Annotated in this window: 60 protein-coding genes (1 of these 60 running past the window's edge); 26 read left to right on the forward strand and 34 right to left on the reverse strand. The window is 72.0% G+C overall.

The features are described from left to right. Positions 1 to 518: 518 nt before the first annotated feature. Positions 519 to 1172: a DNA-3-methyladenine glycosylase gene (locus tag ABZ951_RS17490; RefSeq protein ID WP_344096979.1), complete on the reverse strand. Its 654-nt coding sequence runs from the start codon at positions 1170 to 1172 to the stop codon at positions 519 to 521. Positions 1173 to 1228: 56 nt separating this feature from the next. On the opposite strand from ABZ951_RS17490, the gene ABZ951_RS17495 reads away from it, so the two are divergent. Further along, on the forward strand, positions 1229 to 2011 hold the full coding sequence (locus ABZ951_RS17495) for a sporulation protein (protein WP_344096981.1): 783 nt from the start codon (positions 1229 to 1231) through the stop codon (positions 2009 to 2011). A gap of 19 nt (positions 2012 to 2030) precedes the next feature. Here ABZ951_RS17495 and ABZ951_RS17500 read toward each other — a convergent pair whose 3' ends face one another. Together ABZ951_RS17500 and ABZ951_RS17505 are read right to left on the reverse strand one after the other, a co-directional pair. Further along, entirely contained in the window at positions 2031 to 2462 is a 432-nt protein-coding gene (locus tag ABZ951_RS17500; protein WP_344096983.1) for a barstar family protein, read from the reverse strand. After that, positions 2459 to 2923 (reverse strand): ribonuclease domain-containing protein, encoded by a 465-nt coding sequence (locus ABZ951_RS17505; RefSeq protein WP_344096986.1) that lies wholly within the window; start codon positions 2921 to 2923, stop codon positions 2459 to 2461. Before ABZ951_RS17505 ends, ABZ951_RS17500 begins: the two co-directional genes overlap by 4 nt. A gap of 84 nt (positions 2924 to 3007) precedes the next feature. Here ABZ951_RS17505 and ABZ951_RS17510 point away from each other — a divergent pair, with 84 nt between their 5' ends. Next, positions 3008 to 3547, forward strand: a complete 540-nt coding sequence (locus ABZ951_RS17510; protein ID WP_344096988.1) for a YbhB/YbcL family Raf kinase inhibitor-like protein — start codon at positions 3008 to 3010, stop codon at positions 3545 to 3547. 407 nt (positions 3548 to 3954) lie between these two features. Beyond that, entirely contained in the window at positions 3955 to 4476 is a 522-nt protein-coding gene (locus tag ABZ951_RS17515) for an HNH endonuclease (protein ID WP_344096990.1), read from the forward strand. Between the two features lie 26 nt (positions 4477 to 4502). On the opposite strand, the gene ABZ951_RS17520 is transcribed toward ABZ951_RS17515, so the two are convergent. The 4 genes from ABZ951_RS17520 to ABZ951_RS17535 all read right to left on the reverse strand — a co-directional run bounded on the left by ABZ951_RS17520 (position 4503) and on the right by ABZ951_RS17535 (position 7714). Next, the gene (locus tag ABZ951_RS17520; protein WP_344096993.1) at positions 4503 to 5279 is read right to left on the reverse strand and encodes a sulfite exporter TauE/SafE family protein; all 777 of its coding nucleotides are present in this window, start codon (positions 5277 to 5279) and stop codon (positions 4503 to 4505) included. Between the two features lie 78 nt (positions 5280 to 5357). Continuing rightward, positions 5358 to 6311 (reverse strand): SPFH domain-containing protein, encoded by a 954-nt coding sequence (locus ABZ951_RS17525; RefSeq protein WP_344096995.1) that lies wholly within the window; start codon positions 6309 to 6311, stop codon positions 5358 to 5360. A gap of 120 nt (positions 6312 to 6431) precedes the next feature. Next, on the reverse strand, positions 6432 to 6854 hold the full coding sequence (locus tag ABZ951_RS17530) for an NfeD family protein (protein ID WP_344096997.1): 423 nt from the start codon (positions 6852 to 6854) through the stop codon (positions 6432 to 6434). 68 nt (positions 6855 to 6922) lie between these two features. Beyond that, complete coding sequence (locus tag ABZ951_RS17535) at positions 6923 to 7714, reverse strand: ABC transporter ATP-binding protein (protein ID WP_344096999.1); 792 nt, start codon at positions 7712 to 7714, stop codon at positions 6923 to 6925. A 125-nt stretch (positions 7715 to 7839) separates the two neighbouring features. Between ABZ951_RS17535 and ABZ951_RS17540 the strand changes: the two genes are divergently transcribed. Then, positions 7840 to 8643 carry a hypothetical protein gene (locus tag ABZ951_RS17540; protein ID WP_344097001.1) on the forward strand — a complete coding sequence of 268 codons (804 nt, stop codon included), beginning with the start codon at positions 7840 to 7842 and terminating at the stop codon, positions 8641 to 8643. An 81-nt stretch (positions 8644 to 8724) separates the two neighbouring features. Here ABZ951_RS17540 and ABZ951_RS17545 read toward each other — a convergent pair whose 3' ends face one another. The 4 genes from ABZ951_RS17545 to ABZ951_RS17560 all read right to left on the reverse strand — a co-directional run bounded on the left by ABZ951_RS17545 (position 8725) and on the right by ABZ951_RS17560 (position 11414). Beyond that, entirely contained in the window at positions 8725 to 8976 is a 252-nt protein-coding gene (locus ABZ951_RS17545; protein WP_344097003.1) for a chaplin, read from the reverse strand. A gap of 179 nt (positions 8977 to 9155) precedes the next feature. Next, positions 9156 to 9395, reverse strand: coding sequence for a chaplin (locus tag ABZ951_RS17550; RefSeq protein WP_344097005.1), 240 nt, complete (start codon positions 9393 to 9395; stop codon positions 9156 to 9158). Positions 9396 to 9547: 152 nt separating this feature from the next. Then, the gene (locus tag ABZ951_RS17555) at positions 9548 to 10192 is read right to left on the reverse strand and encodes a response regulator transcription factor (protein WP_344097007.1); all 645 of its coding nucleotides are present in this window, start codon (positions 10190 to 10192) and stop codon (positions 9548 to 9550) included. Continuing rightward, positions 10185 to 11414 (reverse strand): GAF domain-containing sensor histidine kinase, encoded by a 1230-nt coding sequence (locus tag ABZ951_RS17560; protein WP_344097009.1) that lies wholly within the window; start codon positions 11412 to 11414, stop codon positions 10185 to 10187. Before ABZ951_RS17560 ends, ABZ951_RS17555 begins: the two co-directional genes overlap by 8 nt. A 150-nt stretch (positions 11415 to 11564) precedes the next feature. Here ABZ951_RS17560 and ABZ951_RS17565 point away from each other — a divergent pair, with 150 nt between their 5' ends. Further along, positions 11565 to 12266 (forward strand): nitroreductase family protein, encoded by a 702-nt coding sequence (locus tag ABZ951_RS17565; protein ID WP_344097011.1) that lies wholly within the window; start codon positions 11565 to 11567, stop codon positions 12264 to 12266. 394 nt (positions 12267 to 12660) lie between these two features. Continuing rightward, positions 12661 to 13356 carry a transglycosylase SLT domain-containing protein gene (locus tag ABZ951_RS17570; RefSeq protein ID WP_344097013.1) on the forward strand — a complete coding sequence of 232 codons (696 nt, stop codon included), beginning with the start codon at positions 12661 to 12663 and terminating at the stop codon, positions 13354 to 13356. Between the two features lie 81 nt (positions 13357 to 13437). Here the strand turns inward: ABZ951_RS17570 and ABZ951_RS17575 are convergent, their stop codons facing one another. Further along, positions 13438 to 16086: an FHA domain-containing protein gene (locus ABZ951_RS17575; protein WP_344097016.1), complete on the reverse strand. Its 2649-nt coding sequence runs from the start codon at positions 16084 to 16086 to the stop codon at positions 13438 to 13440. Positions 16087 to 16325: 239 nt separating this feature from the next. Between ABZ951_RS17575 and ABZ951_RS17580 the strand changes: the two genes are divergently transcribed. Further along, positions 16326 to 17954 (forward strand): streptophobe family protein, encoded by a 1629-nt coding sequence (locus tag ABZ951_RS17580; RefSeq protein ID WP_361280196.1) that lies wholly within the window; start codon positions 16326 to 16328, stop codon positions 17952 to 17954. Between the two features lie 105 nt (positions 17955 to 18059). After that, positions 18060 to 19298: a phosphoserine phosphatase SerB gene (gene serB / locus ABZ951_RS17585; protein WP_344096457.1), complete on the forward strand. Its 1239-nt coding sequence runs from the start codon at positions 18060 to 18062 to the stop codon at positions 19296 to 19298. A gap of 206 nt (positions 19299 to 19504) precedes the next feature. Here serB and ABZ951_RS17590 read toward each other — a convergent pair whose 3' ends face one another. The 7 genes from ABZ951_RS17590 to fabG all read right to left on the reverse strand — a co-directional run bounded on the left by ABZ951_RS17590 (position 19505) and on the right by fabG (position 24116). Further along, positions 19505 to 20023 (reverse strand): histidine phosphatase family protein, encoded by a 519-nt coding sequence (locus tag ABZ951_RS17590; protein ID WP_344096459.1) that lies wholly within the window; start codon positions 20021 to 20023, stop codon positions 19505 to 19507. An 85-nt stretch (positions 20024 to 20108) separates the two neighbouring features. Further along, positions 20109 to 20321 (reverse strand): hypothetical protein, encoded by a 213-nt coding sequence (locus tag ABZ951_RS17595; RefSeq protein ID WP_344096461.1) that lies wholly within the window; start codon positions 20319 to 20321, stop codon positions 20109 to 20111. 176 nt (positions 20322 to 20497) lie between these two features. After that, on the reverse strand, positions 20498 to 20614 hold the full coding sequence (locus ABZ951_RS17600) for an SGM_5486 family transporter-associated protein (protein ID WP_344096463.1): 117 nt from the start codon (positions 20612 to 20614) through the stop codon (positions 20498 to 20500). A gap of 41 nt (positions 20615 to 20655) precedes the next feature. Then, positions 20656 to 21939 carry an MFS transporter gene (locus ABZ951_RS17605; RefSeq protein ID WP_344096465.1) on the reverse strand — a complete coding sequence of 428 codons (1284 nt, stop codon included), beginning with the start codon at positions 21937 to 21939 and terminating at the stop codon, positions 20656 to 20658. A gap of 83 nt (positions 21940 to 22022) precedes the next feature. Beyond that, a complete protein-coding gene (locus ABZ951_RS17610) occupies positions 22023 to 22349 on the reverse strand; it encodes a hypothetical protein (RefSeq protein ID WP_344096468.1) in 327 nt (108 codons plus the stop codon). Positions 22350 to 22635: 286 nt separating this feature from the next. Beyond that, entirely contained in the window at positions 22636 to 23406 is a 771-nt protein-coding gene (gene fabI / locus ABZ951_RS17615; protein WP_344096470.1) for an enoyl-ACP reductase FabI, read from the reverse strand. A 5-nt stretch (positions 23407 to 23411) separates the two neighbouring features. Continuing rightward, positions 23412 to 24116, reverse strand: a complete 705-nt coding sequence (gene fabG / locus ABZ951_RS17620) for a 3-oxoacyl-[acyl-carrier-protein] reductase (RefSeq protein WP_344096472.1) — start codon at positions 24114 to 24116, stop codon at positions 23412 to 23414. A gap of 205 nt (positions 24117 to 24321) precedes the next feature. Between fabG and ABZ951_RS17625 the strand changes: the two genes are divergently transcribed. From ABZ951_RS17625 to ABZ951_RS17640, 4 genes are all read left to right on the forward strand, one after another. Then, positions 24322 to 25857 (forward strand): TldD/PmbA family protein, encoded by a 1536-nt coding sequence (locus tag ABZ951_RS17625; protein ID WP_344096474.1) that lies wholly within the window; start codon positions 24322 to 24324, stop codon positions 25855 to 25857. Beyond that, positions 25850 to 26647: a hypothetical protein gene (locus ABZ951_RS17630; RefSeq protein WP_344096476.1), complete on the forward strand. Its 798-nt coding sequence runs from the start codon at positions 25850 to 25852 to the stop codon at positions 26645 to 26647. The genes ABZ951_RS17625 and ABZ951_RS17630 overlap by 8 nt, the downstream gene beginning before the upstream one ends. Beyond that, positions 26648 to 27544 carry a bifunctional diaminohydroxyphosphoribosylaminopyrimidine deaminase/5-amino-6-(5-phosphoribosylamino)uracil reductase RibD gene (gene ribD / locus ABZ951_RS17635; protein ID WP_344096478.1) on the forward strand — a complete coding sequence of 299 codons (897 nt, stop codon included), beginning with the start codon at positions 26648 to 26650 and terminating at the stop codon, positions 27542 to 27544. It abuts the gene before it with no gap. 71 nt (positions 27545 to 27615) lie between these two features. Then, complete coding sequence (locus ABZ951_RS17640; protein ID WP_344096480.1) at positions 27616 to 28365, forward strand: creatininase family protein; 750 nt, start codon at positions 27616 to 27618, stop codon at positions 28363 to 28365. A 13-nt stretch (positions 28366 to 28378) separates the two neighbouring features. On the opposite strand, the gene ABZ951_RS17645 is transcribed toward ABZ951_RS17640, so the two are convergent. After that, entirely contained in the window at positions 28379 to 28852 is a 474-nt protein-coding gene (locus tag ABZ951_RS17645) for a CPCC family cysteine-rich protein (protein ID WP_344096482.1), read from the reverse strand. A gap of 359 nt (positions 28853 to 29211) precedes the next feature. Between ABZ951_RS17645 and ABZ951_RS17650 the strand changes: the two genes are divergently transcribed. Both ABZ951_RS17650 and tyrS read left to right on the forward strand, forming a co-directional pair. After that, entirely contained in the window at positions 29212 to 30624 is a 1413-nt protein-coding gene (locus tag ABZ951_RS17650; RefSeq protein ID WP_344096484.1) for a metallopeptidase TldD-related protein, read from the forward strand. A 107-nt stretch (positions 30625 to 30731) separates the two neighbouring features. Further along, a complete protein-coding gene (gene tyrS, locus ABZ951_RS17655; RefSeq protein ID WP_344096487.1) occupies positions 30732 to 32156 on the forward strand; it encodes a tyrosine--tRNA ligase in 1425 nt (474 codons plus the stop codon). Positions 32157 to 32236: 80 nt separating this feature from the next. Here the strand turns inward: tyrS and ABZ951_RS17660 are convergent, their stop codons facing one another. Next, positions 32237 to 32515 carry a GlsB/YeaQ/YmgE family stress response membrane protein gene (locus tag ABZ951_RS17660; RefSeq protein WP_344096490.1) on the reverse strand — a complete coding sequence of 93 codons (279 nt, stop codon included), beginning with the start codon at positions 32513 to 32515 and terminating at the stop codon, positions 32237 to 32239. 223 nt (positions 32516 to 32738) lie between these two features. Between ABZ951_RS17660 and ABZ951_RS17665 the strand changes: the two genes are divergently transcribed. Both ABZ951_RS17665 and ABZ951_RS17670 read left to right on the forward strand, forming a co-directional pair. Then, positions 32739 to 33125, forward strand: coding sequence for a DUF3099 domain-containing protein (locus ABZ951_RS17665; RefSeq protein WP_344096505.1), 387 nt, complete (start codon positions 32739 to 32741; stop codon positions 33123 to 33125). Between the two features lie 231 nt (positions 33126 to 33356). Next, the gene (locus ABZ951_RS17670) at positions 33357 to 33581 is read left to right on the forward strand and encodes a hypothetical protein (RefSeq protein WP_344096492.1); all 225 of its coding nucleotides are present in this window, start codon (positions 33357 to 33359) and stop codon (positions 33579 to 33581) included. 54 nt (positions 33582 to 33635) lie between these two features. On the opposite strand, the gene moaA is transcribed toward ABZ951_RS17670, so the two are convergent. From moaA to ABZ951_RS17685, 3 genes are all read right to left on the reverse strand, one after another. Continuing rightward, entirely contained in the window at positions 33636 to 34625 is a 990-nt protein-coding gene (gene moaA / locus ABZ951_RS17675; RefSeq protein WP_344096494.1) for a GTP 3',8-cyclase MoaA, read from the reverse strand. Between the two features lie 132 nt (positions 34626 to 34757). Then, on the reverse strand, positions 34758 to 36380 hold the full coding sequence (locus ABZ951_RS17680; RefSeq protein WP_344096496.1) for a cation acetate symporter: 1623 nt from the start codon (positions 36378 to 36380) through the stop codon (positions 34758 to 34760). Beyond that, positions 36377 to 36703, reverse strand: a complete 327-nt coding sequence (locus tag ABZ951_RS17685) for a DUF485 domain-containing protein (protein ID WP_344096507.1) — start codon at positions 36701 to 36703, stop codon at positions 36377 to 36379. The genes ABZ951_RS17680 and ABZ951_RS17685 overlap by 4 nt, the downstream gene beginning before the upstream one ends. 281 nt (positions 36704 to 36984) lie before the next feature. On the opposite strand from ABZ951_RS17685, the gene ABZ951_RS17690 reads away from it, so the two are divergent. After that, on the forward strand, positions 36985 to 37119 hold the full coding sequence (locus ABZ951_RS17690; protein ID WP_344096499.1) for a hypothetical protein: 135 nt from the start codon (positions 36985 to 36987) through the stop codon (positions 37117 to 37119). Between the two features lie 163 nt (positions 37120 to 37282). Next, complete coding sequence (locus tag ABZ951_RS17695; RefSeq protein WP_344096501.1) at positions 37283 to 38827, forward strand: S8 family serine peptidase; 1545 nt, start codon at positions 37283 to 37285, stop codon at positions 38825 to 38827. A 98-nt stretch (positions 38828 to 38925) separates the two neighbouring features. Here ABZ951_RS17695 and ABZ951_RS17700 read toward each other — a convergent pair whose 3' ends face one another. After that, positions 38926 to 39615 carry a lysoplasmalogenase gene (locus ABZ951_RS17700; protein ID WP_361280176.1) on the reverse strand — a complete coding sequence of 230 codons (690 nt, stop codon included), beginning with the start codon at positions 39613 to 39615 and terminating at the stop codon, positions 38926 to 38928. Beyond that, positions 39612 to 40514 carry a sterol desaturase family protein gene (locus tag ABZ951_RS17705; RefSeq protein WP_361280178.1) on the reverse strand — a complete coding sequence of 301 codons (903 nt, stop codon included), beginning with the start codon at positions 40512 to 40514 and terminating at the stop codon, positions 39612 to 39614. Before ABZ951_RS17705 ends, ABZ951_RS17700 begins: the two co-directional genes overlap by 4 nt. Before the next feature lie 262 nt (positions 40515 to 40776). On the opposite strand from ABZ951_RS17705, the gene ABZ951_RS17710 reads away from it, so the two are divergent. The 5 genes from ABZ951_RS17710 to ABZ951_RS17730 all read left to right on the forward strand — a co-directional run bounded on the left by ABZ951_RS17710 (position 40777) and on the right by ABZ951_RS17730 (position 45894). Then, positions 40777 to 41304 (forward strand): hypothetical protein, encoded by a 528-nt coding sequence (locus ABZ951_RS17710; RefSeq protein ID WP_344097913.1) that lies wholly within the window; start codon positions 40777 to 40779, stop codon positions 41302 to 41304. 103 nt (positions 41305 to 41407) lie between these two features. After that, positions 41408 to 42418, forward strand: a complete 1011-nt coding sequence (locus ABZ951_RS17715; protein ID WP_344097914.1) for a DEDDh family exonuclease — start codon at positions 41408 to 41410, stop codon at positions 42416 to 42418. Between the two features lie 62 nt (positions 42419 to 42480). Continuing rightward, a complete protein-coding gene (locus tag ABZ951_RS17720; RefSeq protein WP_344097915.1) occupies positions 42481 to 43320 on the forward strand; it encodes an SURF1 family protein in 840 nt (279 codons plus the stop codon). A gap of 29 nt (positions 43321 to 43349) precedes the next feature. Then, positions 43350 to 45134 (forward strand): glycoside hydrolase family 15 protein, encoded by a 1785-nt coding sequence (locus tag ABZ951_RS17725; protein WP_344097916.1) that lies wholly within the window; start codon positions 43350 to 43352, stop codon positions 45132 to 45134. Positions 45135 to 45138: 4 nt separating this feature from the next. Continuing rightward, complete coding sequence (locus ABZ951_RS17730; protein ID WP_361280181.1) at positions 45139 to 45894, forward strand: SDR family oxidoreductase; 756 nt, start codon at positions 45139 to 45141, stop codon at positions 45892 to 45894. A 294-nt stretch (positions 45895 to 46188) separates the two neighbouring features. Here the strand turns inward: ABZ951_RS17730 and amaP are convergent, their stop codons facing one another. The 5 genes from amaP to ABZ951_RS17755 are packed head-to-tail and all read right to left on the reverse strand — an operon-like array spanning position 46189 to position 48435. Beyond that, complete coding sequence (gene amaP, locus ABZ951_RS17735) at positions 46189 to 46785, reverse strand: alkaline shock response membrane anchor protein AmaP (RefSeq protein WP_344097918.1); 597 nt, start codon at positions 46783 to 46785, stop codon at positions 46189 to 46191. Between the two features lie 7 nt (positions 46786 to 46792). After that, complete coding sequence (locus ABZ951_RS17740) at positions 46793 to 47389, reverse strand: DUF6286 domain-containing protein (protein ID WP_344097921.1); 597 nt, start codon at positions 47387 to 47389, stop codon at positions 46793 to 46795. Between the two features lie 23 nt (positions 47390 to 47412). Continuing rightward, positions 47413 to 47748, reverse strand: a complete 336-nt coding sequence (locus ABZ951_RS17745) for an Asp23/Gls24 family envelope stress response protein (RefSeq protein WP_344097922.1) — start codon at positions 47746 to 47748, stop codon at positions 47413 to 47415. A 59-nt stretch (positions 47749 to 47807) separates the two neighbouring features. Continuing rightward, positions 47808 to 47999, reverse strand: a complete 192-nt coding sequence (locus tag ABZ951_RS17750; RefSeq protein ID WP_344097919.1) for a hypothetical protein — start codon at positions 47997 to 47999, stop codon at positions 47808 to 47810. 10 nt (positions 48000 to 48009) lie between these two features. Further along, complete coding sequence (locus ABZ951_RS17755; RefSeq protein ID WP_344097920.1) at positions 48010 to 48435, reverse strand: Asp23/Gls24 family envelope stress response protein; 426 nt, start codon at positions 48433 to 48435, stop codon at positions 48010 to 48012. Positions 48436 to 48657: 222 nt separating this feature from the next. On the opposite strand from ABZ951_RS17755, the gene ABZ951_RS17760 reads away from it, so the two are divergent. Both ABZ951_RS17760 and ABZ951_RS17765 read left to right on the forward strand, forming a co-directional pair. Further along, positions 48658 to 49416 (forward strand): hypothetical protein, encoded by a 759-nt coding sequence (locus ABZ951_RS17760; protein ID WP_361280184.1) that lies wholly within the window; start codon positions 48658 to 48660, stop codon positions 49414 to 49416. Positions 49417 to 49514: 98 nt separating this feature from the next. Continuing rightward, positions 49515 to 50315 carry a hypothetical protein gene (locus ABZ951_RS17765; protein WP_344097666.1) on the forward strand — a complete coding sequence of 267 codons (801 nt, stop codon included), beginning with the start codon at positions 49515 to 49517 and terminating at the stop codon, positions 50313 to 50315. A 59-nt stretch (positions 50316 to 50374) separates the two neighbouring features. On the opposite strand, the gene ABZ951_RS17770 is transcribed toward ABZ951_RS17765, so the two are convergent. The 3 genes from ABZ951_RS17770 to ABZ951_RS17780 all read right to left on the reverse strand — a co-directional run bounded on the left by ABZ951_RS17770 (position 50375) and on the right by ABZ951_RS17780 (position 53450). After that, positions 50375 to 51166, reverse strand: a complete 792-nt coding sequence (locus ABZ951_RS17770) for an enoyl-CoA hydratase/isomerase family protein (protein WP_344097668.1) — start codon at positions 51164 to 51166, stop codon at positions 50375 to 50377. Positions 51167 to 51295: 129 nt separating this feature from the next. Next, positions 51296 to 51517: a helix-turn-helix domain-containing protein gene (locus ABZ951_RS17775; protein WP_030366669.1), complete on the reverse strand. Its 222-nt coding sequence runs from the start codon at positions 51515 to 51517 to the stop codon at positions 51296 to 51298. A 334-nt stretch (positions 51518 to 51851) separates the two neighbouring features. Continuing rightward, entirely contained in the window at positions 51852 to 53450 is a 1599-nt protein-coding gene (locus ABZ951_RS17780; protein WP_344097670.1) for an ABC-F family ATP-binding cassette domain-containing protein, read from the reverse strand. A 224-nt stretch (positions 53451 to 53674) separates the two neighbouring features. Between ABZ951_RS17780 and ABZ951_RS17785 the strand changes: the two genes are divergently transcribed. Then, positions 53675 to 54203, forward strand: partial view of a neutral zinc metallopeptidase gene (locus ABZ951_RS17785; protein ID WP_344097673.1) — the 5' portion only. The gene runs 359 nt beyond the window's last position; 529 of the gene's 888 nt are visible here — the first part of the coding sequence; the start codon lies at positions 53675 to 53677; its stop codon lies off the right edge, out of view.

Consider the following 54203-nt stretch of genomic DNA (forward strand, 5'->3'; position numbering starts at 1 on the left):
AAGTCCGGTCGTGCACAGCGTCCTCGCTGTGTAATTGCCTGCCCACCCCGCAAAGGAGGCGACCAGGACTTTTCAAAGGAACCGCGTCCCGATCCAGAGGACCAGGGACGGGGTATTTTATAGTCTGGCGTTGACTTTTGGCACGCTGTTGAGTTCTCAAGGAACGGACGCTTCCTTTGTACTCACCCTCTCGGGCTTTCCTCCGGGCGCTTCCCTTCGGTGTTTCGTGTTTCCAACCTTACCAGATCCGTTTTCCGTTCCGTTTCCGGTTCGGATTCCATTTCCGGCCCCCTGCTGGAGCGGGGTTTGTTTCGCGCCTTCCGGCGTGTCCACTACCTTAGCGGATTTCCCTGGTGGCTCCTAATCGAGCCGATCGAAGTCATATTTCGGCACAGCGAAATAAGACCCCGTTCCGGGGGCGTCCTCAGTAGTAGTGGTTGTGCCGCCTGCCGGTCCGCGCCCATGGCGCCGTCCGTCTCAAGCGGCTCGGGCTACGTTAGGGCCTCCGCGGGCCGGAGTCAAGCACCGGTCTTCTTGCCGCGGTGGCGCGGGACATGGGCCCGGTACGGGCTGACCGTCGGCTCGCCGTCCGCCCAGAAGCGCCACGGGTGGACGGCGCCCTCTCCCCCGACCCCCGTACGCGGGCCGCTGCGCACCCGGTCGGTGTGGACGGGGTGACCGCTCAGCACCGCGAGGGGGGCGTCCGTGCCGGCGCAGATGTCGATGCCGTTGAGGCTGCGGTCGATATCGAGCGCCGTGGCCAGCCGTGCCGGGCCCTGCGCCAGCTCCTGGTCCTTGCGGGCCTTGGGGCGGCGCTTCCTGGCGAGCTCCGCACCCTTGATCACCTCACCGGCCCTCAGCAGAACACCGCTCGCCGTGCCCTCCGGACCGCAGACGAGGTTGAGGCTGAACCACATGCCGTAGATGAAGTAGACATAGGCGTGCCCGGGGGGTCCGAACATCGAGGCGTTCCGCTCGGTCCGGCCGCGGTAGGCGTGGGAGCCGGGGTCCGCCTGGCCCGCGTAGGCCTCGACTTCGGTGATGCGGAGCTCGATCGGCCCGTCGGGCGTCGAGCGGACAAGAGTGCGGCCGAGCAACTGGGGGGCGACCTCCAGTACCGGACGGTCGAAGAAGTCCCGGGCGATTGGCATACGGTCAGGCGCGGCGATCATGCCTATCGAGCGTAACGGAAGGGTCCGGCGTACGGGCTCGGGGAGGAAGAGGAAGCATGGGGTTCAAGAAACTGCTGGCGAGTCTTGGTGCCGGAGGTGCTTCGGTCGAGACGGTGCTGTTCGAGGAGAACGTCGTCCCGGGTGGAGTCGTCCAGGGCGAGGTGCGGATCCAGGGCGGCTCGGTCGCGCAGAAGATCGAGGGACTGTCGGTCGGGCTCCAGGCGCGGGTCGAGGTGGAAGGCGGCGAGGAGGAGTACAAGCAGGACATCGAGTTCACGCGCGTCCGGCTCGGCGGAGCGTTCGAGGTCCAGGCGGGTGCGGTGCACACCGTGCCGTTCGGGCTGGAGATTCCCTGGGAGACGCCGATCACCACGTTCATGGGGCGCCACCTGACCGGCATGAACGTCGGAGTGAGCACGTCCCTGGCGATCGCCCGGGCCGTCGACTCCAGCGACCTCGATCCGGTGAACGTGCACCCGATGCCGGCGCAGCAGGCCATCCTCGACGCCTTCGGTCAGCTGGGCTTCGGGTTCAAGGCCGCGGACCTGGAGCGCGGTCACATTCGCGGTACCCGGCAGCAGCTGCCGTTCTACCAGGAGATCGAGTTCCACGCGCCGGCGCAGTACCGGGGGCTGAACGAGGTCGAGCTGTCCTTCGTCGCGGACGACCGCGAGATGGACGTGGTGCTGGAGATGGACAAGAAGCCGGGGCTGTTCACCGAGGGCAGTGACACCTTCCGGTCGTTCACGGTGGATCTCCGGTCCTATGCGCAGACCGACTGGGCCGCCTATCTGAACCAGTGGCTCGCCGAGGTCGGCGGGCGCCGCAACTGGCTCTGACAGGCGGCAGCGGCTCGCGTCAGCCCAGGAGCACGGCGAGAGGCGATTCGCCGTCGGCCCAGTGGCCGACGGCGTCGCCGAGGATCTCCTCGGCCGTGCGGGCGTCGTGGGGGGCGGCCTTGCGGAAGTCCGTCCAGCCCTCGGTGAGCAGCAGGTAGCCGCGGGCCTTGCCTTCCTCCCGCCACCAGGAGAGGTCCGTGAGACAGTCGGCGAGGGCGTCCCAGTTGCGGCCGAACCACTCGGGGAAGTCCAGGTCGGTCGCGCACCGGTCGAGGAAGGCCGCCTTGTCCGTCACTCCGCCGAGACGCAGTGTGGACGCCCTCCAGTCGGCTTCGGCGGCGAGCGACATCACGCGTGCGGCGGTGTCGGTGGGGGGCAGGCGGTAGACGCCCGGGGGGACGGTGCCGAAGAAGAGTCCGGTGAGTCCGGGTGCGGGCAACGGGCCGGTCATGGTTGTACCACCGCTTCGAAGGTCTGGTAATGGTCGCCGGTGTAGTAGCGCTCGGCGTGGTCGCCGGTGATGATGCGGCGGGCGCCACGATTGCGGGCGCCGGGGGTGGGGACGGTGTACTCGCGGTAGTAGCCGCGGGCCTGCTTCGGGAGCCGGTTCTCGTAGTTGCCGAAGACGGTGCCGTCCTTCTCGTAGGGGAAGGGTCCGCCCTTGTCGATGAGTTCGAGGGTCTTGCGGGCCTCGGCCGGCAGTCGCTCCGGGGGAACGGTTCTCATGCCCTTCGCCCAGGAGGGGGCGGCGCGGCCGGTCGCCGCGGACGTCTTTCCGCTCTTGCCCGCCTTGTCACCGCCGGAGGAGCAGGCGGGCAGGAGGAGCAGGGGCAGGGCGGCCAGGAGCACGGTCAGCGTGCGCAGGGTCCGGCCGGTGGGCCTTCGTCCGAATTGTCGAAGCTGTCGAAGCACGCTTCGTATGGTCTCAGTCCCCGGCGCGGTGGCGTCGTTAGGCTGGCGGCTCCAGTGTTCCGCGCGTTTTCAGGAGGCGTCGAAGTGTCCGAGCAGAAGCGACCGCCGCTCCCCCACGATTTCCATCCTCAGGTGCCGTCGTTCACGGTGGTGAGCGACGATGTGACGCCTGGTGAGGCGCTCGGCGAAGCCCAGGTGTTCGACGGGGGGAATCTGTCGCCGCAGTTGCGCTGGGAGGGCTTCCCGGCGGACACCAAGAGCTTCGCCGTGACGTGTTTCGACCCGGACGCGCCGACGGGCAGCGGTTTCTGGCACTGGGTGCTCTTCGACATCCCGGCGTCCGTGACGGAGCTGCCGGCCGGGGCGGGCAGCGGCGGCATGAAGGGGCTGCCCGAAGGGGCCGTGCACGTGCGCAACGACTACGGGACCCGGGACTTCGGCGGCGCGGCGCCGCCGCCCGGGGACGGCCCGCACCGCTACGTGTTCACGGTGTACGCCGTGGACCAGGAGAAGCTGGGCCCGGACGAGGGGGCGTCACCGGCGGTCGTGGGCTTCAACCTGCGGTTCCACACGCTGGGGCGGGCCCAGCTGGTCGCCGAGTACGAGGTGCCGGCCGCGGGCTGACGCCCTGGAGGGTGCCGGGCGACCGGAAATTCCGTTGCGCCCCGCCGCCCCGGATCGCACAGTGGTGCATGGCTGACGGTGCCGAGTGCGGCCGTCGGGCAGTGGACACCGCAGTGGCGGGGGTGGCGGGGCGCGTCCGCGCCGGCCGTCTGCCGGAGCCCGGTTCCGCCGGGTGACCGCGTCCGCTGCCGTACGCTCCGGGCCCGTGTGTCTACGGGGGAAGGGCCCGGAGCGTTACCCCGTCCGGGGCCGTTCCCCTCCTTTTCCCCCTTTGTTGCCCGAGCCTTCTCCTGATCGTCAACTGCCTTCCGGTATACGGATATTGCGTTGTCACCCGTTGCTCCCGACGGCAGAGTTGAGCCATCTTTGCCGCCGCAGGGGCGGGGACGAGCCGGGAGGTGGGCGGGGTGCGGGAGACGCTGGTGCTCAATGCGAGCTTCGAGCCGCTGGCGACGGTGTCGCTGCGGCGGGCGGTGGTGCTGGTGTTGCAGGGCAAGGCCGTCGTCGAGCAGGCCAGGCCCGGCCGGCAGGTCAGGGCGTCGGCGGTCGAGGTGCCTGTGCCGCAGGTGATCAGGCTCTGCCGGTACGTACGGGTGCCGTTCCGAAGACGGGCGCCGTGGTCACGGCGGGGGGTGCTGGTACGGGACCAGCACCGCTGCGCGTACTGCGGACGGCGGGCGACGACGGTGGACCACGTGGTGCCGCGGGCGCACGGGGGCGCGGACAGCTGGCTGAATACGGTCGCCGCGTGCGCGGAGGACAATCACCGCAAGGCGGACCGTACGCCCGAGCAGGCGGGGATGCGGCTGCTGAGGCCGCCGTTCGAGCCGTCCCCGTCCGATGCGCTGGTGCTCGCGCTCGGTGCGTACGGCCGGGAGCCCCTGCCGGCGTGGCTGGCGCCGTCCCTGCCGGAGCCCGCTTCCGCCTGAAACGGGCCCTCCCCAGGCTCCCCGGCCTACTTCAGCAGCATCTGGACGATGGCCACGATGCCCACCACGACGATGACGCCGCGCAGCACGGTGGGGGACAGCCGCCGGCCGATCTTCGCCCCCAGCTGGCCGCCGAGGGTGGAGCCGACGGCGATGAGCAGCACGGCCGTCCAGTCGAAGTCGGCGACGAAGAGGAAGAAGAGCGCGGCCACGCCGTTGACGACGACGGCGAGGACGTTCTTCAGGGCGTTGACGCGCTGGAGGTCGTCGCGGAGGAGCAGGCCCATGAGGGAGAGGTACAGCACCCCTTGGGCCGCCCCGAAGTAGCCGCCGTACGCGCTGGAGAGCAGCAGGCCGCCGAGCAGGCCGGGCCCGCCGTCGGTGACGGCGTCGGTGGTGCCGTTGCGCTCGCGGCGGCGGGCCAGGGCCTTGGCGAGCCGGGGCTGCAGGACGACGAGGACCAGGGCGAGCCCGATGAGCACGGGCACGATCGCGTCGAACGCCTCGGAGGGGAGCGCCAGCAGCAGGATCGCGCCGGTGAGGCCGCCGATCAGGGCGGTGATGCCGAAGCGGATGATCCGGCGCCGCTGGCCGCGCAGTTCGCGGCGGTAGCCGATGGCGCCGCTGATGTTGCCGGTGACGAGGCCGAGGGTGTTGGAGACGTTGGCGGTGATCGGCGGGAGGCCGATGGCGAGGAGCACCGGGAAGGTGAAGAGGGTGCCGGAGCCGACGATGGTGTTGATGGTGCCCGCGCCGATGCCGGCGGCGAAGACCGCGAGTGCTTCCCAGATGGACAAGGCCATCTCCTTCATGGTCAGGGTGTCGCCTCCCCGCCGTGCCAGGTCGAGGGGCCGCACTGATCATGCAGGAGCGGGCGGGGTTCAGTCGATGGGGGGCTGCTCGCGGCGGGGGGATTCCTTGGCCTGCCGGGGGACGGAGTCGCCGCTGGGGCGCGGGGAGCCGAGGGGGCCGAAATTGCCGACGGCTCCGCTGAGGCCCTTGAGGGCGTCACCGATCTCGCTGGGGACGATCCAGAGCTTGTTGGCGTCGCCTTCGGCGATCTTCGGGAGCATCTGGAGGTACTGGTAGGAGAGCAGCTTCTCGTCGGCGTCGCCCGCGTGGATGGACTCGAAGACCGTGCGGATCGCCTGGGCCTCGCCCTCGGCGCGCAGTGCCGCGGCCTTGGCCTCGCCCTCGGCGCGGAGGATCGCGGACTGCTTCTCGCCCTCGGCGGTGAGGATCTGCGACTGGCGGATGCCTTCGGCGGTGAGGATGGCGGCGCGCTTGTCGCGGTCGGCGCGCATCTGCTTCTCCATCGAGTCCTGGATGGAGGTGGGCGGCTCGATCGCCTTCAGCTCGACGCGGTTGACGCGGATGCCCCACTTGCCGGTGGCCTCGTCGAGGACGCCGCGCAGGGCCGCGTTGATCTCCTCGCGGGAGGTGAGGGTCCGCTCCAGGTCCATGCCGCCGATGATGTTGCGCAGGGTGGTGACGGTGAGCTGCTCGATGGCCTGGATGAAGCTGGAGACCTCGTAGGTGGCGGCCCGGGCGTCGGTCACCTGGTAGTAGATGACGGTGTCGATGTTGACGACAAGGTTGTCCTGGGTGATCACCGGCTGCGGCGGGAACGGCACGACCTGCTCGCGGAGGTCGATGCGGTTGCGGATGGAGTCGATGAACGGGACGACGATGTTCAGGCCCGCGTTGAGGGTCCGGGTGTAGCGGCCGAAGCGCTCCACGATGGCGGCGCTGGCCTGTGGGATGACCTGAACCGTCTTCATGAGGGCGATGAAGACGAGCACCACCAGGATGATCAGGACGATGATGATCGCCATCGTGGCTCCTCGTGCCTGTTGTCGTGGATCGGGTTCTTGTTGATCGAGTTCCTGGAGTCTTTCAGAACCCGGCGCCGCTGTGCAGGGATTGGCCCCAGATGGCGGGGGTCCGCCTCGGGGTCACATCACGACGGCCGTCGCGCCGTCGATCTCGATGACGTCCACCTGCTGGCCCACGTCGAAGCTGCTGTCGGTGTCGAGGGAGCGTGCGGACCAGATCTCGCCCGCGAGCTTGATGCGGCCGCCGTTGCCGTCGACCCGCTCCAGGACGACGGCCTGCCGGCCCCTGAGCGCGTCCACGCCGCTCGCCAGCTCGGGGTGCTGGGAGCGGTGGCGGTTGGCGATCGGGCGCACGACGGCGATGAGGGCGACCGAGACGACGGCGAAGACGACGAACTGCGCCACGACGCCGCCGCCGACCGCGGAGGTGACGGCCGCGGCGACGGCTCCGGCCGCGAACATCCCGAACTCGGGCATCGCGGTGACGACCAGCGGAATTCCCAGCCCGACGGCGGCTACGAGCCACCACACCCAAGTGTCCACCTGGTCATGGTAGGCGTGGTGGCCGCCGCCGGACAGGGCGCCCGGAAGCGGTCCGGGCGCCGGGGCGCCTAGGAGAGCGGCAGGCCTGCCGCGGTCCAGCGGTCCCCCCTGCGCTCGACGACCAGGGGAAGGCCGAAGCAGTGCGAGAGGTTGCGGGAGGTGAGCTCCAGCTCGACGGGGCCCGCCGCGAGCACCTTGCCCTGACGGATCATCAGGACGTGGGTGAAGCCCGGGGGGATCTCCTCGACGTGGTGGGTGACCATGACCATCGAGGGGGCCAGCGGGTCGCGGGCGAGGCGGCCCAGGCGGCGGACGAGGTCCTCGCGGCCGCCGAGGTCCAGGCCGGCCGCCGGCTCGTCGAGCAGCAGCAGCTCCGGGTCGGTCATCATCGCGCGGGCGATGAGGGTGCGCTTGCGCTCGCCCTCGGAGAGGGTGCCGAACTTTCGGTCCAGGTACTCGGTCATGCCGAGGACGTCGAGGAACGCGCGGGCGCGCTGCTCGTCGACCTCCTCGTAGTCCTCGTGCCAGGTGGCCGTCATGCCGTAGGCGGCGGTCAGGACCGTCTGCAGGACGGTCTGGCTGCGCGGCAGCTTGTCGGCGAGGGCGATGCCCGCCATGCCGATCCGGGGGCGCAGCTCGAAGACGTCGACCGCGCCGAGCTTCTCGCCCAGGACCCGGACGCCTCCCTTGGTCGGGAAGAGGTAGCTGGAGGCGACATTCAGGAGGGTGGTCTTGCCGGCACCGTTGGGGCCGAGGATGACCCAGCGCTCCCCCTCCTTGACCGACCAGGAGACCTGGTCCACCAGAGCCCGGCCCTCGCGGACCACGGATACGTCCACCAGTTCCAGCACTTCGCTCATGAGCGCGTTGTCTCCCATTGCAGTCTCGTCGCTTTGCGGTCTCGTCGTCGCTTGCGCCTGAAGGCGAAGCCCCCTAGGGAAAACCTACGCCACCGGTTGTGGGTGCCAGTCCTTAGGCTGGGGCCATGCTGGATGAACACCGCTCAGGACGGCTCACGGCGTGGGGAAATGCCCTCATTGCCGGTTTTGTTTCACCCGATGACGCCGCACACCGCATCACGGACGACGACGCGGTGCACCGCGTCACCGGCCTCCCCGGCGAGCCGGGACCGGTCGGCCTCACCCTGGCGCTCGGGCGGCTGCGCGCGCTCGGGGCGACGGGGCTGCGCCTCGCGCTGCCGGTTCCCGGACATCCGCTGGGGCTGAGCGGGCCGCCGGAGTTCAACGCCCGCGCGCTGGAGGCCGGGGAGGCCGTCGTCGCCTCGGGGGCGGCGCTCGGGCTGGTGCCGGAGGTCCACGAGGCCGGGCCCGAGGGCGATGTGCACGTGGAGGTCCTCTGGCACTGCCTGCCCGTCCGGGACGCGCCGCCGGCCGACGTGCCCTCGCTCGGGGAGGCCGAGCGGGAGCTCGCGGAGGCCCTGCGGGAGGCGACCGAGGTCCTCACCCGGCTCGACGTGGCCGGCTCCGGGCCGGTGGCCCAGGCCGCGCTGGAGGCGTACCGGGCCCGGGCCGAGAGCGGGCGCGAGGTGCTCGCCCCGGGCTATCCGCCGCGTGCGGTGCGGGTGCTGGAGCTGGCCCAGCGGGTGGGGGCGCTGATCGCGATCGCGTACGAGCCGGGGGACGGCGCCGGCCGGGAGCACGGCGGCGCGGTGAGCGCGTCGGAGATGGCGGCCCGGTCCCAGGCGCTGCGGCCCGTGGAGCGGACGGCCCGGCGCGCGCAGGTCGCCGCGTACAACGCGATGGTCGAGGAGCGGGAGCGCAGGCGCTGACGCTCGGCGCACAGCGCGAGCGGGCCCCGGGGACCTCTTCGGTCCGCGGGGCCCGCCGGGTTTCGCCGGTGTGCGCGAGCGTCAGGCGTTGACGCAGGTGTTGCCGAAGGTGGGGTTGAGCAGCGCGATGATGTCGATCGTGTTGCCGCAGACGTTCAGCGGGATCTGGATCGGGACCTGGATCACGTTGCCGGAGACGATGCCCGGCGAGCCCTTGGCGACGCCGTGGGCGAGGGCACCGTGGTCGCCGTCGGCGACGGCGGCGCTGGCGGAGGCGCCGACGGCCAGGCCGGACACGGCCAGGGCGATGGCGGCCTTCTTGGCACTGTTCATGAGGGTCTTCCTTCTGCTGATGTCCTTGACGGCCCCAGCCGCGGGGTCGCGTAGTGATGAACGCCAGCGCACCGCCGATGGCACGGCCATCGGCGGTTTTTGCCCTCTTTCGGGCGATTGCTCACCGCCGACTGCCCGGCCCCGTGGTGTCGGAGCCGGGTAGTCGGGGCGCGCCGAACCTACTTGTTGACGCAGTCGTTGCCGAAGGCCGGGTTGAACAGACCGACCACGCTGATGGTGTTGCCGCACAGGTTGACCGGAACCTTGACGGGCACCTGAACGACGTTGCCCGAGGCGATGCCCGGGGAGTTCTGCGCGTTGGCGTCGGCCTGGGCGTGGGCGGAGGCCGCACCGGCGCCGGCGAGGGCGAGACCGCTGACGGCGATCGTGACGGCAGCGGCCTTCTTCATGCTCTTCACTCTTTTATGACCTTCCTGGAACGTTGCCACGGCCAGCCGCCGCGGTACGCCCTGGAAAACGGATCACTGACGGTCAGGTTGCGGGGCCAGGTCGACCACTACACGACCGTATGAATCCCTGATCTGAAGATGACATTCCGGTATGACCGCGATCATGCTCCGATCCCATGTCGGACGGCCCACAGGGCCGCCTGGGTCCGGTCGGCGAGGTCCAGCTTCATCAGGATGTTCGAGACGTGGGTCTTGACAGTCTTCTCGGACAGGACGAGGGCGCGGGCGATCTCCCGGTTGGACCGCCCGTCCGCGATGAGGGCGAGCACCTCCCGCTCCCGGTCGGTGAGGCCGTTGCCCCGGCCCTGGCCGCCTCCGGCCTCCTCCTGCGACAGCAGGACACCGGCCACCTCGGGCTGGAGGAGGACGTGCCCGGCGTGCACGGACCTGATCGCTCCGGCCAGGGCCTCGGGGTCCACGTCCTTGTAGACATAGCCCGCCGCGCCGGCGCGCAGGGCGGGGATCACGGTGCGCTGCTCGGTGAAGCTGGTGACGACCAGGACCCGGGCGGGGTTGCCGAGCTCGCGGAGCTTGCGCAGCGCCTCGATGCCGTCCATGCCGGGCATCTTCACGTCCATGAGGACGACGTCCGGGCGCAGCTCCTCGGCCCGCTCGACGCCCCCGGCGCCGTCCGCGGCCTCCCCCACCACCTCGATGTCGTCCTGGACCTCCAGGAAGGTGCGCAGCCCCCTGCGGACCACCTGGTGGTCGTCCACGAGCACGACCTTGATCACTCGGTCAGCCACCGGGCACCTCCATCACGACCGCCGTACCCATCCCGGGCGCGGAGTTAACGGTCAGGCTTCCCCCGACGCCGCTCGCCCGGTCCCGCATCGACACGAGCCCGAGGTGACGGCCCGCCCGGCGGACGACGTCGGGCTCGAACCCGCACCCGTCGTCGGCGACCCGCAGGGCGGCCCCCTGGCCCGCGCGGGTGAGGGTGACGGCCACGTGCCCGGCCCCGGAGTGGCGCAGGGCGTTGTGCAGGGACTCCTGGGCCACCCGCAGCAGCGCCTCCTCCTGGGCGGCGGGGAGCGCCCGTACGCCCTGGGAGGCGAACGTGACCCGCGCGGTGTGAGCACGGTCCAGGACCTGGATCTGGGTGCGCAGGGTAGCCACGAGGCCGTCCTCGTCGAGACCGGCGGGGCGCAGCTCCACGACGGCGGCGCGCAGCTCGTCGGCGGCCTCGGCGGCGAGCCGGGCCACCTCGTGCAGCTCCTCCTTGGCGCGGGCGGGGTCGCGGTCGACGAGGGCGGTGGCCGCTTGGGCGGTCAGCCGCAGGGAGAACAGCTTCTGCGCCACCGCGTCGTGCAGCTCGTGGGCGAGGCGGGCGCGCTCCCCCGCGATGGTCAGCTCACGGCTGCGCTCGTAGAGGCGGGCGTTGGTGAGGGCTATGGCCGCGTGCTGGGCCAGGACGCGCAGGAGATCCTCGTCCTCGGCGGTGAAGCCGCAGCCTTCCCCTATATATGTCGCCACATGAGGGCATGCGTCGCTTTTGCTCCGCCTCTCGGCGTCTTCCTCACCCTCGGCACCTTCCTCGCCCTCGGCGCCCCGGCGTTTCTTGTTCGCCAGGAACAGGGCGCCGAGGATCTCCTCCCCGTCGGCGACCGGCATGCCGATGAAGTCGGACATGTCCGGGTGGGCGTCGGGCCACCCTTCGAAGCGGGGGTCCTTCCGGACGTCGGCGAGGCGCTGAGGGGTGGCGTCCTGGATCATCGCGGCGAGGATGCCGTGCTGGCGGGGCAGCGGTCCGATGGCCTTCCACTGCTCGTCGCTGACGCCGTCGACGACGAACTGGGCGAACCCCCCGTGGTCGTCGGGGACGCCGAGGGCCGCGTACTCGGCGTCCAGCAGCTCCCGGGCGGAGACGACGATCGTATGGAGGACGTCGCGCACCTGCAGGTGTCTGCTCATCGCGAGGAGCGCGGTGCTCACGGCGGTCAGGCCGGAGCGGGGGCCGTTGGTCATGGCCTCACGGTACCGAGGGGGATCGCGTGACGTATCGGGCCGTCGGCGGCACCGGCCTGGACCCCGGGGCCTAGGTCGAAGGGCCCTGCCCGGCCGGCCGGATTGCGGAAACCGCCCCTCGCGGCGCGCGCCCGGGGCCAGACTCGAACCATGTCTATACCAACGACACAGTGGACACCGACCCACGGCGACCCCTACCGGCCGGTTCCCTACCGCCCCGAGCGGATGCCCGCCGCCGAGTCCCTCGCCCGCGCCGCCGAGCTGCGGGAGCGGATGGACCGGCGCAGGACGGTCCGGCAGTTCTCGGCCGACCCCGTGCCGGAGCAGGTGGTGCGGGACGCGATCGCGTGCGCGGCCACCGCTCCGTCCGGGGCGCACCAGCAGCCGTGGACGTTCGTCCTGGTGAAGGACCCCGAGGCGCGGCGGCGGATCCGCCGGGCCGCGGAGGAAGAGGAGCGGATCTCCTACGAGGGCCGGCTGAGCGAGGAGTGGCTCGCCGCGCTGCGGCCGCTGGGCACGGACGAGGTGAAGCCGCACCTGACGGACGCGCCGGCCCTGATCGTGGTCTTCCAGCAGCGGTACTGGCTGGGCGAGGACGGCGACAAGCGCAAGCACTACTACGTGGACGAATCCGTCGGCATCGCGGTGGGGATGCTGCTCTCGGCGCTGCACCTGTCGGGGCTGGCGGCGCTGGTGCACACGCCCAGCCCGATGCGGTTCCTGTCCGAGGTGCTGGGGCGGCCGGCGAACGAGAAGGCGTTCGCGGTGATCCCGGTGGGCTACCCGGCGGCGGACTGCACGGTGCCGGACCTCGTCCGCAAGAGCCTGGACCAGGTGCTGAAGGAGGTCTGACGCGCCCGCCGCGGGCCGGGCCCGGGATTCCGGCCGGGCCCGGCCGGGCGCCGGTGCAAACGATCACATACGCAAAGCACCCTGGCGCTCACATCGGGTGAACCGGCATGCTCCCCGGTGTGAGCCCGGGCATAGGACCCAGATCACCTACGACCCGGCCTAGTGGACGCATAAGGCCGTCGTAAGCGGGTAGCAGCCGCCTTCTCCATCGCCTTCGCCCGCCCCGCGCACCCCCCTCCGCAACGAAGCGGGATAGTACGTCACTGCTTTGCCACAGAATTTTGCAGCCGCTAACAATTGCCCAGCCGCACGGCGCCGTCGATCGAGACGCGGCGCTTCCCCCGCGCCGATCCGGCCAGTGCGACCCACGCGATTGGAAGAGGTTCAGCTCAGCATGCGCTCCCCCATCTCCGGCTATAGCCGTCTGTCCAAGGTCCACAAGTTCTCCGCCGCGGGCATCGCCGCCGCGGGCATCGCCGCCCTGACGCTCGCCGCCGTCCCCGGTGGCTCGGCCGACGCCGAGACCCAGTCCATCGGCGTCAAGCCGGTCGCGTGGAGCGCCCACTCCTTCGGCGGCCAGGAGCAGCAGGAGCAGCTCGGCAAGCAGTCGGACAACGCCGCGAAGCTGGCGAAGACCGAGGCCGAGGCCAAGAAGAAGGCCGACGCCGAGGCGAAGGCCAAGGCGGACAAGGAGCGCGCGGAGAAGCAGGCCGCGAGCCGTTCCGAGGAGCGCAAGCCGGTCCAGGCCGCGCCCGCCCCGAAGACCTACGCCAACAACCTGGACGGCTGGATCCGCGAGGCCCTGGACGTCATGAAGGCCAAGGGCATCCCCGGCTCCTACGAGGGCATCAAGCGCAACATCATGCGCGAGTCGACCGGCAACCCCCGGGCGATCAACAACTGGGACATCAACGCCATCAACGGCGTCCCCTCCAAGGGCCTGCTCCAGGTGATCGACCCGACCTTCAAGGCGTACCACGTCGAAGGCACCTCCTGGGACATCTACGACCCGGTCGCCAACATCACCGCGGCCTGCAACTACGCGGCCGACAAGTACGGCTCGATGGACAACGTCAACTCCGCCTACTAAGAGGCCGAGCGGACCCGCGCATGCGCCGAAGGGCGGCACCCGATCCGGGTGCCGCCCTTCGGCGTGTGTGCGAGCGGGGTGCTACTTGCGCATGACCTCGGGCTCGTGGCGGCGCAGCAGGCGGGCGACGACGAAGCCGCAGAGCACGCCGATGCCGAGCAGGACGCCCATGTCGACGAACCACTGGGTCGCGGTGTGCTCCCACAGCGGGTCCGGGCCGGCGCCCGGCCACGGCATGAGGACATTGAGGTTCGCGGTGGCACCGGCGGCGCCGATCGCCCAGCGGGAGGGCATCAGCCAGGCGACCTGCTCCACGCCGATCTTGTCGAAGATCTGGAAGAGCACGCCGGTGAAGACGACCTGGACGATCGCGAACATCACCAGCAGCGGCATCGTCTTCTCGGCGGTCTTGACCAGCGAGGAGATGATCAGGCCGAACATCATCGAGGTGAAGCCGAGGGCCATGATCACCAGGGCCATCTCGGCCGCCGGCAGGTGGGTGAGGACGACGCCCTCCTCGGGCATCTTCTCGCCGCGGACGCCGAAGCCGATGGCGCTGATGAGCGCGCCCTGGAAGGCCGTGATGACGCCGAGGACGACGACCTTCGACATCAGGTACGCCGAGCGGGACAGGCCGGTCGCCCGCTCCCGTTCGTAGATCACCCGTTCCTTGATCAGCTCGCGGACGGAGTTGGCCGCTCCGGCAAAACAGGCGCCGACCGCGAGGATCAGCAGGATGGTGCCGGCGTCGCGGTTCTGGAAGGCGGACTTCGCGGGGCCGGGGCCGAGGCCGGAGTCGGCCGGGATGACCGTGCTCACCGCGCCGAGCACGGCGGGCAGGATCACCATCAGGGCCAGGAAGCCGCGGTCGGAGGCGATCACCGAGACATAGCGGCGGATCAGCGTCCACAGCTGGGAGCCCCAGCTCTGCGCCTTGGGCGGCTGGACCATCTGCGGCTGGACGTGTACGGACTGCGGGGCGACGGCGTCGATGTCCGCGGCGTACATCTGGTAGTGCTGCGAGCCGCGCCAGCGGCCCGACCAGTCGTAGTCGCGGTAGTTCTCGAAGGCCGAGAAGACATCGGCCCACGTCTCGTAGCCGAAGAAGTTCAGCGCTTCCTCGGGCGGGCCGAAGTAGGCGACCGAACCGCCGGGCGCCATCACCAGCAGCTTGTCGCAGATGGCCAGCTCGGCGACGGAGTGGGTGACCACCAGGACCGTGCGGCCGTCGTCGGCCAGGCCGCGCAGCAGCTGCATGACGTCGCGGTCCATGCCCGGGTCGAGGCCCGAGGTGGGCTCGTCCAGGAAGATCAGCGACGGCTTGGTGAGCAGCTCCAGGGCGACGGAGACGCGCTTGCGCTGGCCTCCGGAGAGGGAGGTGACCTTTTTGTCCGCGTGGATGTCGAGCTTGAGCTCGCCCAGGACCTCGCCTATCCGGGCCTCGCGCTCGGAGGCCGCGGTGTCGCCGGGGAAGCGGAGCTTCGCGGCGTAGCGCAGGGCCTTCCGGACGGTGAGCTCCTTGTGCAGGATGTCGTCCTGCGGGACCAGGCCGATGCGCTGGCGCAGCTCGGCGAACTGCTTGTAGAGGTTGCGGTTGTCGTAGAGGACGTCGCCCTCGTTGGCGGGGCGGTAGCCGGTGAGCGCCTTGAGCAGGGTGGACTTGCCGGAGCCGGACGGGCCGATGACCGCGATCAGCGACTTCTCGGGGACGCCGAAGGAGACGTCCTTGAGGATCTGCTTGCCGCCGTCGACGGTGACGGTGAGGTGGCGGGCGGAGAAGGAGACGTCGCCGGTGTCGACGAACTCCTCCAGCCGGTCGCCGACCAGGCGGAAGGTGGAGTGACCGACGCCGACGATGTCGTGGGGGCCGATGATCTGCTGGCGGACCGGCTGACCGTTGACATAGGTGCCGTTGTGGCTGCCGAGGTCGACGATCTCGAAGCGGCCGTCGCTGGTGGCCCGGAACTCGGCGTGGTGGCGGGAGACCTGGAGGTCGGAGACGACCAGCTCGTTCTCCAGGGCACGGCCGATGCGCATCACGCGGCCCACGGCCATCTGGTGGAAGCTCGTGGGGCTGCGGTCGCCGTAGACCGGGGGGGCGGCCGGGGTGCCGCCGGGTGCGGAACCACCGCCGTGCGCCGGGGGCTGCTGCCCGGACGGGGGGTGCTGGGGGTTCTGCTGAGGGACGTGCGCCTGCGGGTGGTGGCCCGGGTGCTGGGCCTGCTGCTGGTGCGCCTGCTGCTGCCAGGCGTCCGGCTGCTGGTACGGGGGCTGCTGCGCCTGGTGCGGCCAGCCTGCCCCGGGGTGCTGCTGGTACTGCGGCGGCTGGTGCACCGGAGCCTGGTGGGGCGCCTGCTGCTGCGGTGCGGCCATCGCGGTCTGTGCGCTGTAGAGGTCCGCGGCCGGCGGAGCCAGGCCGGCCCCCGGGCCGGCACCCTGACCAGCGGCGAGATTCAGCCGCGGGCCGTCCGTCGCGTTGCCCAGATGCACGGCCGAGCCGGGGCCGATCTCCATCTGATGGATCCGCTGACCCTGCACATAGGTGCCGTTGGTACTGCCGTGATCCTCGATGATCCAGCTGCGTCCGCCCCACCGCACCGTGGCGTGCCGCCACGAGACACGGGCGTCCTGCAGCACCATGTCACCCTGCGGATCACGCCCCAGGGTGTAGGACCTGGACGGATCGAGCGTCCAGGTCTGTCCATTCAATTCCAGTACGAGTTCCGGCACTCCATGCCCCACTACTTGTCCCCCGATGAGCCCCCTGCACGGGGAGTCTAGGGATGGCGAACATCGGGAGGAACTATTTCAGGCACAGTCCCCGAACCGAAAGTCGGGGAATGACGCGACCCTGTAACAGGCACCGTTGACGGCACCGAAAGCCGCCGTGACAGTAGTAACCGCCACGGATGCGTACGGATCATGCGCATTCCGGGCAACAGGTCGGGAACGGGGGGGCCGTCATGACCATGGGCAGCGGCGCGCGGGGAGCGCGCCCAAGGGCCGCAGTGGAGCTTATTCTCTCGTCGATAGCGGCTGTGAGCTGGGCTTTTCTCGCCATGGCAGGGGTCGCGGCGCTCGGCCTGCACCTGCTGGGGGCGGATGCGGCGGGCGCGCTCGGCCCGATGACCGCGGCCGTGGTCGTCCTCGCCGTGGGCGGCTCCGTCACACCTTCAGGTGATGTGGAGGCATTCGGGCTGAAGGGCGCCTCGGCGCACAGCGCCATCGAAATCGCGCCACTCGGGGTGAGCCTCGTGGGGGCCCTGATGCTGGGAATGATCTTCGCGCGGTCCCTGCGGTCGGCCGGCGCCACCGTGCGGCTCTCCGCGCTCGCCGCACGGGCGGGCGCCGTGGCCGTGCTCTTCCTGCTGATCCTCGGCGGGCTGGCCTGGGCCGGCGAGGACACGGTCACCTTCGACGGGTCCGGCCTCGGCCTGCCGGAGCCGGGCAAGGGAGGCGACGGCGGCCTGGTCGTTCCCGGGGTGGGCGACCTCGGGAGCATCGGCGGCCTGCCGGAGCGGCTCGGCGGCCTGGCGGACGCCCGGGCCGCCGTCGGCTTCTCCGTGCGCACCGGGCCCTCCCTCGCCGGGGGTGCCGTGTGGGTGCTGGGCGTCCTGCTGATCGCGCTGCTGGCCGCGCGCAGGGCTCCGGCGCCCCCCGGCTGGGAAGTGCTGCACCGCTCCGTCCGCCCGGCGGTCTCGGCGCTGTGCGCGGTGCTGGTCCTCGCGGTCGCGGCGGGCCTGGCGGCCGCGGCCTACGCGGCGGTGAGCGACGGTCGCGCCGGGCGGATCACCGGGGCCGCGCTGCTCGGGGCGCCGAACGGGGTGTGGCTCGGGATACCGCTGGGCCTGCTGGTGCCCTGGCGCGGCACGGCGTCCGGTGTGCTGTCCCAGGTGCTCCCCGCGCCGCTCGACGAGCTGCTCAGCGCCAAGGCGGACGAGCCGGTGACCCTGGGACGGCTGGCCGAGCTGGACTCGCGGGTGTGGCTGCTGGCGGTCGCCTGCGCGCTGATGATCCTCGCGGCCGGGGTGCTGGCCGCGGTGCGGACGCCGCGCGACGGCCTGGGCCCGGTGGCCTTCGCGGCGCGGGTCGCGGTCGGGCTGGGGACCGCCACGGCGCTCGCGCTGCCGCTGCTGGTGGCGCTGACGCGGGTCAAGGCGGACGCCGGGCTGTCGGTGCTCGGCTTCGACGCGTTCGGAGCGGGTCTGGAGCTGCGGGGCAACGCCCCGGTCGCGCTGGCCCTGGGCGCGGCGTGGGGAGCGGCGGCCGGGGCGGCCGGGGGGCTGCTGGCGTGCGGGGCCCGGGTGGCGGGGAGGCGCGCGCGGGCGTACGCGCCGGTCGGCCCCCTCCCCCGCGCCCACCCGGAAGCGGCGCGACTGCCGGGGCCGTACACGCCCTCGCCGGTGTACCGCCCGGCGCACGACGACACCAACCCGTACAAGCGGCCCCTGTTCGACGACCGCTCCGGCGCGCCGACCCAGCCGGGCCGGCCGCTGCCCCCGCCCGGCCCCCGGCCGCGGCGGGGCTACGGGGACGGGCCGCCCGGCGAGGGCCCGCCGCCGCCCCGGCCGCCCGGCACCCCCGGCGGCCGCCGCTGACCCCTCGCGGCGGGGCGTTCACTTCTTGGTAACCCAAGTCTTCGCCGTCCGGTCAGCGGGACACCTGTACGCCTCCGGCGCGGGGCCGGATACGGTTAGGGGACCATGAGCGCATCGCAGACCCCGCCTGCCGCAGCCGTTACCGGCGACGACGACCCCACTCTCCTCGTCAAGATCTTCGGGAAGGACCGGCCGGGCATCACGGCCGGACTGTTCGACACGCTCGCGGCCTACGCCGTCGACGTCATCGACATCGAGCAGGTCGTCACCCGGGGCCGGATCACCCTGTGCGCCCTGGTGACCGCCCCGTCGGTGCAGGGCGTCGCCGAGGGCGAGCTGCGGGCGACCGTGCACAGCTGGGCGGAGTCGCTGCACCTCCAGGCGGAGATCATCTCCGGCCGGGGCGACAACCGGCCGCGTGGCACGGGCCGTTCCCACGTCACGGTGCTCGGGCATCCGCTCACCGCCGAGTCGACGGCGGCCATCGCGGCCCGGATCACCGGCACGGGCGGCAACATCGACCGTATCTTCCGGCTCGCCAAGTACCCGGTGACGGCGGTGGAATTCGCGGTCTCGGGCACGGAGACGGAGGCGCTGCGCACCGCGCTGGCCACCGAGGCCGCGGCCCGCGGGGTGGACGTGGCGGTCGTGGCGGCCGGTCTGCAGCGCCGGGCGCAGCGCCTGATCGTGATGGACGTGGACTCGACGCTGATCCAGGACGAGGTCATCGAGCTGTTCGCGGCGCACGCGGGGTGCGAGGCCGAGGTCGCGGAGGTGACCGCGCGGGCGATGCGCGGTGAGCTGGATTTCGAGCAGTCGCTGCACGCCCGGGTGGCGCTGCTGGCGGGGCTCGACGAGTCCGTGGTGGACAAGGTGCGGGCGGAGGTGCGGCTGACGCCGGGCGCCCGCACCCTGATCAGGACGCTGAAGCAGCTGGGCTACCAGGTGGGGGTCGTCTCCGGGGGGTTCACGCAGGTCACGGACGATCTGCGGGAGCGGCTGGGGCTGGACTTCGCCTCCGCCAACACCCTGGAGGTGGTGGACGGCCGGCTGACCGGCCGGGTCACCGGGGAGATCGTGGACCGGGCGGGCAAGGCCCGGCTGCTGCGGCGGTTCGCCGCGGAGGCGGGCGTCCCGCTGGCGCAGACGGTGGCGATCGGCGACGGCGCCAACGACCTGGACATGCTCAACGCGGCGGGCCTGGGCATCGCGTTCAACGCGAAGCCGATAGTGCGGCAGGCGGCGCACACCGCCGTGAACGTGCCGTTCCTGGACGCCGTGCTGTATCTGCTGGGTGTCACCCGGGAAGAGGTCGAGGCGGCCAACACGCACGACCACGAGTGAGCCGGCCTTCGGGGATTGCCTGCGGCCCGTGGCGTGTGCGGGCTTGTCGTGGCTGAGCTCAGACACAACAAGCCCCTGAGGTACCTCTCAGTGGTAGCCGGGGGAGCTTGAGGACGCGCCCGTGAGGCGCCCCGCCGCAGGCGGCCCATGCGGCCCCGTCCGCGGGGGGCGCCCCGGGGACGCACACCCGCGCCCGGCCGGCCGACCTACTCGTGCGGGGGCCAGAAGGCGACCAGCCGGCCGACGCCGTGTTCGACGCTCTTCCAGGAGCCGGCGAAGGTGAGCACCGCGATCGAGGCGGTGGGGAACCCGGAGCGGTTGAGCCGGGGCAGGAGGTCGCCCTCGGCCTCGCCGGCCAGCGCGTCGGCCAGGGCGTGCATGCCGGGGTTGTGCCCGACGAGCAGCAGGTCGGCCACCTCGTCGGAGGTCTCGCTGATCAGTGCGATGAGCTCGCCGAGGGACGCTTCGTAGAGCCGGTCCTCGTAGACCGTGCGGGGGCGCTGGGGCAGCTCGTGGACGGCGAGCTTCCAGGTCTCCCGGGTGCGGACGGAGGTCGAGCAGAGGGCCAGGTCGGGGATGATGCCGGCGGTGGCGAGCCGGCGCCCGGCGACCGGGGAATCCTTGCGGCCGCGCTCCGCGAGCGGGCGCTCATGGTCGGAATCGTCGGACCACTCGGCTTTGGCGTGCCGGAGAAGAACAATCCTGCGGGTCGGTTCGGCGCTCATGCTGTCCAGCTTCGCATGAAAAGAGTGGCGAGGCGCGGGGTGTTGGGAGGCCGGATCCCTTCGGGTCACGCGCGCCCGCCGGGTGTCATCGCACCCGGTCGCCGAGGGAGTGCTGGACCAGTTCGACCACCCGGGCGAGGGACCCGCCGGCGCCCGGGGAGGAGCCCGAGTGGGCCGAGGCGGGCGCGGCCAGCAGCACGAACAGGGCCACGAAGGCCGCGGCGGGCAGCGCCAGGGCCCACCACGGCAGCCTGGTCTGTACGGTGCCCGTGGTCCGTGCTTTCGTCCCGGCGGACATGGGATCGCCTCCGAATCGGTCCGTCTCACCGCTGCGTCGCGGTGTACTACGAACCTACGGAGCCGGGCGGCCGGCTCCCATCCGGTGAACCACCCACTCGCCCCTGAGCCGGCCCCCCTAGGGGACGGGGGGCTAGCCCCCCTGTGCGGTCCGGGGGCGGTGCGGCGCCGGACCGGTCAGGGGGAGGCGAGCGTCGCGATCACGGCGATCACGACGGTGATCGCGAGCATCGCGCCGAGGATGGTGACCAGCGTCTTCTGGCCGTTCTTGGGGTTCGGTTCGAGCACAGGCATGTCACCAGTGTCCCATTCGCTCCCCGGGCCCGGCGGGCGGGTCAGATCTCGTCCTCGACGGTGCGGTCGCGGCCCGCCAGCACCCCCGCCACGACCTGAGGCACCATCAGGGCCGCCATCAGGGCGATCGGCAGGTCCCAGCCCCCGGTGCTCTCGTTGAGCCAGCCCACGAGCAGCGGCCCGGGGATGGCGATGAGGTAGCCGACGCTCTGGGCGAACGCCGACAGCCGCACCACGCCCGCGCCGGTGCGCGCCCGCATCCCGATCATCGTGAGCGCGAGCGAGAAGGCGGTGTTGGAGATGCCGATCAGCAGGGCCCAGATCCAGGCGCCGCCGGCCGGGTCCAGCCACAGGCCGGCGTAGCCGGCCAGCCCGCACGCGGCGAGGGCGACGACCAGGAAGCCCTGGTGCACGCGGACGGCGAGGGTCGGCAGCACGAAGTTGAGGGGGACGCCCATCACCATGGTCGTCGCGAGCAGCGCCCCGGCGGTGGAGGCGGAGATCCCGGCGTCGCGGAAGATCGCCGGCATCCAGCCCATGGCGATGTAGGCGCCGGTGGCCTGGAGGCCGAAGAAGGCGGCCATGGCCCAGGCGGTGGGGCTGCGGGTGATGCTGGTGCGGGGTGCCTCCCGTGCGACATCGGCGGCGGGTGCGGCGGGGCCGGGGGTCCGGGTCCGGGTGCGGAGGGTGAGGACGAGCCAGAGCAGGGCCGCCGCGGCGGCGAGCAGGGCCCAGGAGGCGAGCCCCAGCTTCCAGCTGCCGCCCATCGCGTCGGCCAGCGGGACGGTCGCGGCCGCGGCGGTGGCGGTGCCCGCGGCGACGGCCATGGAGTAGACGCCGGTCATCTCCCCGACCCGGTCGGGGAACCAGTCCTTGACGACGACGGGCATCAGCACGTTGCTCACCGCGATGCCGGCGAGGGCCACGGCGCTGAGGAGCAGGAAGCCGGGCACGCCGCCCGTGAACGGCCGCACCACCAGGCCGGCGGCTATGGCGGCCATTCCGGCGCAGACGACGGCCGCCGGGCCCCAGCGGCGGGCGAGCCGTGGCGCGGCGAGGCCGAAGAGCGCGAAGCAGAGGGCGGGTACGGAGGTGAGCAGTCCGGCGAGGGCGCCGTTCATGCCCAGGCCGGAGCGGACCTCTTTCAGGAGCGAGCCGAGGCTGGTGATGGCGGGGCGGAGGTTGAGCGCGGCGATGACGAGGCCCGCGACCAGGAGTCCGCGCCGCACGGCGGCGGTGGCGGGGGCGGTGTCCGGCGCCCTGCCGGGTGAGGTGGATGGGGCGGCAACGGCCGCTGTGTCGTCTCCGTCAGTCCTGGGTGCCATGGTCGAATCATAGGATCATGGGATGAATGGACACAGACAACGGTGTCCCCGGCGTCTCCGCCGGCGGTCCCCGGCCCGCCGGCTCAGCGCGGGCTGTGCGTCACCCAGACGTGGCGTATCTCCAGCCAGCAGCGCTCGGTGAGCGAGACGTGGCGGGCCGGGTCGACCGTGGCCGGTGCGGTGTCCATGTCCGGATCCCACCAGCGGGCGCACTCGACGTGCAGCTGAACGTGGTCGGGCGTGGCGTTGCCGTTGAAGCAGACGGCGCTGGCGCGGGAGCCCTGGACACGCGTGCGGCACTCGGCCTCCTGGGGCCCGGCCGGGGCCGCGAGGGCCGCCGGGCTCATGGAGCCGGCCAGTGCGGCGGCCGTGAACAGCAGGGCCGCCGTACGACGGAATGGGAAGTCCATGCCCGTACCGCCTCCTCCATCACTGCCGTCCCCCCAGTGTGCGGGTGCGGGGCCCGGCGCACGACCGGGAACGCGCGATGCCCGCCCCCGTCACCCGGGAGCGGGCACCACTGATGCGCGAAGGGCGCGGGGCGCCCATCATGTGCCGCGGCCGCTGCGCGGCGGTGGCCCCAAGCGTCCCCGGCTACCGCTGGAGCAGTGGGCTGGGGGGCGCTTGAGGACGCGTCCGCAGGGCGCTCGCCGCCGCAGGGCGGCCACGGCAAACCCGGAGCCGCGTCGGCAGAGGCTACGCGCCCATCATGTGCACGCCGCCGTCCACGTGGACGATCTCGCCCGTGGTGCGGGGGAAGAAGTCCGACAGCATGCCGACGACGCCGCGGCCGGCGGGCTCCGGGTCGGCCAGGTCCCAGCCGATGGGGGCGCGGTGGTTCCACACGTCCGCGAGCTCCTCGAAGCCCGGGATGGACTTGGCGGCCATCGACTTGATCGGACCGGCCGAGACCAGGTTGCAGCGGATGCCCTTGGGACCGAGGTCGCGGGCGAGGTAGCGGTTGGTGCCCTCCAGGGCCGCCTTGGCCACGCCCATCCAGTCGTACTTCGGCCAGGCGATCTGCGCGTCGAAGGTCAGACCGACGACCGCGCCGCCCTGCGGCATCAGCGGCAGGCAGGCCATGGTCAGCGACTTGTACGAGTACGCCGAGACCTGGACGGCCGTGGAGACGTCCTCCCAGCTCGCCTCCAGGAAGTTGAAGGCGCCCTGGGGGCCGAAGGCGATGGAGTGCACGATGCCGTCGAGGCGGGCGTCGTCGCCCTGGAGCTCACGGACCTTGTCGGCCAGGCCGTCCAGCTGCTCCTGGTTGGTGACGTCCAGCTCGATGACGGGCGCGGGCTTCGGGAGCCGCTTGGCGATGCGCTCGACGAGCGAGAGGCGCCCGAAGCCGGTCAGGATGACCTCGGCGCCCTCGTTCTGGGCGACCTTGGCGGCCTGGAAGGCGATCGAGGACTCCGTGAGGACGCCCGTGACCAGGATGCGCTTGCCTGCGAGGATTCCACTCATGACGTTCAGTGACCCATGCCCAATCCGCCGTCGACAGGAATGACGGCTCCAGTGATGTATGCGGCCTCGTCGGAGGCGAGGAAGCGGACCGAGGCGGCGATCTCCTCGGGCTGCGCGTAGCGCGCGAGCGGAATCTGCTTCGTGATGCTCTCCCGCTGCTCGTCGCTGAGCACACGGGTCATATCGGTGTCGACGAAGCCGGGGGCGACGACGTTGACGGTGATGTTGCGGGAGCCCAGCTCACGGGCGAGCGAGCGGCCGAAGCCGACCAGTCCGGCCTTGGAGGCGGCGTAGTTGGCCTGGCCCGCGGAGCCCAGCAGGCCCACCACGGACGAGATCAGCACGATGCGGCCCTTGCGGGCGCGCAGCATGGCCTTCGAGGCCCGCTTGACGACCCGGAAGGTGCCGGTGAGGTTGGTCTCCACCACCGAGGTGAAGTCCTCCTCCGACATCCGGAGCAGCAGCTGGTCGCGGGTGACGCCGGCGTTGGCCACCAGCACCTCGACCGCGCCCTGCTTCTCCTCGATCTCCTTGTACGCCTGCTCGACCTGCTCGGGGTCCGTGATGTCGCACTTGACGGCGAGGAAACCCGCGGGCGGCTCACCGGAACGGTAGGTGATGGCGACGTTGTCACCCGCATCGGCGAAGGCGCGGGCGATGGCGAGGCCGATGCCCCGGTTTCCTCCGGTGACGAGAACCGAGCGGCTCAAGGGACCACCCTTCCTTCACGTATAGGTGCCGTGGACAGCCAATGGCCGTCTGTACCGTACGAAAACTATCGGGCCCGGGGCTCCGACGTGCAGCCCGCCTCTTACAGGAGCGCCTCACGGACCCTGTGGGGTCCCTACAGAAAAGTCTGGTCAGCGGCGGATCGGACGCGACATGATTCACAGCGACGACCACCGGGAGGACCCTGTGCCCCATTCCACGCCCCGTTCCATCGACGACTCGTTCCTCGCCCTGCCGCTGCGGCCGCTGGCCGACGCCGCCCTCGCGCGGGCCCGCGCGCTGGGTGCCGAGCACGCCGACTTCCGCTTCGAGCGGGTGCGCAGCGCGTCCTGGAAGCTGCGCGACGCCCGCCCCGCGGGCACCTCGGACGCCACGGACGTGGGCTACGCGGTCCGGGTGGTGCACGGCGGGAGCTGGGGGTTCGCGGCGGGGGTGGAGCTGACGATGGACGCGGCCGCCCGGGTGGCCGGCCAGGCCGTGGCCATGGCGAAGCTGTCGGCCAAGGTGATCGCCGCGGCCGGCTCCGACGAGCGGGTGGAGCTGGCGGCCGAGCCGGTGCACGAGGAGCGCACCTGGGTCTCCTCCTACGAGGTCAACCCCTTCGACGTGCCGGACGCGGAGAAGACCGCCCTGCTGGCGGAGTGGAGCGGGCGGCTGCTGGCGGCGCCGGGCGTCGCGCACACGGACGCGACGCTGATGACCGCGCAGGAGAACAAGTTCTACGCGGACACGGCGGGCACGACGACGACCCAGCAGCGGATCCGGCTGCACCCGCAGCTGACGGCGGTCGCCGTGGACGGGACGGGCGGGTTCGACTCGATGCGCACCCTCGCGCCGCCGGCCGGCCGGGGCTGGGAGTACCTGACGGGCACCGGCTGGGACTGGGACGCCGAGCTGGCGGAGATGCCGGCGCTGCTCGCGGAGAAGATGCGCGCGCCGAGCGTGCGGGCCGGGACGTACGACCTGGTGATCGACCCGTCCAACCTGTGGCTGACGATCCACGAGTCGATCGGCCACGCCACCGAGCTGGACCGGGCGCTGGGCTACGAGGCGGCGTACGCGGGCACGTCCTTCGCGACGTTCGACCAGCTGGGCACCCTCAGGTACGGCTCCAAGATCATGAACGTGACCGGCGACCGCACCACCGAGCACGGCCTGGCGACCGTCGGCTACGACGACGAGGGCGTGGCGGCCCAGTCCTGGGACCTCGTCAAGGACGGCGTCCTCACGGGTTACCAGCTGGACCGGCGCACCGCGGCCCTGACGGGCTTCGAGCGGTCCAACGGCTGCGCGTACGCCGACTCGTCCTCGCACGTGCCGGTGCAGCGGATGGCGAACGTCTCCCTGCGGCCGGCGCCGAACGGGCCGTCGACGGAGGAGCTGATCTCCGGGGTCGACGACGGCATCTATGTGGTCGGGGACCGCTCGTGGTCGATCGACATGCAGAGGTACAACTTCCAGTTCACACAACAGAGGGCATACGCAATCCGGAACGGCCGACTGGCCGGGCAGCTCCGGGATGTTGCCTATCAGGGAATCACCCCTGAGTTCTGGGGCTCCATGGAGCGGATCGGCGGCCCCCAGACCTACGTCCTGGGAGGGGCTTTCAACTGCGGAAAGGCTCAGCCGGGACAGGTGGCCGCGGTGTCTCACGGTTGCCCCTCCGCGCTGTTCCGGGGTGTGAACGTCCTGAACGCTTCGGACGAGGCGGGAGGTGCCTGAAGAGTCGTCTTGGGTTGTGGTGTGCGCCAGCCGGGGTGAGCAGCGACAAGAACTGCTGAAGCTGTCGGCCCAGTACGCCGAGTCCGCCGCATGGCTCCACGAGGACTCCATGGGCATGGCCGAGGCCGAGAGGTGGACTGGTCAGGCGATGGAATGGGCCACAGAGGCTGGGGACGACGGCATGCTGTCATGGGCCTTGTTCCGTCGCAGCCAGCAGGCAACAACAAAGGGAAACATCGGTCAGGCTATCGGTCTGGCACAGGCAGTCCAGCGTCACGAACGGACCTTGACCAACCCCATGCGCGCCGCTGCCATACAGCAAGAGGCGCAGGCTTACGCACTCGATGGCGACGAACTCACCTGTCAGCGAAAGTTGGACCAGGCCCATGAATTCGCAGCATCCGCAGACGGCCAGGAGGACGCCAGGTCAGGGCATGGAGACTTCTGCACGCCGGGCTACGTCGAGATCCAGCGCGCGAATTGCTGGCTCAACCTTTCCCGTCCGGACCTGGCGGTACCAGCACTTGAACGATCTCTCGCGGAGCTTCCGTGTGTGTACCAGCGGGACCGAGGGCTGACTCAAGCAAGGCTTGCCATGACCTACGCAGGAATCCACGAGTACGAGGAAGCTGCCAGCCAAGCCGAATCCTCTTTGAGGATCGCGCGTAGCTCCGGGTCCGGGCGAACTCTCCAAGAGACAGTGGCGGCGATCAACTCACTGGCTATGGCGAGTAACGTGCCCGCAGTGCGCGGCCTGTTCGATGCCATCAAGGAGAACCCGGGGGTCTGAATGGCCACACCAAGTGAACTGGCGGCGATGCGGCGGGCTATAGCCATCTCCGCCCAGGGCCTCGGGACGACGAGTCCGAACCCGCCTGTCGGCTGCGTGATTCTCGATCGGGACGGCGCCCCTGCCGGGGAGGGGTACCACGCCCGCAAGGGCGACCACCACGCGGAAGTCAACGCGCTCTCCGCGGCCGGAGAACGCGCCCACGGCGGCACTGCGGTGGTGACGCTGGAGCCCTGCAATCACCACGGCCGGACGCCGCCGTGCCGACAGGCGCTGATCGACGCGCGGGTCTCGCGCGTACTGATCGCCGTCATGGACCCCACGTCACGAGGCGAAGGCGGCGCCGCGGTCCTCAGACAGGAGGGCATCGAGGTCGAACAGGGGGTACTGGAGGAAGAAGCCCTGCTCGTCCTTGGCCCCTGGCTGCACTCACTGCGGAGGGACCGCCCCTTCCTCACGTGGGCCTATACGGCCAGCACGTCCGCGTCCGAGGGTGAAGTAAACGCGGCAGCACCGGACATTCGCGAGCTACGCAGCACGCACGACCTGGTCATCATCCCGACGGAGGCAATCCAGGAGGGCGTACCGGGCGGCCACGGCCCCGGGGCGTTCCGCGTACCGGACGCGGGGCTCAGCAGCGACCCCGTCAAGGTTCTCCGCACCCTCAGCGAGGCGGGAGCGCGGTCGGTGCTGATCGAAGGCAGGGACAACCGAGCGGTTGATCTGCTCGCCGCCCATGTGGATCAAGTCGTCGTCCACCTGCCGAAGACGCCGCCGTCGTCCGAACCGGCCGGGCCGGCGGTCCCGGTGATCCCCGAGGGATTCCGCCTCACGGACGTAGCGCGAAATGGCCGGACCGTACGTCTCACCGCCCACCGGGCGACGGAAGGCCCGTAGCTCCCGGGTGGGCGTCAGAAAACCGCCGACCACGCTCCGCGCCCTCGGAAGCGTTGAGAGATGCTGAGGCCATGGACGAACTGATCACGCAAGCCACCAGCGGCGACGAGCGTCAACGCGGCCGAGCCGTCGCCGTCCTCCCCGTCGGCAGCTTCGAGCAACACGGCGAACACCTGCCGCTGATCACCGACACCGTGATCGCTTGCCTGATCGCCCGCCGCCTGGCCGACGACCACGGCCTGTTCCTCCTGCCGCCGATTACGATCACCTGCTCCCACGAGCATGCCCCGATGGCCGGCACCGTCAGCATCAGCGCCGCCACCCTGTACTCGATGGTCAACGACATCTGGCACTCGCTCGAAGCAGCCGGCCACCCGGGCCTGATCATCGTGAACGGCCACGGCGGCAACTACGTCCTGTCGAACATCGTCCAGGAGCTCAACGTCAACGGCCCCCGCGTCGCCCTCTTCCCCGGCAGCGAGGACCGCGCCCAGGCCCGTGCCGACGCCGCCCTGGAGAGCAGCAGCGCCGAAGACATGCACGGCGGAGAACTCGAGGTCTCCCTCCTCCTCCACGGTGCACCCCACCTCGTACGCGACGGCATAGACGCAGACGATCACTCGGCACCCAAGCGGCCTCACCTGCTCACGCTGGGCATGACCGGCTACACCACCAACGGCATCATCGGACAGCCTTCATTGGCTACTGCCGCCAAGGGCAAAGCACTCCTGGACAGCTTCTCCAGGACAGCCCAAGCCCATCTGGGCCTGATCTCGGGTGTGAACGTCCTGAACGCTTCGGACGAGGCGGGAGGCGCCTGACGGAACCCCAGGGCTAGCAGACGCCAGGCTTCTCGTGTCGCCGCCAATAGTCCGGTCGCCACCAGTACAGGGTCGCAAGGTCCCCGGGTGGAGGGTCGCTGCTGACGTCCTGTTCGAAGGGATCCCGTGACGGGTCGACGGGGCGCCAGCCCGGATCCACGGGCTCGTCCCCGGCCGGCGGACGAACATGACGCCGGTGCCGCTCCTCCACCGCGCCGAACTCCTGGTAATTGGTCTGCGCCTCAATGAGGCTCAGACCGCCGTTCGGGCCGACCTGTGCCCAGGGATAGCGGAGCTGGAAAGGGCTCTCCTGCCAGAAGCAGACATCGCAGATTTCGTCCGACCACAGCTCGCTGAACACCTGGTGCCCACAACACGGGCACGGCAGCCAACCCCCGGCAGGCACCTGAACGGCGATCGGCTCCGCGAGATCCGCGGCTATGCCGCTGAGACTCCCGGAGCTTTGCGAGCTCTCTGAACCGTTCATTCACCGCATCTTAGACAAGGGGCCCGCTGCCGCACTGCGGCCGGGTGCATCGCGGGAGGCCGCGCCCGGCTCGCTCCAATCTATTGGGCGTAGCCTTGCGCATCGGGGTGAGCGCGTGAAGGGCCGGGCCGTCGGGGGCTCACCCGCGCGATCGGCGCCCGAGCGGCGGGCCGACGTCAGCGACCTGCGCGCGCACGAAACCGCAAGTCTCTTGCTACGGCGTGCGCGCCTCGGCCAGCATGGCCGTTGATCAGTAGGCTCGCAGACTCCCGGGGCCCGACGGCTGCCGTCTCGCACGGCTTCCCCTCGGCCTCCTTCCAGGGCGTGAACGCCCCCGACACCACGCAGGAGGCCGGTCGATGAGTTCTCGTCCGACGCGTAAGGCGAACCAGCCGCACGAGATCGTCGAGCGGGCCCTGGGGCTGTCCCGGGCCGACGGCTGTGTGGTGATCGCGAGTGAGCAGTCCACCGCCAATCTGCGGTGGGCGGGCAATGCCCTGACCACCAACGGCATCACCCGCGGCCGTACCGTCACCGTGATCGCCACCGTCGACGGCGCCGAGGGCACCGCCTCCGGTGTCGTCTCCCGGTCCGCCGTCACCGCGGCCGAGCTGGAGCCGCTGGTGCGGGCCGCCGAGGAGGCCGCCCGGGCGGCCGGTCCGGCCGAGGACGCGCAGCCGCTGGTGGCGGGCGCCCCGCACTCCCCCTCCTTCACGGATGCGCCCCAGGAGACCTCAGCCGCCGTCTTCGACGCCTTCGCGCCCGCGCTCGGCGAGTCCTTCGCCCGGGCCCGGGCCGAGGGCCGGGAGCTGTACGGCTTCGCCCGTCACGAGGTCGTCTCGTCCTATCTGGGCACCTCGGCGGGGCTGCGGCTGCGCCACGACCAGCCCACCGGCACCCTGGAGCTCAACGCCAAGTCGGCGGGCGAGGGGGCGCCGCGCTCGGCCTGGGCCGGGCGGGCCACCCGGGACTTCACGGACGTGGACCCGGCGGCGCTGGACGCCGAGCTGGCGCGGCGGCTCGGCTGGGCGGCCCGGCGGGTGGAGCTGCCCGCCGGCCGGTACGAGACGCTGCTCCCGCCGTCCGCCGTGGCCGACCTGCTCATCTACCAGATGTGGTCGGCGGCCGCCCGGGACGCCTTCGAGGGCCGCACGGTCTTCTCCCGGTCCGGCGGCGGCACCCGGGTCGGCGAGAAGCTGTCCGGGCTGCCGCTGACCCTGCGCAGCGACCCGGCCGCCGCGGGCCTGGAGTGCGCGCCGTTCGTGCTGGCGGCGAGCTCGGGGGACGACGTGTCCGTCTTCGACAACGGGCTGCCGATCGGTGCCACGGACTGGATCCGCGACGGTGTGCTGGACCGGCTGGTCACGACCCGCCACAGCGCCGCCCTGACCGGTCTGCCGGTGGCCCCCGCCACGGACAACCTGATCCTGGACGCGGGCGGCTCCCGTTCGCTGGAGGAGATGGTCGCCGGCACCGAGCGGGGGCTGCTGCTGACCTGCCTGTGGTACATCCGCGAGGTCGACCCCGCGTCCCTGCTGCTGACCGGGCTGACCCGCGACGGTGTCTACCTGGTGGAGAAGGGCGAGGTCGTCGGGGAGGTCAACAACTTCCGCTTCAACGAATCGCCGGTCTCGCTGCTCTCCCGTGCCACCGAGGCGGGGCGCACCGAGCCCACGCTGGCGCGCGAGTGGGGCGACTACTTCACCCGTGCCGCGATGCCCGCGCTGCGGGTGCCGGACTTCAACATGAGCTCGGTCAGCCGGGGGGTGTGAGCGGCGGGGCGCGTGAGCGGGCCGAATAGACTGGTCCGCGTCCACCCCGTCCCCCTCTTCTGTACGCGGTCCCCCGTCCGTCAGTCCCACCGATCACCAGGAATGTCATGACACGCCTCGGCGAATCCGTCGCCCGCGCCGGCGAGCTCCTCGCGCAGGACCTCTCCTCCGACCAGACCGTCCAGCGGCTGCTCACGGAGACGGGCTCGCGGCGCTATCTCGATCTGACGGATCTCCCGGCGAAGGAGCAGGCCGAGCTGATCGCCTCGCGCACCGTCGAGGTGCTGCCCGGCGTGGACAAGCTCGCCGCGCGCATCGAGGAGCGCCGGGCCGCGGGCAAGGGCCTGAGCATCAAGCTGGGCATCGACCCCACCGCGGCCGACGTGCACCTCGGTCACGCCGTCCCGGTGATCATCCTCAGCCGCTTCCAGCGCATGGGCCACGACGTCACGCTGCTCATCGGCGACTTCACGGCCAAGATCGGCGACCCGACGGGCCGTACGGCCGAGCGCCCGCCGCTGACCGACGAGGACATCGCCCGGAACCTGGCCGGCTACCGGGAGCAGGTCCGGCCGTTCTTCGACTTCGAGAAGGTCAGCTTCCGGCAGAACAGCGAGTGGCTGGCGCCGTACACCTTCCCGGAGCTGCTCGGCCTGCTCTCCCAGGTGCCGGTCTCGCAGCTGCTGCAGCGTGAGGACTTCCGGACCCGGCTGGCCGCCGGCTCGGGCCTGACGATGTCGGAGCTGCTGTACCCGATCGCGCAGGGCCTGGACTCGGTCGCCCTGGAGTGCGACGTCGAGCTGGGCGGCGCCGACCAGCTGCTCAATCTGCAGATGGGCCGCAAGCTGATGGAGCTGCGGGGCCAGAAGCCGCAGCTCGTCGTCACGATGCCGCTGATCGAGGGCACGGACGGCACGGGCGCGAAGATGTCCAAGTCCAAGGGCAACTACGTCGGCCTGACGGCACCCGCCGAGGACGTGTTCGGCAAGATCATGTCGGTGCCGGACCGGCTGATGGAGCCGTACCTCAAGGCGTGGACCGAGTGGACGGACCAGGAGGTCGCCCTCGTCCTCCGCCGGATCGAGGAGCGGTCGCTGCACCCGATGGACCTCAAGAAGGTCCTGGCGGGCGAGGTCGTGACCGCGCTCTACGGGGTCGAGGCGGCCATGGCGGCGCGGGCCGGGTTCGTCGCGCAGTTCTCGAAGAAGAGCTTCACGGACGTGGAGTCGCTGCCGGTGGTGGAGCTGGCGGAGCACGGCTCGGAGCCCGCGACGGCCGTGCTCAGCCAGGTCCTGGGCTTCCAGCCGAGCGCCTCGGCGGCCCGCCGCGTCGCCAAGCAGAACGGCCTGCGGCTGATCGTCGAGCACGCGGGCGGCTCGGAGTCGGTCGTGCTGGCCGAGGCCGAGGCCGTCCGTCCGCTGGGCGAGGTGGTCGCGGAGACCCTGGCCAAGGCAGCGGCGGCCGGGGTGAGCGAGCCGTCCGGGGTGTACCTCAAGGCCGGGCGCAAGATCGCCCAGCTGAGCGGTCTGTAGGGCCCTCCAGGGCCCGTGAGAGCCGCGGGGCGGCTCGCGCGCACACCGTGCGCACCGGCCGCCCCCTGCGGTCCCGTCCGTCAGGCGTGTTTGCGCTTGCCGCCCCGCATCGAGGCCCACAGCCGGTCGCCGATGCCGACCACGAGCACCGCGCCCGCCAGCTGCAGCAGGTGGCGGCCCCAGTCGATGCCCTTGGTCTCGTTGATGTCCAGACCGGTGGCCGCCCAGTTGCCGAGGACGCTGCCGATCATGCCGAAGATGACCGTCAGCCAGAGCGGGATCTGTTGCTTGCCCGGCAGGATCGCCTTGGCGATCAGACCCAGCACCAGTCCCACGATGATGGCCCACAACCAGCTCATGTCGCCTCCTCATACGGCGCGATATGGCGTGCTCCGCCATTCTGGGGCCGCTGCCGGTACGGCGCACTTCGGACCGGGCCGTACGCCGTACGTACGAGAGAGGTGCAGGTCGGGGCGGCCGTCGTGGGGCGGGCCCGGTCTCGTACCGGGGCCCGGCGCGGCGTAACGTGGGGTACGTCCTGGATACAGGCGCCCCGGCGCGGCGATCAGGTGGTGGAACGTGATGCGGAAGCAGGGCGGGCCGGAGGTCTTCAGGATCACCGGGGCCCGTCAGGGACTGGCCGAGGATGTGCGCGGCCGGCAGCGCCGGTATGTCGTCTCGATGCTGATCCGCACCCTGTCGGTGGTGCTCACCGTGGTGCTGTGGAACGTCGAGCGCTATGTGGCCATCGGCACGCTGGTACTGGGGGCGCTGCTGCCCTATGTCGCCGTCGTCATCGCCAACGCGGGCCGGGAGAACGCCCCTTCGCTGCCCGGTACGTTCGTCCCGCCGCCCGCGCGTCCGATGCTGCACGCGGCTCCGGAGCGGAACATGACGGAATCCGCGGCGGAAGCCGGCGCGGGGGCTCCGCGGCCGTCTTCCGACGATCAGCGGCGTGACCACGGCTGATGCCCGGAGCGGTCGGAGCGCGCCGTCGTGCGCCCCGTCAAGCTCAAGAAAAGCTCAGATCAATCATGTGGTTTCGGTGCCGCCCGCCGGGCACCCCGTGACATACTTCGTAAGCGCTCCGCATCCCCCGTCGGAGCGACAGACCGACGCCGGGCGGCTCCCCCCGTGGCTGCCCGGCGTCGCCGTGTTCCCACGGCCTTCCCCCGGGTCCGGGGACGTACAGTCTGAGGTGTGAACCCCCCTGAGACTGCTGTGATCTGTTCCGCCAAGGGCTGCCGCGCCGCCGCGGTGTGGGTGCTGGCGTGGAACAACCCGAAGCTGCACACGCCGGAGCGCCGCAAGACGTGGCTCGCGTGCGAGGAGCACCGCGAACACCTGTCCAACTTCCTTGATCTGCGCGGCTTCCTCAAGGACGTGGTGACCTTGCAGGAGTGGGAGGCCGCCGCCCGCTCCTGAAGCCGCCCGCTCCCGAGGCCGTGCCCGGCCGCCGGGGGCCCGGCCGCCGCGGGCTCAGCCGCCGATCGCCGACATGGGGCGCTGCGGCTGCAGGAACGAGGGGTCGTCGAGGCCGGACCCGGCCTTCTTGCCCCACATGGCGCGCTTCCACAGCGCCGCTATCTCCCCGTCCGTGGCGCCGGACCGCAGCGCGCCGCGCAGATCGGACTCCTCCCGCGCGAAGAGGCAGGTGCGGATCTGGCCGTCGGCCGTGAGCCGGGTGCGGTCGCAGGAGCCGCAGAACGGGCGGGTGACGGAGGCGATGACGCCGACGCGGGCGGGGCCGCCGTCGACGAGCCAGCGCTCGGCCGGCGCGGCGCCGCGCTCCTCCTCGCCCTCGGGGGTGAGGCGGAAGCGGGTGCGCAGGCTCGCGAGGATGTCCCCCGCGGTGATCATGCCGTCGCGCTTCCAGCCGTGCTGGGCGTCGAGGGGCATCTGCTCGATGAAGCGGAGCTCGTAGTCGTTCGCGACGGCCCAGGCGAGGAGCTCGGGGGCCTCGTCGTCGTTGAGGCCGGGCATCAGGACGGCGTTGACCTTGACGGGGGTGAGCCCGGCGGCGCGGGCGGCCGCGAGGCCGTCCAGGACGTCCTGGTGGCGCTTGCGCCGGGTCAGGGTCTGGAAGACGCCGGGGCGCAGGGTGTCGAGGGAGACGTTGACGCGGTCGAGGCCCGCGTCCTTCAGTGCCCGGGCGGTGCGGCCGAGACCTATGCCGTTGGTGGTCAGTGACATCCGGGGGCGCGGCCGGAGGGCGGCGCAGCGCTCGACGAGGGAGACGAGGCCGGGGCGCAGGAGGGGTTCGCCGCCGGTGAAGCGGACCTCGGTGATGCCGAGGTCGGTGACGGCGATGCGGATGAGCCGGACGATCTCGTCGTCGGTGAGGAGATCCGGCTTGGCGAGCCAGGCCAGGCCCTCTTCGGGCATGCAGTAGGTGCAGCGGAGGTTGCAGCGGTCGGTCAGGGAGACGCGCAGGTCCGTGGCAGCGCGACCGTAGGTGTCGATGAGCACGGTGGCGGCCCCTCCTGCGGACGGGAACGAGTGTGTCGTTCGGTGTTCCGCAGCGTACGCGATGCCTCTGACGTTCAACAGATCGTTGAAGTGCGCGTACGGAAGGAGGGGCCGCCGGGAGGGGGCTCCGCGTCAGTGGGCGCCGTGGCCGGTGAGGGAGCGGACCTCCAGTTCGGCGTACTTCCCGGCGTCGGCCTGCTCCTTGGAGAGCACGGACCCCAGCCAGCCGAGCAGGAAGCCCAGCGGGATGGAGACGAGGCCGGGGTTGGCGAGGGGGAAGTAGTCAAAGCTCATGCCGGGGAAGAGCGCCTTGGCGTTGCCGGAGAGGACCGGCGAGAAGATCACCAGGGTGACGGAGGAGATCAGCCCGCCGTAGATCGACCACAGGGCGCCCCGGGTGGTGAAGCGCTTCCAGAAGAGGCTGTAGAGGATCGTGGGGAGGTTGGCCGAGGCCGCCACGGCGAAGGCCAGGGCCACCAGGGCGGCCGCGTTGAGCCGGTGGGCGAAGATCCCGAGCACGATGGAGATCGCGCCGATGACGACGGCCGCGCACTTGGCGGTGAGGATCTCCTCCTTCTCGCTCGTCCTGCCCTTGCGGATGACGTTGGCCCACAGGTCGTGGGCGAAGGACGCGGAGGAGGCGAGGGTGAGGCCGGCGACCACGGCGAGGATGGTGGCGAAGGCGACCGCCGAGATCACCGCGAGGAGGACCGCGCCGCCGGTGGAGCCGGCGCCGCCGCCGACCGTCTCGGCGAGCAGCGGGGCCGCGGTGTTGCCGGACTCGTTGGAGGCGGTGATCGCCTTGGGGCCGACGAGGGCCGCCGCGCCGAAGCCGAGGGCGATCGTCATCAGGTAGAAGGCGCCGATGATGCCGATGGCCCAGTTCACGGACTTCCGGGCGGCCTTGGCGGTGGGCACGGTGTAGAAGCGGATGAGGATGTGCGGCAGTCCGGCGGTGCCGAGGACGAGGGCCAGGCCGAGCGAGATGAAGTTCAGCTTGGAGGTGCCGTCCTTGCCGTACTGGAGGCCGGGTTCCAGGAACGCCTTGCCCTTGCCGCTCTCCCGGGCGGCCTCGCCGAGGAGGGTGGAGATGTTCCAGTTGAATTTGTTGAGTACGAGGATCGTGATGAGCAGGGTGCCCGCGATGAGCAGCACGGCCTTGACGATCTGCACCCAGGTGGTGCCCTTCATGCCGCCGATGGTCACGTAAAGGACCATCACCAGGCCGACGAGCGCGATGATCCAGCGGCGGGAGCCCTCGCCGGTGGCGCCGAGCAGCAGGGCGACGAGCGCGCCCGCGCCGACCATCTGGGCCAGCAGGTAGAAGATCGAGACGACGATGGTGGAGGTGCCCGCGGCGGTGCGCACCGGCCGCTGGCGCAGGCGGTAGGCGAGCACGTCGGCCATGGTGAAGCGGCCGGAGTTGCGCAGCGGTTCGGCGACCAGCAGCAGGGCGACCAGCCAGGCGACGAGGAAGCCGATGGAGTAGAGGAACCCGTCGTAGCCGAAGAGGGAGATGGCGCCGGCGATGCCGAGGAAGGACGCGGCGGACATGTAGTCACCGGAGATGGCCAGGCCGTTCTGGAAGCCGGTGAACGAGCGGCCGCCCGCGTAGAAGTCGGTGGCGTCCTTGGTCTGCCGGCCGGCCCAGACGGTGATGGCGAGGGTCGCGGCGACGAAGACCGAGAAGAGCGTGATGATCAGGGTGCGGTGCTCGGTGGCCGCCGCGGCGGCGAGCGTGGTCGTGCCGGTCATTCCCCGGCCTCCAGGCGCGCCCGCAGGGCCTCGGCCTTCGGGTCGAGCTCGGCCGCGGCGTGCCGGGAGTACCACCAGGCGATCAGGAAGGTGGTGAGGAACTGCGCGAGGCCGAAGACGAACGCGATGTTGATGTGGCCCACCACCGTGGTGCCCATGAAATCGCCCGCGTAGTTGGAGAGCAGGACGTAGAGCAGGTACCAGCTGACGAAGGCGATGGTGAGGGGGAAGGCGAAGGAGCGCTGGGCGCGGCGCAGTTCCCCGAATTCGGCACTGGCCTGGACCGCCCGGTAGCGGTCGGGCCCGGCCGGGGCGCCGGGCAGGGCGGGGCAGCCGGGCTCGTCCGGCCCCTGCGCGGTGGTTGGTGCGGTGTCCACGGTCTCTCCTGACAAAGGGGGTGGGGCGCGAGCCGCCGGCTTGTGATGCGGATCACGCATCGTAGAGGCAGGTCGCAGTATCCGACAGGGGGGCGGGCGCCGAATGTCGGGGAGATCCACAAGGAGGGGCGACACCGCCTGCCCGCCCCCTCGTTGACCCTGGTGTGAGCGACGCGCCGCCTCCTCCCCCGCCGCCCCCCGGTCGACGACCGTTCGGGAGCGTCAGGTTGACGGCGCCCATAGCCGCCGTGACGACCGGACGGCCGGTCCTGATGCCCGGTGCGGGACGCTGGTACGGGCCGCGGGTGCCGCTGCCGCCGCTCAGCATCGAGGCGTTGCGGGACGCGGGCCTCTCGCCCTGATGGGGCGTCACATCGTCGTCGCATAGCGCCAGGAAGCGGCTTCCTCCGGACTTTGTTCCGGAATTCATTGCCCAGGGCGCATGATCGGCGCTAGCTTCACTCGTCATGTACCCGTCCGGTGCGCAGCATGCGCCCGGCGGTTTTCGGATGATGTGGAGATCCCATGGCTCATCTGCGTTCCAGACGGCGTCACGCCTTGCTGGCGGTTCCCGTCGGACTGGCCCTGACCGCCTCCCTGGGCTTCCTGCCCGGCGCGGCGTCGGCCGCCCCGCAGGGGGCGCAGGCGGCGAAGCCCGCCGCCACGGACGGCCCGCTGCTGTCGTACGTGGTCAACACCACCGCCGACCGGGCCACGGTCGCCAAGGTGAAGAAGGCCGTCGCCCAGGCCGGCGGCAGCGTCCTCGTCGCGTACGAGAAGATCGGCGTGATCGTCGCCCACTCGAAGAACCCGGACTTCGCCAAGACGCTGCGGGCGGTCCCCGGCGTCGCGTCGGCGGGTGCCTCCCGCACCGCGCCGATCACCCCGGCCGCCACCACCGACGTCGGCAAGCCCGAGAAGCTGAAGCTGCCCAAGGGCAGCGCGCTGAGCGCGCAGCGCTCGCTGGAGACGGGCAAGGAGCCCCTGGAGGGCCTCCAGTGGGACCTGCCCGCCATCAAGGCGGACCAGGCCGCGAAGATCAACCCGGGCAGCCGGAAGGTCACGGTCGGCGTCATCGATACCGGTGTGGACGACACCCACCCGGACCTCGCCCCGAACTTCTCCAAGAGCCAGTCCGCGAGCTGCGTCGGCGGCAAGGCCGACACCAGCCCCGGCGCCTGGCGCCCGTTCGACCCGGACGAGGACTACCACGGCACGCACGTCGCCGGCACCATAGCCTCCGCCCGCAACGGCGTCGGCGTGGCCGGTGTGGCACCGAACGTCAAGGTCTCGGGCATCAAGGTCTCGGAGGCCAAGAGCAGCCTCTTCTACGCGGAGAGCGTCGTGTGCGCGTTCGTCTTCGCCGCGGACCACGACATCGCGGTGACGAACAACAGCTACTACGTCGACCCGTGGATGTTCAACTGCGCGAACGACCCCGACCAGAAGGCGATAGCCGACGCCGTGGGCCGCGCCGCGAAGTACGCGCAGTCCAAGGGCTCGGTGAACGTCGCCTCGGCCGGCAACTCCAACTTCGACCTGGCGGCCAAGGAGATCGTCGACAACTCCAGCCCCAACGACAGCACGACGAAGTCGCGCACGATCGACCCCTCGAAGTGCCTGGACGTCCCGGCGCAGCTGCCCGGTGTCGTCACCGTCTCGGCGACCGGCGTGAAGTCGCAGAAGTCGTACTACTCGAACTACGGCCTGGGCCAGGTCGACGTGGCCGCCCCCGGCGGTGACAGCCGCCAGCTGCCCGAGCTGCCCGCCAAGGACGGCCGCATCCTCTCCACGATGCCCGGTGGCGACTACGCCTACCTCCAGGGCACCTCGATGGCCGGCCCGCACGTGGCCGGTGTGGCGGCGCTGCTGAAGAGCGCGCACCCCAAGTCGAGCCCGCAGGAGATCCAGTGGCTCCTGAAGGCGCAGGCGGACAACCCGGGCTGCTCCACCGCTCCGTACGACACGGACGGTGACGGCAAGGTCGACGCCACCTGCACCGGCAACAAGCACGTGAACAGCTTCTACGGCTACGGGATCGTCGACGCCCTGGACGCCGTCCGGGACTGACGCCCCGCGCACGACGGACAAGAAGGATCAGAGAAGGACTGAAAAAGGAGGGGCCGGACCGCACTCGCGGTCCGGCCCCTCCTCCGTTGTGCCCGGTCTCAGGTCGTCCGTACTCCGCCGTACGCCCCGTGCCCGGCGGGGCGCACGGCCGGGGCCGCGCGCAGCAGCCCGTCCGCCAGGAGGAGTTGCGCGGCGAGATAGGTGAGCATGATCCAGAACTGGGGTGCGGGCGCCTGCGGCCAGTCGGCGATGCCGCTCGCGATCAGGGTGTCCGACACCAGGAACAGCGCGCCGCCCGCACCGGCCCGCAGCCGGGCGCGGGTCGCGCCGAGCGCCATCGCGGTCAGCAGCAGGCTGTAGAGCGCGACGGGGACGCGCAGCCCCGGCTCCAGGCCGGGCCACAGGAGTGCCACGGCGGCGAGCCAGGCGGCCCCGTACGCGCCGGCGAGCCCGTAGGCGGCGCGGGAGGCGCCCCCGGTGCCGTGCCGGGCGCACAGCGTCAGGTAGCAGACGTGCCCGGCGGCGAAGGACCCCATGCCCAGGAGGAAGAGGGTGCCCCGGCCGTCCCCGCCGAGCAGCAGCAGGGTGTCGCCGCCGCAGCCGAACAGCAGCGCCACGGCGAGCAGGCGGGGCCCGCCGCGGGCGAGGACGTACGCGGCGAGCAGCGGCATCAGGGCGGGTTTGGTGGCCGCCGCCACGGGCGGGCCGGCGAGCAGCGCGGCGAGGTGGACGACGGCGACGGCGGCGAAGAGGGCGAGCAGGGCGGTGGCCGCGCGCGGGCTCCTCACGCGGCCCGCTCGCGGGCCGCGGCCCCGCGCGCCGCGGTGGCCGCGGCGGCCGGCTCCTGCGGCGGCGCCGGCTGCCAGCCCGGCCCCCGGAACACCCGCCCGGCCCGCTCCCGCCAGCTCCGCGCCGCCCGCAGGTCACGCAGGATGGCCGCGTACTCGTGGGTGGCCACGCGCAGCGGGTTGTAGGTGTCGATGTTCTTGGTGAGGCCGTAGACCGGGCGCTCCCCCTCCGGGACGAACGAGCCGAACATCCGGTCCCAGACGATGAGGATGCCGCCGAAGTTGCGGTCGAGGTACCCGCCCTGCGAGGCGTGGTGGACGCGGTGGTGGGAGGCGGTGTTCAGCACGTACTCCACGGGCCGGGGCAGCTTCCCGACGCGTTCGGTGTGCACCCAGAACTGGTAGACGAGGTTCACCCCGGAGCAGAACGCCACCGCCGCCGGGTGCACCCCGAGCAGGACCATCGGCACGTAGAACGGCCACACGGTCAGCGAGGTCCACGGCTGGCGCAGGGCCGTGGTCAGGTTGAACTTCCGGCTGGAGTGGTGCACCACGTGGCAGGCCCACAGGACCCGCACGACGTGGTGGCCGCGGTGCGACCAGTAGTAGAAGAAGTCCTGCGCGAGGAGCATCAGCGGCAGCGTCCACCACAGCACAGGCACGCGCAGGGGCGTGAGTTCGTAGAGGGCGGTGTAGACGGCGACGATCGGGATTTTCCACAGCGCGTCGAAAAGGAGGCTTCCCAGCCCCATGCCGACGCTGGTGGCCGCGTCCTTGGCCTCGTACCCGGCGGCCCCGCTGCGCTCGGCCGGGCGCAGCCGGTAGCTGGCCAACTCCAGTGCGGTGAGCAGGAGGAAGGCGGGAACGGACCACAGCACGACATCGGGAAGGTGCGGCATGGCGGCACCATAAACGGGCCGGAGGGTGTGCCGCTAGAGGTTGTTACCGTCGGGTACCGGTCAGTGTTACCCGGAGTTCTGCTCTGTCGGTCGGCCGCGCGCCTGGGCGGGCGCCGGGCGGTCTCCTGCGGCTGCTCGTCCTCGGGGCGGTGGCGGTGCGCGCCGGGGCGGTGGCGGTGCCGGCAGGACCTGTCCGCCCCGAGGCCCCCCCGGGCCCGCCGCCCACCGCGGCCCGCGGATCGCCGGGGAGTCCCGGGTCTGTGTGCCGATGGTGCTCGACCTGGCCGACGGGCGCGCGCTGTGGACCGATGTCCACCTTCCGGGTGACCGGGGTTTCCACAGCGCGGGCCGCCACCACGACGGGCCGGCCCGGATGGGCCGTGACCCATGGGACCACTTCACCGGCGGCGCCCGCGTCTTCCTGGGGGGCCCGGCCTCGCCGGCACGCGGCGGCGCTCGCCGGCGAGGCGGCCGTCGTCCGGCGGGCCCCGCGCCGTGGGCGGAGGACGAACTGTGGGTCTACCGGCGCCGGCAGGGTGAGGAGGTTCCCGCCTTCGCGGCCGGGCTGCGGGCCCTGGGGACACAGGAGGAGCGGCCGTCGGCCGGCGACGCCCGCACCCCGGCGGCCGGGGTCGCGGGCGGGCGGCACACGTTCTTCGCCGTCGTCGACGGTGACGTCCGCCCGGAGAAGGCCACGGGGGCGGCCTACCGGCTCTTCCCCGGGCCTCTCGACGGGTGCGCGGCCGTGGCGCGGGTCACTGCCGGGGAGCTCCTCGCGGATCCGGGCTGACCTCCTGCGGGCGGCCGCGCGTCCGGTGCCGCCCGGTCTGACCCGTCGTTACGGACATGGCCCGCACCCGCGCTGTCAGTGCGGGCCCGTATTCTCTGTGACCATGCTCCAAGACCACGCCGCCGCCGAATCGCCGACCCCGTGGCCCGACGCGTATCCCCAGGGGTACGCGGTCGTCGACGTGGAGACCACCGGGCTCGCCCGTGACGACCGGATAGTGTCGGCCGCCGTCTACCAGCTGGACGCCCGGGGCGCGGTGGAGGACCAGTGGTACACGCTGGTCAACCCCCAGCGCGACCCCGGCCCGGTGTGGATCCACGGCCTCACCACCGAAGTCCTCTCCGGCGCACCGCTCTTCCCCGAGATCGCGGGCGAGCTGGCCGAGCGGCTGGACGGCCGGGTCCTCGTCGCGCACAACGCCGCCTTCGACTGGTCGATGATCTCCCGCGAGTACGCCCGCGCCCGGTCCACCGCCCCGGTGCGCCAGCGGCTGTGCACGATCGCGCTCTCCAAGGAGCTGCGGCTGCCGCTGCCCAACCACAAGCTGGAGTCGCTGGCCGCGCACTACGGCGTCGTCCAGCAGCGCGCCCACCACGCCCTGGACGACGCCCGGGTGCTCGCCGAGGCGTTCCGGCCCAGCCTGCACCTGGCGGCCGAGGCGGGGCTGCGGCTGCCGCTGCTGGCGTGCCAGCCGCTGACGGAGTGGTCCGAGCGGCCCGCGGCCACGCGGGCGGCCTCCGTCGGCCATCAGCCGTCGTACCGGCCGGGCACCTGGCGGCCCAGCCGCAAGCGCCCCGCCTGCCCGTACCCCAACCCCGGACGTTACAAAGCGGGCGAACAGCTCATTCAGGGCATGCGGGTGGCGTTCTCCGGTGACACCTCCGTCGACCGCGAGCTGCTGGAGGACCGGGCCGTGGAGGCCGGGCTGCACATCGCCACCAGTGTGTCCCGGCTCACCAGCGTCCTGGTCACCAACGACCCCGACTCCCCCACCTCCAAGACGTCCAAGGCCCGCTCCTTCGGCACTCCGGTGATCGACGAGGCCGCGTTCATGCAGCTGCTCGGCCATGTGGTCCCGGCGGCCCGCACCGCGGAGGGCCCCGCCGGCGCGTGACACGCCCGGCCCGGCGACACCCGATGGCAGGGGGGCGAACCACGCCAGGTACCGTCAAATGCGTGTACCGCTTCCTGTTGTCCCGGCAGTGGGTGATCCTCACCCTCGTGGGGCTCGCCCTCATTCCGGCGATGATCAAGCTGGGCTTCTGGCAGTTCCACCGCCACGAGCACCGGGTCGCGCGCAACGATCTGGTGGCCCACAGCCTCGCCGCCGACCCCGTGCCCGTCACCGAGCTCGCGGCACCCGGCCGGACCGTGGCGCGGGACGACGTCTGGCGCCGGGTCACCGCGACGGGCACGTTCGACACCAAGGACGAGGTCATCGTCCGGATGCGGACGAACGCCGACGGCAAGTCGGGCCGCATGGTCCTCACCCCCCTGCTGCTGGACGACGGCCGGGCGGTCATCGTCAACCGCGGGTGGATCCCGGCCGACGGCGAGCTGACGAAGTTCCCGCGGATCCCCGCGCCGAAGTCCGGCAAGGTCACCGTCACCGGCCGGCTCCGGGCCGACGAGACCGACTCCAGCGGCATCAAGAACACCACCGGCCTGCCGCCCCGTCAGGTCATGCGCATCGACAGCGGGCAGCAGGCGAAGGCGCTGGGCCGCCCCGTCCTCGGCGGCTACGTCGAACTCACCGACCCCGACCCCGGGCCCGGCGGCCCCGAGCTCGTCCCCTCCCCGGACCACAGCAGCATCGGCCCGCACATGGCCTACGCCGTCCAGTGGTGGCTCTTCGCCGCGTTCGTGCCCGTCGGCTGGGTGATCCTGGCCCGTCGCGAGCGCCGCGACCGGGCCGCCGACGCCGCCAAGGCCGCGCGGGCCGGGGCGCAGGATCCGCCGCCGGCGACCGACGGCGCACCCGGACCCGTCGCCCGGACCGCCGCCGCTCCGGAGTAGCCACCCCAAGATCAGGGAAGACGCTCGGCGTGGCAGCACTCATCGAGGACTACGCGCTCATCGGCGATCTGCAGACCGCCGCCCTGGTCGGCCGGGACGGCTCCATCGACTGGCTCTGCCTGCCCCGCTTCGACTCACCGGCCTGCTTCGCCGCACTCCTGGGCGACCGGGACAACGGCCACTGGCGGCTGGCCCCCGCGGGCGCCGGGGAGTGCACCCGGCGCGCCTACGCCGAGGACTCCCTCGTCCTGGAGACCTTCTGGGAGACGGACACCGGCAGCGTCAAGGTCACCGACTTCATGCCGCAGCGCGACACCGCGCCCGACGTGGTCCGGATCGTCGAAGGGCTCTCCGGCTCCGTCGACATGCTGGGGGTGCTCCGGCTGCGCTTCGACTACGGCAGCGCCATCCCCTGGATGCGCCGCACCGACGGGCACCGCGTCGCCGTCGCCGGCCCCGACTCGGCGTGGCTGCGCAGCGAACCGCCCGTGCATACCTACGGGCAGGACTTCAGCACCCGCTCGGAGTTCACGGTCTCCCAGGGGGACTCGGTCGCCTTCGTCCTCACCTGGCACCCCTCGCACCACCCCCGGCCCCCGCTCATCGACCCGCACGAGTCGCTGCGCCACAGCCTGGAGGACTGGCGGACCTGGGCGGCCCGCTGCGCCTACCGGGGCCCGCACCGGGAGGCCGTCGTCCGCTCGCTGATCACCCTGAAGGCGCTCACCTACGCGCCCACCGGCGGCATCGTCGCCGCCCCCACCACCTCCCTGCCCGAGGAGATCGGCGGCGTCCGCAACTGGGACTACCGCTACTGCTGGCTGCGCGACTCCACCCTCACCCTCGGCGCCCTGCTCTCCGCCGGCTACGACGAGGAGGCGTGCGCCTGGCGCGACTGGCTGCTGCGCGCGGCCGCCGGCAACCCCGCCGACCTGCAGATCATGTACGGGCTCGCGGGCGAGCGGCGGCTGCCCGAGGCGGAGCTGCCCTGGCTGGCGGGGTACGAGCGGTCCGCGCCCGTCCGGATCGGCAACAGCGCCGTCCACCAGCTCCAGCTGGACGTCTACGGCGAGGTGATGGACTCCCTCTACGTCGCCCGCCGCGCGGGCATGGGCGCCGAGCCCCACTCGTGGAACATGCAGCGGGCCTTCATGGAGTTCATCCGGGACCACTGGCGCGAGCCGGACGAGGGCCTGTGGGAGGTCCGCGGGCCCCGCCGCCACTTCGTCCACTCCAAGGTGATGGCCTGGGTCGCCGCCGACCGGGCCGTGCGCACCCTGGAGGCCGACCCCGCGCTCGGCGGCGACCTCGACGGCTGGCGGGCCATACGGGAGGCGGTCCACCGCGAGGTCTGCGAGAAGGGTTACGACGCCGAGCGCGGCACCTTCACCCAGTCCTACGGCTCCTCCGAGCTGGACGCGGCGACGCTCCTCATCCCGCAGGTCGGTTTCCTGCCGCCGGACGACCCGCGGGTCGTGGGCACCGTCGACGCGATCCGCCGGGACCTGACCCTGCACGGGCTCGTGCGCCGCTACAGCGTCGAGGGCAGGCCCGTGGACGGGCTGCCCGGCGGCGAGGGCGTCTTCCTGGTGTGCTCGTTCTGGCTGGCCGACGCCCTGTACCTGACGGGCCGCGCCAAGGAGGCCCGGGCCCTGTTCGAGCGGCTGCTGACCCTGCGCAACGACGTGGGGCTGCTCGCCGAGGAGTACGACCCCGTCGCCCGCAGGCAACTGGGCAACTTCCCGCAGGCGTTCAGCCACATCGGCCTGGTGGGCACCGCGCTCGCCCTCACCGGGACGGACCCGGCAGACTGACCCCATGGATCTTGGACTGAAGGACCGGGTGTACGTCCTCACCGGCGCGAGCCGCGGACTGGGCTACGCCACCGCCCGTGAACTCGTGGCCGACGGGGCGAAGGTGGTCGTCTCCGGCCGGGACGGGGCCGGCGCGGCGGCGGCCGCCGGGGCGCTGGGCCCCGACGCCGTCGGCGTGGCCGCGGACAACGCCGACCCGGAGACGGCCGGGCGGCTCATCGCCACCGCGCGGGAGCGCTTCGGCCGCTTCGACGGCATCCTCGTCAGCGTCGGGGGCCCGCCGCCGGGCTCGGCCGCGGACACCACCGACGCCCAGTGGAAGGCCGCGTTCGACTCCGTCTTCCTGGGCGCGGTGCGCATGGCGCACACGGCCGCCGCGGAACTGACCGAGGGCGGGGTGATCGGCCTGGTCCTGTCGGGGTCGGTCCGCGAACCGATCCCCGGCCTCACCGTCTCCAACGGACTGCGCCCGGGCCTTGCGGGGTTCGCGAAGTCGCTGTCCCTGGAGGTGGGCCCGCGCGGCATCCGCGTGGTGGGCCTGCTCCCCGCCCGGATCGACACCGACCGCGTCCGCGAACTGGACGCGGCGTCGGGCGACCCGGAGGCCGCCAAGGCCCGCCACTCGGCGGCGATCCCCCTGCGCCGCTACGGCACCCCCGAGGAGTTCGGCAGGTCGGCGGCGTTCCTGCTGTCACCCGCGGCCTCCTACCTGACGGGCCTGATGCTCCCGGTGGACGGCGGGGCGCTCCACGCGATCTGAGGGGAGCGGGAGGGAGGCGGCACGGTCCCGGCCGGGCGCATGGGCGCTCCGCGCCGCGCGCGGGCCGCGCCGTGCGATGCGGCGCGAGCCCCGGGCCCCCGCCCGATGCCGCGCCGGGCCGGGCCGGGCCGGGCCGCGAAGGGAAGCCACAGCCCGCCCGGCGCCGGGCGCTTCCCACCCACCCGAGCCGCTCCGTGCCGGAGCGTTCGCCTCACCGGCGAGCGACCGGCGGGAGCCGCAACCAGACTCGGCCCGGGATCAGGCGCGTCCGCAGGACGCCGTGCCGAGCCCCTCTCAGCCCACCCGCTGGGGCCGGTGGCGGAGGACGCCCAGGCGGACCTTCGCCGGGAGATGTTCGATTCCCGCCGACTCGCGGGCGTGCGTCAGCGCCTCGGCGTCCAGGTGGCGGAGGGCCTCCGCCGGGGACGCGTGCGGGGAGAGCGTCAGGCCGACGCGTGCCTCCGGTGCCGTGCGCCGGCCCCGCAGGGCCACCCGGGCCCGGTCCACCCCGTCCAGGGACTCCGCCTCCGCGGACAGCGCGTCCTCCAGCGCCCTGCCACGCACCGACACCCCTTCGCCGTCGCCGCTGTCGACGAGGACCTCGCGCAGCCGGCGCCGCCGCAGCTGGGCGAGCAGCCACCACAGGGCGAGCAGCACCACGACGGCGAGCGCCGCGATCACCCCGGGCCACCACCAGCCCTCGCCGCGCCACTTGCGGCGGTCGCCGCGGCTGAGCAGCACGTCGTGGGGCCCGTCGAAGGGCCAGGCGGAGGGGAGCGTGAAGCTCCAGCGCCGCTGGAGATCCAGGGCGCCGACGAGGACGGCGGCGCCGAGCGCCACCAGCACCACCCCGGCCAGGCCCACCAGGACCCGGTTGACGGTCCTCAGCACGGCGCGCTCACCTCTTCACCGGTCGGCGGACGGACAGGGTCAGGCGGGGCTGCCGGGCGAGCCCCAACTGCCGCAGCCCGTCGGCGAGTACGGTGTCGAGGTCGGCCCGGACCTCGGCCAGGTCGCGGAAGTGGGACCGGGCCCGCGCCCTGACCCGGCGGCGTCCGACGTCGACGCGCACGGACTGCACACCGGCGACCTCCATGGCCCGGTCCCGCAGGATCAGGGCCGCGGCCCTGCGCTCCAGCCCGGCCCGCACGTCGGGGGTGTCGCGCCGCATCGGCAGCAGGCCGCGCAGCCCGGGGGTGAGGGCGAGGAGGATCAGCCACAGGCCCGCCAGGACGGCGGCCGCCGCGCCCCCGGCGACCCAGCCGCTGTCGAGGGGGCGGGTGGCCAGCTCGTGGGCCAGCCGTCGGCGCCAGCTCATCGCCGGGCGGTGGGCGCGGACGGCGGCCACGTCGTAGAGGAGGATCCCGGCCGCGCCCAGCACGACGGCCGAGACGAGCACGGCGGGCAGCCGCCGCACCGACCAGAACCGGCCGGCCCGGCGGCTGCCGGCCGGGGCCCGCTCGTCCGCGGCCCCTTCGTCCGTGGTCCGCGGGATCTCGGGTGCCGTCCCGGGCGCGCTCACCGCACCCGCTCCCGCCCCGCGGAGAGCGTGTGCGGCGAGTGCAGCCGCTCCACCGTGACGGCCACCTCCGGCACCTCCATGCCCACCAGGGCCCGGACCCGCTCGGTGACCCGGCCGCGTACCGCGCGGCACCGGCCGCCGATGTCCGTGGGGTAGCCGAGCTCCACCGAGACCCGTACCCGGGCCGAGTCCTCGCGCACGGCCACCGTCGCGTGCGGGGGCGCGTGCTCCTCCTCCGCCGTGTCGCTCAGTGCCTCCCGCGCCGCCTGCGAAGCGATCTTCGCGACGACGCGGTCGGCGATCCGGGTCGCCCCGCGGTCAGCCGGTTCCACCACGTGCCCTCACCACACCCCTCGCACGCCTCACATACCCCACGTGTCCCACACGTCCGTCATCGACGCCGCCCGTCGCGTTCGCGCGACCGGAAGAAATCACCCGGGTCCAGATCCCCGTCCAGGAAGCGGCCCACCGTGAAACCGATGGCTCCCAGAGCGGCCACCAGCAGAAACGCGCCGAACCCGCCGAAGTATCCGGCGAATGCGAGCGCCATGCCGGCGATCATGCCGGCCACGGCCATGCTCATCGTGCGCTCCTCACTGGAGCCTCGGCTCCGGCTCCTCGTCGTCTTCCTCGTCCGGCAGCTTCACGTCGGTCACGGCGATATTGACCTCGACGACCTCCAGGCCCGTCATCCGTTCCACCGCCGAGATGACGTTTTCCCGCACCGAGCGGGCGACATCCGCGATGGCGACGCCGTAATCGACGACGATCTCCAGATCGAGCGCCGTCTGGACCTCGCCGACCTCCGCCTTGACCCCGCGCGTGACGGATTTGCCCCCACCGGGCACCCGGTCCCGCACGGCGCCGAAGGTGCGGGCGAGGCCGCTGCCCATCGCGTGCACGCCGACCACGTCCCGGGCCGCCAGTCCGGCGATCTTCTCCACGACGCCGTCGGCGACGGTCGTGCGTCCCCGGTCGGCGGGTGCGGCCGCTGTCTCCTTCTTGGCGGTATCGGTCATCGTCGTTCGCCTCTTTCCCGGAAGTGCAGGAAAACGTCAAAACGGTCACGGCTTCCTTTGACACCTTAGGTCCGTATCCCCCACCCCGCTCGGGAGATGCCGGGCGAACCACGGGCCCCGGCCGCTGTTCGAGTGAGTCGCCCGGCCGGCCGCCCCGGGGTAGGGCAGGCTGGACGGGACGGGCGCGTCCCAGGACCGCCCGGAGGACGGGAGGAGTGGGACGTGGTCGCGGACCGGTGGGCACAGGCGGTACGGCGGCAGCTGGGGCTCGGCAGGCTGCTGCCGCTGGGCGGCGCGCCGGACGGCGCCTGGATCACGGAGTCGGCGGCGGCCGGCGCCCTGCGCCGGGCGGCCCGCGAGGCGGGCGCGGGGGCCAGGTTGGAGTCGGTCCGCCTCTCCGTGGCCGACCCGGCCGCGGCGGCGCGCCCGGCGGTCCCGGCCCCGCCGAGCGCCCTGCCGCCCGGGCCCCTGCGCGTCGACGTGGACCTCCGCGCCCCGGGCGGCGTGCCCCTGCCCGTCACGGCCGACCGGCTCCGGACCGCCCTGCTGGCGGCGGGGGAAGCCCTGGGACTGGTGGTGGAGAGCGTCGACCTCCGGGTGACGGCCCTGCTGGACCCGCCGCACGAGGAGCCGGACGAAGAGGACGAGGAGCCGGACGAGGGGCCGGACGGCGCGGCGGCCGCGGAGCCGGCGGGGACGCCGGAGACGCCGGATCCCGTTGCCGCCGCCGTGCTCGCCGTCCCCGGGGTCGCGGCGCTCGCGCCGCTGCTGGGCCGCCCGGCGTCCGCCGTCCGCTACGAGGACGCCCCGGACTCCGGGTCCGCGGGCTGCCACGTCCGGGTCGACATCGCCGTGGCCCCTCCGTGGCGCGCCCTCGACGTGGCCCTGGCGGTCCGCGCGGCGGCCACGCGGGCGGCCGGGAAAAAGGGGCTGACGGTGGCGGTCGTGGTCACGCACTACGGCGCGTACGCCCCTGAATAACTGTGCGATATACAGCGGCTAAGCTGCCGAGGATCTTGACGAGACTCGGACAAGCGGGGCCGCGGTGAGTACGCGCGCCCCGTGAGGGGGCACGCCTCATGGCGCACAGGAACCAGCAGCGGAACCGGCGGAACCAGGCGCCGTCGGCCGAGGGAAACGGCTGTCTGGTGTTCGTGGGCACCGCGCGGGCACGGGCCGCGGCCATCTTCGCGACCCCGGGCGACGAGCGGGTCATGGACCCCCGTATCGACCGCGTCCAGAAGTGGCGGGCCGTCGTCGGCGCCGCGAGCACGTTCCTGCTGGTGTGGACCTACGGCGTCGAGGGCGGCTGGAGCGAGGTCCTGGAGGACGGGGTCACCAAGCTCTTCCTGGCGCCGGTGCTCCTGATACTCGTCGGCCCGCTCGTCATCGCCGGCTTCATCTGGTACGCGCCGCCGGAGCACCGCCCCGCGCTGCGCTCCCGGCTGCGCTCCCCGCTCAAGGCCGTGGGCTGGTACGTGGGCATACCCGTCGGCGGCGCCGCCCTGCTGTTCGGGGCGGCCCAGCTGGCGGCGGCGCTGAACAGCGTCCAGTACGTCCTGAGCGTGCTGCTCTACCTGGGCATCGCCGTGGTGGGCATCCCCTTCGCCCTCTGGGTGCTGGCCTTCTTGTTCTTCGCGTCGGGATCCGCCGCCCGGTACGCCTTCAACACCGCCGACGTGCACGCCGCGCTCCCGGCGCTGCTCACCGTCGTGCTGGTCTGGGTACTCAACCTCGTCTCGCTCGGCGACGGGCTGCCGAACGGCCCCGCCACCGTGAAGATCGCCGCGTTCCTGGGCGGCCCGCTGTCCGTGACGGCCGTGTCCTGGTGGGAGCTGCACGTGCTGCGCACCCGCCACGGCGTGCGCGTACGCGGCTGAGCCGGGCGAACGCCGAGCCGGGGGACGCCGCGCGCACGGCGCCCGCCCGGCCCGGGCGGTTACTCGCCGAGGCCCGCGAGGTCCCGCAGGCGGCGGGCCTGGGCCGCGCGCTCGGCGGTGCGCTGGGCCTCGTAGGTACGGCCCGCGGCGTCCCGCAGCAGGGCCTTGGTCTCGATGACCGCGTCACGCGGGGCGGCCAGCAGGGCCGCCGTCAGGTCCCGCACGGCGCCGTCGAGCTCCGCGGCGGGGACGACCAGATTGGCGAGGCCCGTGCGCTCGGCCTCCTCCGCGTGGACGAAGCGGCCCGTCGCGCAGATCTCCAGCGCGCGGGCGTAGCCGACCAGCGACAGCAGCGGGTGCGTGCCGGTGAGGTCGGGGACCAGGCCCAGGCTGGTCTCGCGCATCGCGAACTGCACATCGTCCGCGCAGACGCGCAGGTCACAGGCGAGGGCGAGCTGGAAGCCCGCGCCGATGGCATGGCCCTGCACCGCGGCGATGGAGATGATGTCGTTCCGCCGCCACCAGGTGAAAGCCTCCTGGTACGTGGCGATCTCGGCGTCGAGGGCCTCGTCCTCGCCCCGTGCCAGATCCAGGAAGGACGGCTCGCCCTCGAAGCCCTCGGGGGTGAACGCCTGCCGGTCGAGACCCGCGGAGAAGGACTTGCCTTCGGCGCGGAGCAGCACGACCCGCGCGCTGCCCGGCAGCTGCCGTCCGGCCTCGGCCAGCGCCCGCCACAGCGCGGGCGACTGAGCGTTGCGCTTGGCGGGGTTGGCGAGGGTGACGGTGGCCACCGCGTCATCCACGGTGAGCTGTATGCCGTCCTGGTCGAGCAGGATTTCGGGGGCGGTCATCAGGGCTCCGATCGGCTTCGGTAGCGGCTGCAGTCGACTTAAGTTAACTGCACAGTAACCACCCGGTCGACTGCTCGACCGACCGGGTGGCACTGTCCGCTCCGACGGTGCCCTGGGGATTGCGTGGCGTCAGGCCGAGGCGGCCTTCTTGCCGCGCGTCGCTCCGCCGCGACCCCGGAGGATCACGCCGGATTCACTGAGCATCCGGTGAACGAAGCCGTAGGAGCGGCCGGTCTCTTCGGCCAGCGCCCTGATGCTCGCACCGGAGTCGTACTTCTTCTTCAGGTCTGCCGCGAGCTTTTCGCGCGCGGCGCCGGTTACCCGGCTGCCCTTCTTCAGAGTCTCGGCCACCCGTGCCTCCTCATGGGAGATGCGCCTCTTGTCTCTCATGATCACCCCTACACGGCCTCCTGGCCACCCATTCGACAAGGTCGATGGGATGACGTTTCCGCGATTTCCGGCCGTGACAGCGCCTGGAGCAGGCAATTCCGAACTGTCGAGCTCGTACGGCCGTCCGGGTGGCGGGGTGAAGAAGCAGGTCAGACGGGGCACCCGGGCCCGGACATACGAACGCCCCGGCGCATGGCACGGGGCGTACGCCGGGGCGGTCCACGGCATCGCGGTACGAGCCGTACTCACTCAGATGATGGATCACGCATCGGCTGAATGATCGGGAGAGCACTGATCAAGCGAGGGCGACCAGGTCCGCGTAGTCCGGGCCCCACAGGTCTTCCACGCCGTCGGGGAGCAGGATGATGCGCTCCGGCTCCAGCGCGTCGACGGCGCCCTCGTCGTGCGTCACCAGCACCACGGCGCCCTTGTAGGTGCGCAGCGCGCCCAGGATCTCCTCGCGGCTGGCGGGGTCGAGGTTGTTGGTGGGCTCGTCCAGGAGGAGGACGTTGGCCGAGGAGACCACGAGGGTGGCCAGGGCCAGCCGGGTCTTCTCGCCGCCGGAGAGCACCCCGGCCGGCTTGTCGACGTCGTCGCCGGAGAAGAGGAAGGAGCCCAGCGTCTTGCGGACCTCGACGAGGTCGAGATCCGGCGCGGAGGAACGCATGTTCTCCAGGACGGTGCGGTCCGGGTCGAGCGTCTCGTGCTCCTGGGCGTAGTAGCCGAGCTTGAGGCCGTGGCCGGGGGTGACCTCGCCGGTGTCGGGCTTCTCCGCACCGGCCAGCAGGCGCAGCAGGGTCGTCTTGCCGGCGCCGTTGAGGCCGAGGATGACGACGCGGGAGCCCTTGTCGATGGCCAGGTCGACGTCGGTGAAGATCTCCAGCGAGCCGTAGGACTTCGACAGGCCCTCGGCGGTGAGCGGGGTCTTGCCGCAGGGCGCGGGGTCGGGGAAGCGCAGCTTGGCGACCTTGTCGGAGGCCCGGACGGCGTCCAGGCCGGCGAGCAGGCGCTCGGCGCGCTTGGCCATGTTCTGCGCGGCGACGGTCTTGGTGGCCTTGGCGCGCATCTTGTCGGCCTGCGAGTTCAGGGCCGCGGCCTTCTTCTCGGCGTTCTGGCGCTCGCGCTTGCGGCGCTTCTCGTCGGCCTCGCGCTGCTGCTGGTAGAGCTTCCAGCCCATGTTGTAGACGTCGATCTGGGACCGGTTGGCGTCCAGGTAGAAGACCTTGTTGACGACGGTCTCGACCAGGTCGACGTCGTGGGAGATCACGATGAAGCCGCCGCGGTAGGTCTTGAGGTAGTCGCGCAGCCAGGCGATCGAGTCGGCGTCGAGGTGGTTGGTGGGCTCGTCGAGGAGCAGGATGTCGGCGTCGGAGAAGAGGATCCGGGCCAGCTCGACGCGGCGGCGCTGGCCGCCGGAGAGGGTGTGCAGCGGCTGGGCGAGGATCCGGTCGGGCAGGCCCAGGCTGGCGGCGATGGTCGCGGCCTCCGCCTCGGCGGCGTAACCGCCCTTGGTCAGGAACTCCGTCTCCAGGCGCTCGTACTTCTTCATGGCCTTCTCGCGCGTGGCGCCCTTGCCGTTGGCCATGCGGTCCTCGTTCTCCCGCATCTTGCGCAGGACCTCGTCGAGGCCGCGCGCGGAGAGGATGCGGTCCCGGGCGAGGACGTCGAGGTCACCGGTGCGCGGGTCCTGCGGCAGATAGCCGACCTCACCGGAACGGGTGATGGTGCCGCCGGCAGGCATGCCCTGGCCGGCGAGGCACTTGGTGAGGGTGGTCTTGCCGGCGCCGTTGCGGCCGACGAGCCCGATGCGGTCGCCCTTGGCGATACGGAAGGACGCGGACTCGATGAGGATGCGGGCGCCGGCGCGCAGCTCGATGCCGGAGGCGGTGATCACGGGTATTACTCCTGGCGGGCCTGAAGAAGGTGGACGGCGGTGGGGGCGGGGGAACTGCCGCGCGCGGGCGCGCCCTGCGAGGGGCGGGGGCGTGGCGGGCCGACGCCGTCTAATGCACGAGGAGGAATGCCATACGGACCAGTCTAACGGTGGAGCGCAAGCCGCTTTCCGGGGGCGGCGGCAGGGGGGCTCCTCGATACTCGGGGTGGGAAGGCGGTGGGCGGATGCAGTTCGACGACGACGCGGACCTGGACACCTCCCAGGTCCAGGACCGGCGCGGCGGCCGCATCCCGGGCGGCGGCGCGACCGTCGGCGGCGGCATCGTGGGGCTGGTGGCCCTGGTGCTGGGCCTGTTCTTCGGCGTCGGCCCGCAGGAGCTGGGGCTGACCTCCGAACCCGCTCCCGCGGCCACCTCCAGCACGGACAGCCAGGTCTCCCGGCAGTGCCGCACCGGCCGGGACGCCGAGACCAAGGACGACTGCCGGACCGTCGCCGTGGTCAACAGCGCCCAGTCCTTCTGGGAGCGGGAATTCGCGCGCCGCTCCCGGACGTACACCCCCGCGTCGACCGTGCTCTTCACCGGGCGGGTCGGCACCGCCTGCGGCACGGCGACCTCGGCTGTCGGGCCCTTCTACTGCCCCGCCGACCGGAAGGTCTACCTTGACCTGGGGTTCTTCGGGGAGCTGCGGTCGAAGTTCGGGGCGAGCGGCGGCCCGTTCGCCCAGGCGTACGTGATCGCCCACGAGTACGGGC

The organism is Streptomyces sp. NPDC046215 (assembly GCF_040646215.1).
Taxonomy (GTDB): Bacteria; Actinomycetota; Actinomycetes; order Streptomycetales; family Streptomycetaceae; genus Streptomyces; species Streptomyces stramineus.

Bases quoted from the DNA above. Each gene is read 5' to 3' on its own strand.
- ABZ951_RS17610 (WP_344096468.1), bottom strand. From the start codon at position 22,349: ATGGACTTCCCATTCCGTCGTACGGCGGCCCTGCTGTTCACGGCCGCC.
- ABZ951_RS17565 (WP_344097011.1), top strand. From the start codon at position 11,565: ATGTCTATACCAACGACACAGTGGACACCGACCCACGGCGACCCCTAC.
- ABZ951_RS17545 (WP_344097003.1), bottom strand. From the start codon at position 8,976: ATGAACAGTGCCAAGAAGGCCGCCATCGCCCTGGCCGTGTCCGGCCTG.
- ABZ951_RS17660 (WP_344096490.1), bottom strand. From the start codon at position 32,515: ATGAGCTGGTTGTGGGCCATCATCGTGGGACTGGTGCTGGGTCTGATC.
- ABZ951_RS17580 (WP_361280196.1), top strand. From the start codon at position 16,326: ATGGGCAGCGGCGCGCGGGGAGCGCGCCCAAGGGCCGCAGTGGAGCTT.
- ABZ951_RS17535 (WP_344096999.1), bottom strand. From the start codon at position 7,714: ATGAGCGAAGTGCTGGAACTGGTGGACGTATCCGTGGTCCGCGAGGGC.
- ABZ951_RS17605 (WP_344096465.1), bottom strand. From the start codon at position 21,939: ATGGCACCCAGGACTGACGGAGACGACACAGCGGCCGTTGCCGCCCCA.
- ABZ951_RS17490 (WP_344096979.1), bottom strand. From the start codon at position 1,172: ATGATCGCCGCGCCTGACCGTATGCCAATCGCCCGGGACTTCTTCGAC.
- ABZ951_RS17560 (WP_344097009.1), bottom strand. From the start codon at position 11,414: ATGACCAACGGCCCCCGCTCCGGCCTGACCGCCGTGAGCACCGCGCTC.
- ABZ951_RS17640 (WP_344096480.1), top strand. From the start codon at position 27,616: ATGGACGAACTGATCACGCAAGCCACCAGCGGCGACGAGCGTCAACGC.
- ABZ951_RS17770 (WP_344097668.1), bottom strand. From the start codon at position 51,166: ATGACCGCCCCCGAAATCCTGCTCGACCAGGACGGCATACAGCTCACC.
- ABZ951_RS17650 (WP_344096484.1), top strand. From the start codon at position 29,212: ATGAGTTCTCGTCCGACGCGTAAGGCGAACCAGCCGCACGAGATCGTC.
- ABZ951_RS17570 (WP_344097013.1), top strand. From the start codon at position 12,661: ATGCGCTCCCCCATCTCCGGCTATAGCCGTCTGTCCAAGGTCCACAAG.
- ABZ951_RS17705 (WP_361280178.1), bottom strand. From the start codon at position 40,514: ATGCCGCACCTTCCCGATGTCGTGCTGTGGTCCGTTCCCGCCTTCCTC.
- ABZ951_RS17595 (WP_344096461.1), bottom strand. From the start codon at position 20,321: ATGTCCGCCGGGACGAAAGCACGGACCACGGGCACCGTACAGACCAGG.
- serB (WP_344096457.1), top strand. From the start codon at position 18,060: ATGAGCGCATCGCAGACCCCGCCTGCCGCAGCCGTTACCGGCGACGAC.
- ABZ951_RS17665 (WP_344096505.1), top strand. From the start codon at position 32,739: ATGCGGAAGCAGGGCGGGCCGGAGGTCTTCAGGATCACCGGGGCCCGT.
- ABZ951_RS17525 (WP_344096995.1), bottom strand. From the start codon at position 6,311: ATGGCGATCATCATCGTCCTGATCATCCTGGTGGTGCTCGTCTTCATC.
- ABZ951_RS17730 (WP_361280181.1), top strand. From the start codon at position 45,139: ATGGATCTTGGACTGAAGGACCGGGTGTACGTCCTCACCGGCGCGAGC.
- ABZ951_RS17695 (WP_344096501.1), top strand. From the start codon at position 37,283: ATGGCTCATCTGCGTTCCAGACGGCGTCACGCCTTGCTGGCGGTTCCC.
- ribD (WP_344096478.1), top strand. From the start codon at position 26,648: ATGGCCACACCAAGTGAACTGGCGGCGATGCGGCGGGCTATAGCCATC.
- ABZ951_RS17645 (WP_344096482.1), bottom strand. From the start codon at position 28,852: ATGAACGGTTCAGAGAGCTCGCAAAGCTCCGGGAGTCTCAGCGGCATA.
- ABZ951_RS17765 (WP_344097666.1), top strand. From the start codon at position 49,515: ATGGCGCACAGGAACCAGCAGCGGAACCGGCGGAACCAGGCGCCGTCG.
- ABZ951_RS17715 (WP_344097914.1), top strand. From the start codon at position 41,408: ATGCTCCAAGACCACGCCGCCGCCGAATCGCCGACCCCGTGGCCCGAC.
- ABZ951_RS17520 (WP_344096993.1), bottom strand. From the start codon at position 5,279: ATGGCCTTGTCCATCTGGGAAGCACTCGCGGTCTTCGCCGCCGGCATC.
- ABZ951_RS17755 (WP_344097920.1), bottom strand. From the start codon at position 48,435: ATGACCGATACCGCCAAGAAGGAGACAGCGGCCGCACCCGCCGACCGG.
- fabI (WP_344096470.1), bottom strand. From the start codon at position 23,406: ATGAGTGGAATCCTCGCAGGCAAGCGCATCCTGGTCACGGGCGTCCTC.
- ABZ951_RS17680 (WP_344096496.1), bottom strand. From the start codon at position 36,380: ATGACCGGCACGACCACGCTCGCCGCCGCGGCGGCCACCGAGCACCGC.
- ABZ951_RS17540 (WP_344097001.1), top strand. From the start codon at position 7,840: ATGCTGGATGAACACCGCTCAGGACGGCTCACGGCGTGGGGAAATGCC.
- ABZ951_RS17600 (WP_344096463.1), bottom strand. From the start codon at position 20,614: ATGCCTGTGCTCGAACCGAACCCCAAGAACGGCCAGAAGACGCTGGTC.
- ABZ951_RS17500 (WP_344096983.1), bottom strand. From the start codon at position 2,462: ATGACCGGCCCGTTGCCCGCACCCGGACTCACCGGACTCTTCTTCGGC.
- ABZ951_RS17750 (WP_344097919.1), bottom strand. From the start codon at position 47,999: ATGAGCATGGCCGTGGCCGGCATGATCGCCGGCATGGCGCTCGCATTC.
- ABZ951_RS17590 (WP_344096459.1), bottom strand. From the start codon at position 20,023: ATGAGCGCCGAACCGACCCGCAGGATTGTTCTTCTCCGGCACGCCAAA.
- ABZ951_RS17495 (WP_344096981.1), top strand. From the start codon at position 1,229: ATGGGGTTCAAGAAACTGCTGGCGAGTCTTGGTGCCGGAGGTGCTTCG.
- tyrS (WP_344096487.1), top strand. From the start codon at position 30,732: ATGACACGCCTCGGCGAATCCGTCGCCCGCGCCGGCGAGCTCCTCGCG.